The following is a 54,937-nucleotide window of genomic DNA, read 5'->3' on the forward strand; positions in this document are numbered from 1 at the left end:
CGGACCGGTATTTCCGTATGGCGGAGCCGTAGTTTTACTGCGCCGGCTGGAACGTGTCTGGCCGCGCCATCTGCCAGGCGTCGCGGAAGCGCGGGTCTTCGGTGCCTTCGAGCAACTCGCCCGGGCGCAGCGAAGGATAGAGCTGTGCGAAGGATTGCACCTTGGTCGTGGACGTCCGCTGGCTGAAATGAATCGGACGCAGTTGCTGCGGATGTTCGAGGCCGGCGGCGGCGATCAGCTCGGTGAGGGAATGCAGCGTCGCGTGGTGGTAATTGTGCACGCGGTCGATCTTGAGCGGCACGTAGAGCGCGCGCGCCCGCGTCGGGTCCTGCGTCGCGACACCGGTCGGGCAGCGGTCGGTGTGGCAGCTCAGCGACTGGATGCAGCCGAGCGAGAACATGAAGCCGCGCGCCGAATTGCAATAGTCCGCGCCGATCGCCATGGCGCGGGCCATGTCAAAGGCGGTGGCGATCTTGCCGGAGGCGCCGATCCTGATGCGGTCGCGCGCATTGATGCCGATCAGTGCGTTGTGGACGAAATTGACGCCCTCGCGCATCGGCATGCCCAGATGGTCCATGAACTCCAGCGGCGCAGCACCGGTGCCGCCTTCATTGCCGTCGACGACGATGAAGTCGGGATAGATGCCGGTCTCCAGCATCGCCTTGCAGATCGCCAGGAATTCCCAGGGATGACCGATGCAGAGCTTGAAGCCGGCGGGCTTGCCGCCGGACAGGCGGCGCATCTCGGCGATGAACTGCATCATGCCCGTTGGCGTCGAGAACGCGCGGTGCGAGGCCGGCGAGATGCAGTCCTCGCCCATGGCGACGCCGCGGATTTTCGAGATCTCCTCCGAGACCTTGGCCGCCGGCAGCACGCCGCCATGACCGGGCTTGGCACCCTGGCTGACCTTGAGCTCGACCATCTTGATCTGGTCGTCGGTCGCGACACGCGCAAACGCTTCGGGATCGAACGTGCCGTCGAGATGACGGCAGCCGAAATAGCCGGAGCCGATCTCCCATATGATGTCGCCGCCCATCTCGCGGTGATAGGGGCTGACGCCGCCCTCACCGGTGTCGTGCGCGAAGCCGCCCTTCCTGGCACCGGCATTGAGCGCGCGCACCGCATTGGGGCTGAGCGCGCCGAAGCTCATCGCGGAAATGTTGAACACCGAGGCTGAATAGGGCTTCTGGCAGTCGGGACCGCCGATGCTGATGCGGAACTTCTCCTCCGCATGCGTCTTCGGCGAGACCGAGTGGTGCATCCACTCATAGCCCTCGCGATAAACGTCCTCCTGGGTGCCGAACGGGCGCTTGTCGAGCTCCATCTTGGCGCGCTGATAGACCACCGCGCGGGTGTCGCGCGAGAACGGCATGCCATCCTTCTCGCTCTCGAAGAAATACTGCCGCATCTCGGGGCGGATCTCTTCGAGCAGGAAGCGGATATGCGCCGCGATCGGATAGTTGCGCAGCACCGCGTGGCTCTTCTGCAGGAGATCGCGAACGCCGAGCAGCGTCAGCGCGCCGAAGATCAGGATCGGGACCAGCAGGATGTCGAAGATCTTGCGATCGACGATACCGATGCCGATCAGGAGCGTGGTGACGACCGCGCAGATCGTCAGCACGATGAAGCGCGGCGAGAAGGGCAGCAGCAGGGTTTCCATGATCCCCTCCTCCGCCAGCGGCAGGCGCTTGGGGGACGGGTGTTGGGAGGCTACCTGCGTCTTGGTGTCGTCGGCCACGATTCCCATCCTCTCGCCAGCATGAGGCGGTACGATACGCCCTCGCCTGTCATACGGATATGACGCGGCCCTTGTTTCAGGCTAGCGAATTCGGCCGAGACAAATCAATCAGCCGGATGGCCGGGTTTTGCGGTGCAGCAAGGGAGAGGGGCGGGCGTGAGCAACAGTCGACGCAAAAAGCCGAGCCGTCGTCCCGGGCGAGCGCCAGCGCTCGCGCGGGGGTCCCGGATCGGCGCGCGCTGAGGCGCGCTTGTCCGGGACGACGAGCTGAGTGTGGCGCGCGATCGCGCCACACCTTCGACAGAGCTCAGCGCTCGACGAAGGCCTTCTCGATCACGAAATGACCGGGCTTGTTGCCGGAGCCCTCGATGAAGTCGCGGCCCTCGAACATCACCTTCAGCTCTTCGAGCATCGCCGGGCTGCCGCACATCATGACGCGGTCGGTTTCGATGTCGAGCGGGCCCTGGCCGATGTCGTTGAAGATCTGCTCGGAGTTGATGAGGTCGGTGATGCGGCCGCGGTTCTTGAACGGCTCGCGGGTCACGGTCGGGTAGTAGATCAGCTTGTCGGCGAGCAGCTCGCCGAACAGCTCGTCCTCGCGAAGGTTCGCGACCAGCTTCTCGCCATAGGCGAGCTCGGAGACCTGGCGGCAGCCATGCACCAGCACGATGGACTCGAACTGCTCGTAGACCTCGGGGTCCTTGATCAGGCTGGCGAAGGGCGCGAGGCCCGTGCCGGTCGACAGCAGCATCAGCCGCTTGCCGGGGATGAGGTTGTCGGTGATCAACGTACCGGTCGCCTTGCGGCCGACCAGGATGGTGTCGCCTTCCCTGATCTTCTGCAGGCGCGAGGTGAGCGGGCCGTCCTGAACCTTGATCGAGAAGAACTCGAGCTCTTCCTCGTGATTGGCGCTCGCCATGCTGTAGGCGCGCAGCAGCGGACGGCCGTCGATCTCGAGGCCGATCATGGCGAACTGGCCGTTCTGGAAGCGGAAGCCGGTGTCGCGCGTGGCGCGGAAGCTGAACAGCGTGTCGGTCCAGTGCTGGACGGAAAGAACCTTCTCTCGGTAAAACGCGCTCATGATTTTCGATATTCCGAATAATTGCGGTTTTAGGGCAAAAGCGTTGCCAGGCCCTGAAAGCGGGGCGCACACCATTGCCATGGCGGAGGATTTCGCGTGTGTGATCTACGCCATTGAGACCAATAATCAACCTCGTTTCGGATGCAATTGATGCCGATCAAACCGGCATCTGCAGCAGAACTGGCCGCATCATTAATGAATCTGCTGTCCAGCCCGCGACGAGGGCAATTTCTTTTCCCTGCGGGGCTCGATTGCAGCACTTAATTTCCGTCGCGCTCGCGAGAATTTCATTAAGAATAGCTCTGATTTCCATTCCGGTTTGGCGCCGATTCCCGCATTTTTGCGGCTTTTGGCGCCAGGGAACGACTGAAACGACCGATTGAAACGCATGACTGCAATGAGCGACTGAGGCAGATGGCGAGCGGCGAGCGAATCTTCGTTCAGGCGATCAGGCACTATTGCGCGGAGCACGGCATCGCCGTCGATGTCCACGCCGGCGGCTGGCTGATCGCGATGACCAGCGGCAACACGCGGCGCTTCGCCTTCGGCTACGACATCGGCCTCAACAGCGCGATCGCGCATCGCCTCGCCAACGACAAATCGGCGACATCGGAGGCGTTGGCGCTTGCGAACGTGCCCAGCATTCCGCATCACCTCTTCCTCAACCCGAAGCTCGGCGAGAAGGTCGTCGGCGCCGGCTGGCGTGGGGCGATGCTGGAGCAGCTCGCGCAAAATCCGCAAGGCATCGTGGTGAAGCCGAACGAGGGGACGTCGGGGCGCGCGGTTTTCAAGGTGACGACCGAGGCGGAGCTCGACCACGCGATCGGCGAAGTTTTTGCGATGAGCACCGGGCTCGTGATCTCGCCCTATGTCGCAATCGAAGAGGAGGTCCGCGTGATCCTGCTCGGTGACGTGCCGCTGGTCGTCTACAGCAAGCAGCGCGGCGCGGATTGGCGGCACAATCTCGACGCCGGCGCACGGCCCGTGTTGCTGGAGGACGGCGAGATGCGCACGGCCTGCGCCATGCTTGCGAGCCACGCTGCGCGCGCCATCGGCATCATGTTTGCGTCGATCGACGTGGTTCGCGTCGACGGCGAGTGGCGCGTGCTCGAGATCAATTCCGGCGTGATGATGGAGGCGCTGGGCAAGCTGCATCCGGAGCTGGTGCAGGGGGCGTATGACGCAGCACTGGACCGATTGTTCGGGGAAGTAGGCTGAGGGCCGCGCGCTCGGTGCACCCTCTCCCCTTGTGGGAGAGGGTGGCTCGCCGCGCAGCGGCGAGACGGGTGAGGGGTTCTCTCCGCGCGCGAGCTTCTTACGATTGAACTCGCGGAGACGCACCCCTCATCCGGCGCTTCGCGCCACCTTCTCCCACAAGGGGAGAAGGGAAGGCAGCGAGATCGCGGCGCGTGCGACAGATCAGTTATTCGCGCTCGCCGAATCGTCCATCGCCTTGAAGGCTTCTTCCAGCTGCAGCGAGATCGGCACGTTCAGCCGTTCGCCGGTGGGAAGCCGCGCGGTGAACCATTTGTTGTAGAGCGGGACGAGGTCGCGGTTGGAGCCGAGCTTGCGGAAGGCACGTTCGACCAATGCGGCGAGTTGCGGCTCGCCCTTCCTGAACATGATGCCGTAGGGATCGTAGGACAGGTAATCGCCGGTGACGCGGAACTTGTCCTGCGCCTTGTGGCGCGCGATCAGGCCGGACAGCAGGATGTCGTCGGTGGCGAACGCATCGGCCTTGCCGTCGGCGAGCATCTGATAGGATTGCTCGTGATCGGCCCCGACCGCGATGGTCAGTCCCAGCGACGACTTCTTGTCGGCGGCCTGGATCGCCTGCTCGTTGGTGGTGCCTTTCGTCACCACGACGGTCTTGCCCTTCAGGTCGGTCAACGACTGGACGCTGGACGCCTTCGGCACCATCAGCTTGGTGCCGGCGACGAACATCAGCGGCGAGAACGCGACGCGCTTGCCGCGCTCGGCATTGGCCGTGGTCGAGCCGCATTCCAGGTCGATCTTGTTCTGGAGCACGGCGTCGATACGGTCGTCCGAGGTGACCTTGACGTAGTCGATCTTCAGATTGGGATCGTCGACCTCGACGCCGATCTCCTCGACGATGGCCTCGCAGAGCTCGAGGCTGTAGCCGATAGGGCGGCCCGATTGGTCGAGGAAGGAGAACGGCGGCGAGCTCTCGCGATAGCCGAGCCGCACGGTGTGCGCCTTCTTGATCGCCGACAGCGTCGGGCTGAGCCCTTCGCCGCCGGTCTGGGCGAACGCCGGCGCCCCGAACAAGGACATCGCGAGCAGCAAGCAGCCCGAGGTCAGCGACCTCGCCAGGATCTGGCCCATGGTCCGCTCCTATCCATGGCCTGCCATCGCGGGCACCTCGCCGGGAATCATGTCATCAGGCACGGCATCACTGGGGCCAAGCGCGTGCTCGGGTCCGAGCTCGCCTTCCCATTTGGCCACGACCGAGGTCGCCAGCGTGTTGCCGATCACGTTGGTGGCGCTGCGGCCCATGTCGAGGAAGGTGTCGATGCCCATGATCATCAGCAGGCCCGCCTCGGGGATGTTGAACTGCGCCAGCGTCGAGGCGATCACGACGAGGGAGGCGCGCGGCACGCCGGCGACACCCTTGGAGGTGATCATCAGCGTTGCCAGCATCGCGAGCTGGGTGCCGAGCGGCATGTCGATGTGATAACTCTGCGCGATGAAGACGGCCGCGAAGGTGCAGTACATCATCGTGCCGTCGAGGTTGAAGGAATAGCCGAGCGGCAGTACGAAGCTCGAGATTCGCGACGAGGCGCCGAAGCGGTTGAGCGCCTCCAGCGTCTTCGGATAGGCCGCCTCCGAGCTCGCGGTCGAGAACGCGATCATCAGCGGTTCGCGGACGAGCTTGAGGAGATGGCTGTAGCGCGGCCCGATCACGATGAAGCCGACGACGATCAGGATCGACCACAGGATCATCAGCGACAGGTAGAAGCCGCCCATGAAGACGACGAGCTTCCAGAGCACGGCGAGGCCGTTCTTGGCGACGGTCGCGGTGATGGCGGCCCACACCGCGAGCGGCGCGAACAGCATCACGTAGCTCGTGACCTTGAGCATGATGTGGCCGACGTCGTCGATCATCGCCAGGATCGGTTTCGAACGTTCGGGCATGGAGCCCATCGCCACCGAGAAGAACACCGCGAAGATCACGATCTGCAGGATCTCGTTCTGCGCCATCGCATCCGCGATCGAGGTCGGGATCAGATGGGTGAGGAATTTCTCGATCGAGAAGGCCGATACCGGCAGGCCGGTCGATTGCCCCGCGGCGGGCAGCGTGCCCGGGAAATTCGCGCCGGGCTGCAGCAGATTGACCATCACGAGGCCCAGCAGCAGCGAGATAAAGGAGGCGCTGATGAACCAGCCCATGGTCTTGGCGAAGATGCGGCCGAGCTTGGAGCCCGATCCCATATGGGCGATGCCGCCGACGAGGGTTGCGAATACCAGGGGCGCGATGATCATCTTGATCAGGCGCAGGAACATCATGGCGATCAGGTTGATGGCAGAGGCCCATTCGGCGCGGGTATCGGGCAGGAAGTTGTAGATTGCCGCCCCCATGACGATGCCGAGCACCATCGCCGCCAGAATGTATTGCGTAAACCTGTTGGACATCGTTGACCCCCACTTACACCGGCGCTTCATGATGTCGCAGATACGACAGCGACGCAACACGCTTTGCGTGTGATTGCGTTTTCACGATGTTCCCGTTGTGAAATGGAACGGCGCGCTCTAGCCTTCACGCAGCGCACAACGCATGCGGCATGCACGTTTCGTTTGCTGCGGCTGCATCAATAATCGTCAAGACGGTCAAAGAGGGGAAACGTCATGAGCGGCAACGTCAATCGCCAGATTCTGCTGGTCGAGAAACCCAGCGGCAAGCTCGGGCCCGAGCACTTCAAGATGGTGGACGGCGCGATGCCGGAACCGAAAGACGGCGAGGCCCTGCTGCGTGTGCGTTACATCTCGCTCGACGCCGCCAACCGCGCATGGATGCATGGCGCGACTTATCGTTCGGCCGTCGAAGCCAACAGCGTGATGGCCGGCGGCGCCATTGCCGAGGTCGTCGGCTCGAAGGCCGAGGGACTTGCGGCGGGCGACATCGTGTTCGGCGACACCGGCTGGCAGGAATTCGCAGCCGTGCCGGCAAAGCATCTCACCAAGATGCCGAAGCTGGAGCCGATGACGCATCTGCTCAGCGTGTTCGGCATCGCCGGGCTCACCGCTTATTTCGGCCTGCTCGAGATCGGCAAGCCCCGGGAAGGCGAGACCGTCGTGGTTTCCGCAGCCGCAGGCTCGGTCGGATCGATCGTCGGGCAGATCGCCAAGATCAAGGGGTGCCGCGTGATCGGCATCGCCGGCGGCGCGGACAAGTGCAACTGGCTGACCTCCGAGCTCGGCTTCGATGCCGCCGTGGATTACAAGGACGGCGCGGTGTTCAAGGCGTTGCGCGCGGCGGCCCCCAAGGGCATCGACGTCTATTTCGACAATGTCGGCGGCGACATTCTCGAAGCCTGCCTGCCGCAGATGAACAATTACGGCCGCATCGCCTGCTGCGGTGCGATCTCGCAATACGACGGCACACCGTCCGCGCACGGCCCGCGCGGCGTGCCTGGACTGATCGTGGTGAAGCGGCTCGTCATGCAAGGCTTCATCGTGATGGACTACATGAAGGACAGCCCGCGCGCGCTCGCCGATCTCCAGGCCTGGGTGAAATCCGGCAAGCTGAAGGTGCAGGAAGACATCATCGATGGCCTCCAGAACACACCGAAGGCGCTGATCGGATTGCTCGCCGGCGAGAACCGCGGCAAGCGCATGATCCGGCTCTGACGACATCGATCGCCTCATCCGCACCGGCATAATCTGCTTGCGATAGCGGCAGAAGCAGCCAATGATATCCCTCGCGAGGCATCACTCGCCACGATTGCGATTGCGCGACTTTGATTAAGCGTCGAACGATATCGACAGGGCAGGAATTCATCCAGATGTTCAACACGTTGAAACAGGTCTCAACGCGCAAGGCGTTGCTGGCGGCGGCATTCTTCGCAACTGCAACAGGGGCGTTCGCACAAGCGCCGACCGACGCGCAGAAGAGCGCGATCCGCTCCGCGTGCCGCTCGGACTTCATGGCGCACTGCTCCAGCGTGACGCCGGGCGGCGCGGAAGCGTTCCAGTGCCTGCAGAAGAACATGTCGAGCCTCTCGTCGGGATGCCAGACCGCAGTTCGCACGATTGCGCCGCCGGCGGCTCCGAAAGCCGAGCCTGCCGCCGCGCCGAAGACCGAAGCGGCCCCCAAGGCCGAGCCGGCACCGGCACCTGCCGCGCCGAAGGCTGAATCCGCTCCCGCTGCGAAGCCGGCAGCCGCAGCACCGGCGCCGAAGGCGGCTGCGCCCAAGCAACCGAGCAGCGCGCAGCTTGCTGCGATCAAGAGCTCGTGCCGCGGCGATTATCCCAAGGTCTGCGCCAGCGTGCCGCCGGGCGGCGCGCCCGCGCTCGAATGCCTGGAGAAGAACAAGGCCAAGGTCTCGCCGGCCTGCGAGAAGGCCGTGAGCGCCGCAACCGGTGGCGGCGCGGCAGCCACCGCAGCCCCGTCTGCAGGCGCGGCAGCGGCGCCCGCAGCACCGACCGTGCTCGTGTTGCGCCCGATGCGGCCGCGCGAGGAGCTGTTCGTTGCTCGCTCCGCTTGCGGCGCCGATATCCGCACGATTTGCGCCGGCGTCGAGGTCGGCGCCGGCCGCATCATGCAATGCCTCGCCAGCAATGCCGGGTCGCTTTCTCCGGCTTGCAGGGACGTGCTGGCGCCGTTCGTGGTGCGATAACGCATTGCGCGCATCAATGAGAGGCGTGCGCATGAATTTTTGCACGCCTGACAACGACCAATCTTTTGCAGATCTGATTTCGACCACGACAGACCGGGAGGACAACATGCGTTCATTGCTGCTCGTTGCTTCTGCGCTCCTCGCCTTCGGCGCGACCATGACCTTCGAGGCCAGGGATGCCAATGCGGTGGTGTGCGCCCGCGGCGTCTATCGCGCCGGCTGTGCCGGGCCGAACGCGGCCGTTGTCGTCCGCAAGCCGGTTCCGGTCGTTCGCTGCACCAGGGTGCTGGTGAACGGCGTCTACGTGAAGCGCTGCGTCTGATGCGTGATTGGCCAAGCCGGCGAGGTTTGGCTATGATTCGGACCTGACGTTTCGGACGCGCCGACAATTGCGTCCGAAGATGCGCTGCGGCGCGTCTGCGCTTGGCCTATAATTCCGCTGGCGCCGGACGCCGGAGCACATTAGTCTACCTCTAGATAGTAAGTATACTGTCAATTAGGGAGGCAGACGTTGCGGATCGCCGTGATTGGCGGAGGGCCCGGTGGGCTCTATTTCGCCTATCTCTGGAAGAAGCGTCACCCCGAGGATCAGGTCGACCTGTTCGAGCAGAACCCGGCCGACGCGACCTGGGGCTTTGGCGTCGTGTTCTCCGACCAGGCGCTGGAATTCCTGCGCGCCGACGACCCCGAGACGGTCGACGCGATCGCGCCGCACATGGAGAGCTGGGAGAACATCACGCTGAACCTCGGCGGCGACAGCGTCGCCATCGACGGCGTCGGCTTCTCCTCGATCGGGCGGCTCGAACTGCTGCGCTTCCTGCAACAGCGCGCGCTCGACGTCGGCGTCACGCCGCGCTTCGATACGCAGATCCATGGCATCGACCAGCTCAACGGCCACGATCTGATCGTCGCCGCCGACGGCCTGAACTCGCTGGTGCGCCGCGCCTACGAGGGCGATTTCGGGACGTCGCTGTCCTACTCCTCCAACAAGTTCGTCTGGTACGGCACGTCGAAGCGCTTCGACACGCTGTCGCAGACCTTCGTGAAGACCGACCGCGGCGCCTTCAACGCCCATCACTACCGCTACTCGCCGACCATGAGCACTTTCCTGGTCGAATGCGACCACGCGACCTGGCAGGCCTATGGCTTCGCCTACAAGGACGTCGAGCAGTCCAAGGGCGTCTGCGAGGAGGTGTTCGCGGATACGCTCGGCGGCCGCTCGCTGGTCTCCAACAAATCGGTCTGGCGCAACTTTCCCTGGGTCTGGAACGAGCATTGGTCGTTCAAGAACATGGTGCTGATCGGCGACGCGCTGCATTCGGCGCATTTCTCGATCGGATCCGGCACGCGGCTCGCCATCGAGGATGCCATCGCGCTGGTGAAGGCGCTGGAATCGGACGCGCATCTCGCGACCGCCCTGCATCGCTATCAGGCCGCGCGCAAACCGGTAGTACAGAAGCTCGTCAATGCCGCGCGCACCAGCGCGTTCTGGTACGAGCACTTCGCCCAGCACATGCAGCTCGACCTGCTGGACTTCGCCTACAGCTACATCACCCGCTCGGGGCGCATCGACGATGCACGCCTGCGGCACATGTCGCCGGGCTTCATGGCGCAATACGAAGCCGCCAAGAACGGGGCAGGCGACGGCGGGGACGAGGCATGAGCAACGAAATTTCCGACCAGGTGCCCGCCGACAGCGAGGGCGCGCGCGAGATCGGCTTTGCCGTTCCGCAACAGTACAACGCCAGCCGCGTCCTGTTCGACAATCTCGCGAAGGGCCGTGGCGACAGGCTCGCGCTGATAGGTCCCGCGGGCACGCGGACCTATGCCGAACTCTGCGACGAGGCTTGCCGCTGGGGCAACGGACTTGCCTCGCTGGGCCTGAAGCGCGGCGACCGCGTGCTCCTGTTTCTCGACGACACCCCGGCCTATCCGGCCGCGTTCTTCGGCGCGGTGCGTGCCGGCTTCGTGCCGCTGCTGATCAACACGCTGACGCCGCCGGACCTGCTGCAATTCTATCTCGCCGATTCCGCGGCTGAAGTTGCGGTGGCGGACGCCGAGTTCTGCGCGCGCTTCAATGCGGAGGCCTGCAAGGACACGAAGCTGCAGACCCTGATCATCACCAACGGTCCGGCGGCCGATCACGCCGCACCAAAGGCGTTCGCGGCGGCGAGCTGGCTCACGCAATTCCCAAGCCAGCTTGCGGAAGCGGACACAGACCGCAACGAGATGGCGTTCTGGATGTACTCCTCCGGCTCGACCGGACGGCCCAAGGGCATTGTGCATCTGCAGCACGACATGGCCTATAGCGACCTCGCCTTCGCGAAAGACATCCTGAGGCTGACGCCGGACGACATCTGCTTCTCCGTGCCGAAGATCTTCTTTGCCTACGGCTTTGGCAACTCCGTCACGTTCCCGTTCTCGGCGGGCGCGGCGACGCTGCTGCTGCCGGGCCAGCCCAAACCTGCCGCCATCTTCGCGGCGATCGCGCGGTACCGGCCGACGCTGTTCTTCGGCCTGCCAACGCTCTACACGGCGCTGACCAAGGCGGAAGGCGCGCAACTGACCGATTTCTCGTCGCTGCGCATGTCGCTCTCGGCCGCCGAGGTTTTGTCGGCGGAGGTCTTCAACGGCTGGAAGACGCTCACGGGGCTCGAGATCGTCGAAGGCCTCGGCTCGACCGAGGTGCTGCACATCTATCTCTCCAACCGCCCCGAACGGAAGAAGCTCGGCGCCGCGGGCCTGCGCGTGCCCGGCTATGAGGTGGCGCTGCGCGACAAGGAGGGACACGAGGTCGGCAACGGCGAGGAAGGCATCTTGTGGGTGCGCGGCGATTCCAACACGCCGCTATATTGGAACCGGCCGGACAAATCCGCCGAGACGATCCGCGAGGGCGGCTGGATCTACACCGGTGACCGCTTCGTGCGCGACGCCGACGGCTTCCATTTCTTCCGCGGCCGCGCCGATGACCTGATCAAGATCTCGGGGCAATGGGTCTATCCGCTCGAGGTCGAGCTCTGCCTTGCCGACCATCCGGATATCCGCGAATGCGCGGTCTTCGCCGCCGAGCTGCCGGACCGCCGGATGACGCTGAAGGCGGTGGTGGTGATGAACGACCGCGCCGCCGACCAGCCCGACGCGACGCGGCGATTGCAGGATTACGTCAAGGGCAAGCTGCTGCCGTACAAATATCCGCGCGAGGTGATTTTCATCGACGAGCTGCCGAAGACCGGCACGGGCAAGATCGACCGGCAGGCGCTGCTGCGGATGTGAGCCTAGCTGTCATCGCCCGCGAAGGCGGGCGATCCAGTACTCCGAGACGGCGCAGCTAGAACCGCTGAGCCGCGGCGTACTGGATTCCCCGCCTTCGCGGGGAATGACGGCGAGAATGGAGGCGGCAGCGTTGCCTGAACCTCGCTGTCGCCCCCGCGAAGGCGGGGACCCATACGCCGCGGCAGTGGTTGCCGTGCGAGATGGTCATTGCCTGTCCTCGCCAAACTCCTGCTGCGGCGTATGGGTCCCGGATCTGCGCTTCGCTTGTCCGGGACGACAGCGGAGAATCAGGCGCAAACATCGCCTCACACTCCCCTCACCCCGCCTTGCCCAGATGCTCCAGCGCATCCTCGGCCCGCAGCGGCACGCGCGAGGCTTCGTTGTTGAGGTCGACGAGCTGCGACATCAGTCCCATCAGCGTCTTGCGGTCGGCCGGCTTGAGCGGCTCCAGCATGCGCGCCTGGGCGCGTTCGACCGCGGGAATGATCTCGCGCAGAAGCGCAGCGCCGGACCTGGTCAGATAGAGCAGCTTGATCCGCTTGTCCTCTGGGGCCGGCTTGCGCTCGACGAAATCCTTGGCCTGCAGCCGTTCGATCACGCTGCCGAGCGTGGAACGGTCGAAGGCGATCACCGCCGACAGCCGCGTGGCGTCGATGCCGGGATGAGTATGGATCGCGATCAACGCCGCGTATTGCACCGGGGTCAGGTCGAACGCCTTGCACTCCTCCATGAAGATCGAGACCGCAATCTGCTGCATGCGCCGGAACAGATAGCCCGGCGCCGCATAGACCGCGTCGATCGTGATCGGAGCGGGCGGCTTACTCGGCATCGGGCTGCTTCTCCGGTGCGGCATCGGCAAACGCCGGCAGCGCCTTCGCGGCGGCCTCGGCCCTGAGCAGGCGCGGATAGGCCGAGACATCGACGCCGAAGCGGCGCGCATTGGCAAGCTGCGGCACGAGGCAGAGATCGGCCAGCGTCGGGGCATCGCCGAAGCAGAACGGCCCCTTCTCGTCCCTGATCAGCGTCTCGCACGCCGACAGGCCCTCGCGATTGACCCAGGCGGCCCAGTCCTGGACCTTCTCCTCGGGCAAACCGAGCTCGCGCAAGCGCGCCAGCACCTTCAGATTCTGCACCGGATGAGTGTCGCAGGCGATCGCCAGCGCGAATGCGCGCACCTTGGCGCGACGCAGCGGATCCTTCGGCAGCAGCGGCGGATTGGGATGGGTCTCGTCCAGCCACTCGATGATGGCGACCGATTGGGTGAGAACGGCTCCACCCTCCTCCAGCGCCGGCACCAGCCCCTGCGGGTTGATGGCGAGATAGGCGGGCGCGCATTGCTCGCCCTTGCGAAGGTGATGTGGCAGGTGCTCGGCGCCGAGGCCCTTGAGGTTGAGCGCGATCCGCACGCGATAGGCGGCACTGGAGCGGAAATAGCCGTGCAGCTTCATCGAGACCCTCCCTGTAATTTTCCCCGTCATTCCGGGGCGATGCGTGAGCATCGAGCCCGGAATCTCGAGGTTCCGGGTTCACGCTCCGCGTGCCCCGGAACGACATTGTTGTATTCCACCCGTCACATTGACGCTACCTAGATCGTCAGTATACTGTCAATCAACAAAACGAACGGGAGCGCCGCCATGGAAGCCGTGACCAAGACGCCGGAGCGTGAGGCCTTCTACAAGAAGATCGACGGCGAGAACCTCACCGCGTTGTGGACGGTGATGAGCGATCTGATCACGCCGGAGCCCAGAAGCGCCTGCCGGCCTCATCTCTGGAAGTTCGACATCATCCGCGACTACATGACCGAAGCCGGCAAGCTGATCACCGCCAAGGAAGCCGAGCGGCGCGTGCTGGTGCTGGAGAACCCCGGCCTGCGCGGCCAGTCGAAGATCACGACCTCGCTGTATGCCGGCGTGCAGATGGTGGTGCCCGGCGACGTCGCGCCCGCGCACCGGCACAGCCAGTCCGCGCTGCGCTTCGTGCTCGAAGGCAAGGGCGCGCATACGGCCGTGGACGGCGAGCGCACCGCGATGGAGCAAGGCGATTTCATCATCACGCCCTCGATGACCTGGCACGATCATTCCAACGAGACCGATCAGCCGATGTTCTGGCTGGACGGCCTCGACATCCCCCTGGTGCAATTCTTCGACTGCTCCTTTGCGGAAGGCTCCAAGGAGGACCAGCAGAAGATCACGAAGCCCGCCGGCGACAGCTTTGCGCGCTACGGTCACAATCTGCTGCCGGTCGACGTGAAACGCTCATCGAAGACGTCGCCGATCTTCAGCTATCCCTACGCCTACACCCGCGAAGCTCTCGAGAAGGCCCGGACGAGCCAGGAGTGGGACGCCTGCCACGGGCTCAAGCTGAAGTTCAGCAATCCCGAGACCGGCGATTTCGCGATGCCGACCATCGGCACCTTCATCCAGCTCTTGCCCAAGGGCTTCAAGACCGCGCGCTATCGCTCGACGGATGCGACGGTGTTCTGCCCGATCGAGGGCCGTGGCCGCAGCCGCATCGGCGACGCCGTATTCGAATGGGGCCCGCGCGACCTGTTCGTGGTACCTAGCTGGCAATGGGTGACGCACGAGGCGGACGAGGATGCCGTGCTGTTCAGCTTCTCGGATCGCCCGGTGCAGCAGAAGCTGGATTTGTTCAGGGAGGACAGGGGTAACGCGTGAGGGCTTCGTAGGATGGGTAGAGCGCAGCGAAACCCATCATCTGCCCGTCCTCGCGGAAGCATGATAGGTTTCGCAAGTGCTCTACCCATCCTACGCAGCGGTGGGTTTGGCTACCGCCAGTGCAGCAGCTTGACCTCCAGCCAGCCGATCACCTTGCCGACAGCGAGGCCGAACACCGACAGGATCACCACGCCCGCCAGCAGCTGATCGGTCTGCATGAGATTGCCGGCCTGCAGCACGAAGGCGCCGATGCCGTATTGCGCGCCGATCATCTCGGCGCTGACGACGAGCAGCAGCGCGACGGAGGCCGTGATGCGGAAGCCGGCGAGGATCGCCGGCAGTGCGCCGGGCCAGATCACCTTGCGCACGATGGTGGCGAAGGGAACGTTGAAGCTTTGCGCCATGCGAATGAGATTGCGCGGCACGGCGTCGACGCCGCTATAGACCGAGATCGCGGTCGAGAAGAACACGCCCAATGCGATGGTCGCGATCTTCGGCTCTTCGCCGATGCCGAGCCAGAGGATGAGCAGCGGCAGCAGCGCGATCTTCGGAATCGGGAACAGCGCCGAGATGAAGGTGATGCCGACGCTGCGCGCCAGCCGCGACAGGCCGATGGCGAAGCCGACGACGACGCCGGCCCCGGTTCCGAGCAGCCAGCCGACGCCGATGCGCAGCAGCGAGGCCGACAGATGCTGCCAGAGCGCGCCCGAGATCGCGAGCTGATAGATCGCGCGGACGATGGCGGCCGGCGTCGGCAGAAACAGTGAATTGACCAGGCCGGCGCTGCCCGCCGCCTGCCAGACCGCGATCACCAGAGCGAGCGCGATCCAGCCGCCGTAGCGGCTCGAGGCCGGCACGAAGCCGGCGCCGCGGAAGCGGACGCGCCGCGTCGTTTCGTCCTTTGCAGGCAGGCCCGCGCGATCAAGCATGCTGGACCTCGCGCTCGGCATCGATCGCTTCGTTGCGGATCAGCGACCAGATCTGGTTCTGCAGCGCCAGCAGCTTTTCACGCGCCGCAGCCTCGCCGCGTTCAGCGCGCGTCATCGGCACGGTCACGACCTCGCGGATGCGGCCGGGCCTGCGCGACAGCACGACGATGCGATCGGCGAGCCGCGCGGCCTCTTCGAGATTGTGCGTGACATAGACCGCGCCCATACCGCCGTCGGCGAGCAGGCGGACGAAATCCTCCATCAGCAATTCGCGCGTCTGCGAATCCAGCGCCGAGAGCGGCTCGTCCATCAGGAGAATGGCGGGCTTCACCGCGAGCGCGCGCGAGATGCCGACGCGCTGGCGCATGCCGCCGGAAAGCTGTTTTGGATAGGTCGCACGGAAATCGGTCAGCCCGGTGCGGCGCAGGGCATCGTCGACCAGCGCGCGGCGCTGCGTGGCCGAGAGCTGGGTGTGCAGCAGCGGGAATTCGACGTTGTCCTCGACGCTCGCCCAGGGCAGCAGCGCGAAATCCTGGAACACGAAGGTGAGCGGATTGAGGCTGTCGACCGGCGGCGCACCGCGCAGCTCGGGCGCGCCCGAGGTCGGCTGCAGCAGGCCGCCGAGGATCGACAGCAGCGTGCTCTTGCCGCAGCCGGAAGGACCGACGATCGCCACCACCTCGCCGGCGCTAACGGTGAAGGAGACGTCGTCGAGCACGGCGAGATCGCCGAAGCGGTGGGAGATGTGGTTGGCGATCAGGTCCATTCAGTCTCGTCTATCCCGTTCTCCGTCGTTCCGGGATGATCCGAAGGATCAGACCCGGAATCTCGAGATTCTCAGGTGCGCAAATGCGCACCATAGTTATCGCTTCGCGAGCCCCGGAATGACGGAAGCAATCAATCCGCCTTCACATAGTCCTTGGCGATGATCGCATTCGCGTCAAAGCCCTTGTCGGCAAAGCCCTGCTCCTGCAGCCATTTGATCTGGTTGTCGACGTTCTTCACGTCCAGCTTGCCGTCGGGATCGATATAGGCGCAGTTGCCGACCACCTGCTCCACCGGCAAGTTGGTGTACTTGGCGATGATCTCCAGCAGCGGCCTGGTCTTGTCGTTGATAGGCGCGACGCCGTCCTTCATCGCGGCGAGAATGACGTCGTGATATTCGCGGTCGGCCTTGGCCAGCGCGCCGAGCAGTTTTGTCACCAGCGCCTTGTTGGTCAGCGTCTTCGGCGAGGCGAATACGGCGCCCAGCTGCCACGGCGTCTCGTCGCCGACCCAGCCCAGGAACTTGGCGCCGCCTTCGTCGGTGAGTTTTCGCGCGGTCGAGATCGGCAACAGCGCCGCATCGACGGTCTCGCCCTTCAGCGCGGCTGCCGCGTTCGACAGCGATTGCAGCGGCACGATCTTCACGTCCGCGAGCTTGAAGCCGTATTTGTCGGCGAGCAGGCCGAGCGAATAGTGAAAGCTCGATCCGACCTGCGTCATCGCCACGCGCTTGCCCGCGAGATCTTTCGGCGTCTTTAATCCGGCCGCGTAGGCGTTGTTGCTGGCGAAATAGCCGATCAGGGGATAGCCGGGCTTTTCGCGGCTCATGCCGCCGATCACCTTCAGCGTGCCCTTGCCGGCGAGATTATAGAGACCGGCGGTGAAGGCGGTGATGCCGAAATCGACGTCGCCCGAGGTGGTCGCGACCGCGATCGGCTGCGCCGCGTCGAAGAATTTCAGCTCGACCTCGAGGCCGGCCTCGCGGAAATAGCCCTTGTCCTGCGCGATGAAGACCGGCGCGGACGACGACAGGCGGAGCACGCCGATCCTGGCCTTCAGCGCGTCCTCGGCCCGCGCCGTGCCCATCGCCGCGATCGCCACAAGGCTAGCTACCGCGAGCCGCATCATCCCGATCATCCCGTGTCCTCCGCCGTCGTTTATTGCAGGCCGTCACAACCCTTCGGGCACCAGTTGGTCCCGCCCGATGAAGGCGCCCTGTTGTTTCAACGTTTCCTGCAACTTTTCAATGGGGATTTCGCGTGGAATCCGGTTTCCGGAGAGCGCCAGCGCGGCGGCGGAACCAGCCGCCTCGCCCATCACGAAACAGGCACCCGAGACCCGCGCCGCCGACTGGCCCTCATGGGTCATCGAGGCGCAGCGGCCGGCCACCAGGAGATTGTCGACGCCCTCGGGGACCAGCATCCGGTAGGGCAGCTCGTTGTAGCCGCGCGATTCCGGGATCGGCGGGAAAGTGAAGACGACGTCGCCGGGAACATGGGCCTCGATCGGCCAGCCGTTGACGCCGATGGAATCCTCGAACGAGGCGCAACCGAGCACGTCCTCGCCGCTGAGCTGATAGCCGCCGGTGATGCGGCGGGTCTCGCGGATGCCGAGCTGCGGCGGCAGATCGACGATGTACGACTTTTCGAAGCCCGGCACCGTGCTGCGCAAGAACTCGTAGGCGGCGAGGGCCTGCTTGCGGCCCTCGATCTCCCCGCGGGTAAGGTCATCGGGCTCGACGCCGTTGATGGCGTAGCCGTCCTCGCGCGCGACTTGCGTAAAATTCACCCGCCATTCGATGCCGGACTTTTGCGGCCGCACGATCGCACTTTTACGCGGGAAGGTGTGCGTGCCGGCGGCCGTCGCCTTCTCCATCAGCTGCGGAATGGTGCGCCAGGCATCGCCGGCCTTCTCTGGGTCGATGCCGTTGAGGCGGAGCATCATGGAGGGATAGAGCGGATGGCCGTGTTCGTCGCCGACCTCGAACGGCGCCCCGGCCCAGACGGCGAGATCGCCGTCGCCGGAGCAGTCGATGAAGATCTCCGATCGCACCGCCTGCCGGCCGGCCTTGGTCTCGACCAGCAGCGCGTCGATGCGGCGGTCATCTCCCATCACCACGCCGGCGCCGAGCGCGTGAAAGAGGATGTGCACCCCGTGATTGGCGAGCAGCTGATCGGCCGCGATCTTGTAGGCGGCGGTGTCATAGGCCTGGGCGAACACCTTGCCGAGGATCAGATGCGGCGAGTTGAGGCCACCCAGCCGATGGATCCGCGCCAGCAGCTCCGAAGCCATCCCCTGCACCAGCCGCCGGTGCTCGCCGTGGACATTGCCGTGCAGGCCGCAGAAATTGGTGACGCCGGCAGCGGTGCCCATGCCACCGAGGAAGCCGTAGCGCTCGATCAGCAGCGTCTTCCGCCCTGCGCGCGCAGCTGAGGCCGCCGCCACGATGCCGGCGGGGCCGCCGCCGAGCACGACGACTTCATACTCGCCATAGAGCGGCACCTGCCGTGCCGGTTCTTCGATCGTCGTGGCCCGCATGGCGCGTCCCTTCCCAATGTCTCTTGCTTGGGTCCGACTATGAATTAACGCGGGAATGGCTACAATCCATCAAAATACGCGATCAGTTTTCTCGAATCGAGAAAGGTCGACATGGACATCCTCGTGAACCTCCAGGCCTTCCTCGCCACCGCGGATGCCGCCGGTTTCTCCGCCGCCGCGCGAAAGCTCGGCGTCTCGACCTCGGTCGTCGCCAAGCGCGTCACGCAGCTGGAGGCACGGATCGGAACGCCGTTGTTTCATCGCTCGACCCGGCAGTTGCGCCTCACCGAAGCCGGGCAGCGCTATGTGCATCGCGCACGCGGCGTGGTGACTGACGCCACCGACCTGCTCTCGCGCATGGGCGAGAAGGGCCACGACCTCGTCGATCACTTGCGCATCAAGGCGCCGACCTCGCTCACCGTGGCGCGGCTCGCGGACGCTTTCAGCGCGTTCCAGACGGAGAATCCGAAGCTCAAGCTCGATATCGTGTTGATCGACCGCCCGGTCGATCCCGTCACCGAAGGTTTTGACATCGCCATCGGCGCCTTCCCGCATTCCTTCGGCGGCGTGGTCGATGAGCCCCTGTGCGCGCTGAAGCGGCTGCTCTGCGCGTCGCCGGCTTACTTGAAGAAGCACGGCATGCCAAAGCATCCGCGCGATCTCGTCGAGCATCGCTGCCTCAGCTTTCTGCCGACCGGACCGGAATGGGTGTTCGACGGGCCGCGCGGCCGCATCAGCATCCAGGTCAGCCCGCTGCTCTCGTCCAACGAAGGACACGTGCTAGCGCGCAGCGCTATCGCGGGCAACGGCATCGCGCTGCTCTCGCATTATCTCGTTGCGGACGCCTTGCGCGACGGCACGCTGAAGCCGGTGCTGCGCGACTTTCCGATTCCGGAGCTATGGGTCAAAGCCGCGGTCCCCGAGCGGCGGCGCAACGCGGCCGCTGTGCAGGCGTTGCTCACACTGCTGAAAACGTCACTGGCGCCGTCGCTGTGAGCCGCGCACCGTATGCGCAGCCGTAGCCCGCATGAGCGAAGCGATATGCGGGACCGCCCGCGACATTCCCGGATATCGCTTCGCTCATCCGGGCTACACGCCTGCCACGAGACGATTGCCCGGGAATAACGAACTTGACGGGGGCCGTAGCCCGGATGGAGCGAAGCGTAATCCGGGGTTCGTGCCACGCGGGGACAGTCGGACGACGAGGTTGGTCCGGCCCCGGATTACGCTTCGCTCCATCCGGGCTACAAGCTTGGCGCAAGATGGTTGCTTGGGAATGGCGAACCTGAGAGAAGGACCGCCATGGATTCGATCGTCGTGAAACTCGCCCTGCCCGCCCTGCTCGCCCTCGCGATCTCAACCGCTCCGGCCGCGGCCGTTGAGCAGAACTGCCGCTTCATCCAGGCCAAGCCGGAGCGCGAGGCCTGCTACAAGCGGCAGGAGGACGAGCTCGCGGCCAAGCGCAAGCCTGCCGCACCCGCCGGCGACGGCACGACGCTCGAAACGCTGCGACAGATGCGGCAGGACGACGAGGCCGTCTATCGCAGCATCAACAACATCTGCCGCGGCTGCTAACAGTCCGCGGCGACGAAAGGACCGGCCGGATGCAAATCGACGGGATCGATGCGCTGAAAAGCAAAATCAGCTCCGGGTGGGTTCCGGAGTTTCTTTTCTTTTGGGGACACACCCCGAAGGATCAGACAATCGACAAGCACGTGCTCAGCCAGTGGTGGCCGGCGACGTTCGTCATAGACGGCAGGGCTTACGCAACCGCCGAGCACTACATGATGGCCCAGAAGGCCGAACTCTTCGAGGATCGAGACACCCTCGACGCCATCCTTGCTGCACCTAGCCCGTCTCAGGCGAAGAAGCTCGGCCGGTTGGTGAAAAACTACGACGATGAGCGTTGGGTCGCTCATCGCTTCGATGTGGCGCTGCGCGGCAATCTGGCGAAGTTTGGCCAAAACCCTGAGCTTGGAGACTGGCTGCTCGCGACCGGCGATAGCGTGATTGTGGAAGCCAGCCCCGTCGATAGCATCTGGGGCATCGGTCTTGCCGCCGACGACAAACGAGCCGGTGACCCGCATGGTTGGCCGGGGCTCAACCTGTTGGGCTTTGCCCTCATGAAGGCCCGCGATTTGCTGAGATCAAAAGCGCGAGCGGCCTAGCTGCCGCCGCCCCACCTCCCCGCACGCTTCTCCGCAAACGACGCCAACCCCTCCGCCGCCTCCGGGCTCTGGCGCTTGAGCGAGTGCAGGTTGACGAGCCGCGTGTAGGCGGCATCGTCCACGGCCATGCCGCCGAACGAGCTTTCCAGCGCGAGCTTCTTGGTCTCGGCCATCGCCTCCGGCCCGTTGGCAAGCAGCTGCTCGACGACCTTGCTGCCTGCAGCTTCGAGATCGGCGAGCGGCACCACCTCGTGCACGAGGCCGATGCGGCGGGCGTCCTCGGCGCCGAAGCGTTCGCCGGTGAGGGCGTAGCGGCGGACCTGACGGACGCCGATGGCATCGCAGAGCTGCGGGATGATGATCGCAGCGGTCAGGCCCCAGCGCACCTCGGTGATGGAGAACAACGCATTGTCCGCGGCGATCACGACATCGCACGCCGCGATCACGCCGGTGCCGCCGCCGAAGCAGCCGCCCTGCACCAAGGCGACGGTCGGGATCGGCAGCGTATTGAGCCGCTGCACCGCCTCGAAAGTCGCGCGCGAGGCCGTCTCGTTGGCCTCGGGTGATTGCGGCCGCACGCCGTTGATCCATTTGAGGTCGGCGCCGGCCTGGAAGTGCTTACCGTTGCCCCGGAGCACGACGACGCGCAAATTGGGCTTCTTGCCGAGCTCGTCCATGGCCGCGAGCACGCCCGCGATCAGCGCACCGTCATAGGCGTTGTTGACCTCCGGCCGGTTCAACGTGACGGTCGCAACCCCACGCTCGTCGAGGGTCCACAAGACGGGGTTGGCAGTCATCCGCGATTCCTCCGGTTCGTTTGCTTGGCGCGCACTATGGCCGAGACAGCGCATCCCGATCCATATCTTTCCAGCGTGGGGCGGTCGCGCCCATCGCATGGCGGCTTGTGTCATGGTGGCGCCCGGCGGCACCAAGGGACAGGACGGAATCATCATGCGCATCTGCATTTTCGGCGCGGGCGCCGTCGGCAGCCACATCGCGGTGCGGCTGGCGCGGGCCGGCCATGACGTGTCCTGCGTGATGCGGGGCGCGCATCTGGAGGCGGCGCGCGCGGGCGGCCTCAAGCTGCGCGTCGGCGATTCCGAGGTGTCGGCCAGGGTGAACGCCTCGGGCGACCCGGCGCAACTCGGCCCGCAGGACGTGGTGATCTCGACGCTGAAGGCGACCGCGCTGACGGGGTTGGTGTCCAGCATCAAGCCGCTGCTGCAGGACGATACCGCCATCGTGTTCGCGCAGAACGGCATTCCCTGGTGGTACGGCATCGGCCTGCCGCCGCGGCACCCGACACCGCCGGACATATCCTTCCTCGATCCCGGCGGCCGCCTGCGCGCCTGCATCCCGAAGGAACGGATCATCGGCGGCGTCGTCTTCTCCTCCAACGAGGTCACCGCGCCCGGCGTGGTGCAGAACCTCACCCCGGATCGCAACCGCCTCCTGATCGGCGAATGCGACGACCGCAATTGCGAGCGCATCACAAAACTGCGCAACGTGCTCAACGACGCGCGGCTGGAATCGCCTCCCGTCGCCGAGATCCGCGAGGCGATCTGGTCAAAGCTGCTGACCAACATGTCGTTGTCGGTGCTGTGCCTGCTCACCGGCCAGACCGCGCGCGGCGTGCGCGACGACCCCGCCTTCACCGAGGTCATCCCGCGCATGCTGACCGAGGCCAACGACATCGCCCAGCACTTCATTCCCGAGGTCAAGCGCGTCACGCGCAGCGGCCCCGCGCCCAACCACAAGCCCTCGCTGCTGCAGGATTACGAGCTCGGCCGCGCCATGGAGATCGACGTGCTGGTGAGAGCGCCGGCCGCCTTCGCCCGCACCGCCGGCCTGTCGACGCCGACGCTCGACCTGATCGCCGCGCTCGCGATCCAGAAGGCGCGGGACAAGGGGCTTTATGCGGCCTGAGCCTCAGGCAAGCCCATCGATCCAGGTGGCGAGCGTGTCGAGCACTTCGGTCAACGCCTCGTCATTGGTCCGGCCCGACTTTTTCAACACCGCAAAGGAGTGATCGCCGCCCTCGACCTCGTGCAGCGTCGCCCTGGTCCCGAGCGAGGCAACGACAGGCTTGAGATGGCCGAGATCGGCCAGCTCGTCGCGCGTGCCTTGCAGGAACAGCATGGGGATCGCGATATCAGCGAGGTGCTCGGCGCGCTCGGACGACGGCTTCTTGGCGGCGTGCAGGGGGAAGCCGAGGAAGGCGAGCCCTTTCACGTCAGGCAGCGCCGCCTTCGACTGTGCCTGCGAGGTCATGCGTCCGCCGAAAGATTTGCCGCCCGCGACGAGCGTCACCCCGGGGCAGAGCCGCGCCGCCTCTGCGACGGCGGCGCGAATGGCGGCATGCGCGACGCCCGGCTGGTCGGGGCGTCCCTTCTTCTGTTCCATGTAGGGGAAATTGAAGCGAAAGGTCGCGATGCCGCGCTCCGCAAGGCCGTCAGCGACCTTCTGCATGAATGCATGCCGCATGTCCGCGCCGGCGCCATGCGCCAGCACGTAGCAGGCGCGCGCCTGCTCCGGCCGCGTCAGGATCGCCGAGACCGGACCGATGCGTTCGATATCGAGCTTGAGCTCGCGCGTCTCGACCAAGACCGAAGGTTCCCGATGAATTTCCGCGATAGTAGCGGCGCCACCGCGATCTGAAAACAGCAGACCCCCGCCCCAGCCGGACGCCCGCGACGGTGCCCCTTAGCTGACCCGCCGCTCCCGACCTTCCCAGAACGGCCTGCGCAGCTCGCGCTTCAGCACCTTGCCGGCGCCGGACAGCGGCAGCGGCGTCTCGGTGATCTCGATGCTGCGCGGACATTTGTAGCCGGCGATCAGCGTCTTCGCGAACTCGATCAGCTCGCCGGGCGAAATCTCCACGCCGCCGCGCTTGACCACGACGGCATGAACCTGCTCTCCCCATTGCTCGTTGGGAACGCCGATGACCGCGCATTGCAGCACCGACGGATGCTGCGCCAGCGCGTTCTCGACCTCGACCGAGTACACATTCTCGCCGCCCGAGATGATCATGTCCTTCACGCGGTCGACGACATAGATGAACCCGTCCTCGTCCATGTAGCCGCCATCGCCCGTATGCATCCAGCCGTCGACGACGGCCCGCACGGTCTCTTCCGGCCGCTCCCAATAGCCCATCATCACGGTGTCGCCGCGCACCACGATCTCGCCGACCCCGCCCGCCGGCACAGGCTGGTCGTTCTCGTCGACGATCCGCACCTCGCAGCCGAGCGTGGCGCGGCCCGCACCGCGATGCCGCCCCTTCTTGCGGCCCTCCCCGACATGCTCGTCGGCGTGAAGCAGCGTCGCGATCGGCGACAATTCGGTCATGCCGTAGGCCTGGGTGAAGCGCACATGCGGCAGTGCGCGCGCGGCACGATCGAGCACCGCCTCGCTGATCGGCGAAGCCCCGTAGATGATGTTCTTGAGCGATGACAAATCGTAGCCGCCGATCGCGGGGTGATCGACGAACATCTGGATCATCGTGGGAACCAGCAGCACGTCGGTGACGCGCTCGTTCTGCATCGCGGCCATCACGCCTTCGGGGGTGAAGCCCTGAACGATCACGTTGGACCCGCCGGAGAGCAGCAGGGAATACATCGCCGCGCCGTTCGCGAGGTGAAACATCGGCGCCGCGTGCAGATAGATCGCACTCCCCGGAAACAGTCCTTCGCCGAGGGCGTTGAGGGCGTTGGCCATCAGGTTCTGGTGGCTGAGCATCACGCCCTTGGACCGTCCGGTGGTGCCGCCGGTATAGAAGATGCCGGCGAGATCGTCGCCCTTGCGCATGGCATCGACAACGGGATCGCTGCCTGCGACCACATCCTCATAGCTTTCCATCCCGGCCGGAACTTCGCCGTCGTCGGCATAGATCAGCCTCAGCGATGGAATGGCGCCGGCGAGCTGAGCGCCGACCTGCGCAAAGGCCTTGTCCACCAGCAGGATGGAGGCGCGGCAGTCGCGCAGCGCATCCTCGTTTTCCAGCGCGCTCCAGCGGATGTTGAGCGGCACGATCACGCCGCCCGCCCAACCGGTCGCCAGATAGAGTTCGAGATAGCGGTCCGAGTTGAACGACAGGATCGCGACACGGTCGCCGTCCTGGACGCCGCGCGTCCTCAGGCCGCCGGCCAACCTCGCGACGCGCTCGCCGATCTCCGCCCAGCTGCGGCGCCGCTGCCCATAGACGGTGGCGAGCCCCTTCGGATTGATCTGCAGCGCGCGGCGCAATCCATGCGTGATGTTCATCCCGTTCCTCCTGTACGCTTCTTCCCTGTTACTTTGCGCACCGGGTTGCGCCGTTGCGGCACTCCCGGTGTCTTCCTTGTCGTCTGCTGCCGGTCCTCGATCGCCAGGCCTTCCGTCAGGCGAACCGTGAATTCGTCGGCAATTGCGGTCGGCGACAGCTCGCCGTCGCTGCGATACCAGTGGCCGATCCAGTTGAGCCCGCCTGCGATCGCGAACGCTGCGAGCTTGGGATCGCAGGGCCTGATCGACCCGTCGGCGATGCCCTCCGCGATATATTGCCGGAACGTGGCGTCGATCCGCCTCTTGGCGGCGCGCGCGACATTGGCGTTCTGCTCGGTCAAGTCACGCAAGTCGAAGCGAACCAGGCTTGCGCCGAAGTCGGTCGCCATCAGCGCGGCATAGGCGTGCACCAACTTGCGCAGCTTGACGAGGCCCGAACCGCCGCCGGCGTTGACCTCGGTGATCACGCTGTCGACGAGCTCGGCGCCCATCGACCAGCACTCGAACAGGATCTCGTCCTTGCCCCTGAAATAATTGTACAGCGCCGGCTTGGTGATGTTCAGCCGGTCGGCGACCTCGTTCAGCGTCACGCGATGATAGCCCTGCTCCAGGAACAGCTGCACCGCGGCGCGCAGCACCGCCTCGCGCTTCTCGTCGCGAGCGCGACGACGGCTCTCGAACGGCAACCAGGGCGATGACAGTCGAATGTGCGGCGCTGAACTCATGCTCGATCGGTTGACTCCGGTGGATATCGAACGATATGTTACCCATGGGTAAGAAAAAGTCCATTGGGTAATTTATCTGGAGGAAGCGATGTCTGACGTCATCGTCGCAGGGGTCGGCATGATCCCCTTCGCCAAGCCGGGCGCCAGCGCGCCCTATCACGAGATGGGGACGGAGGCGACGAAGCTCGCGCTCGCCGACGCCGGCATTGGCTACGAGGCGGTCGAGCAGGCCTATGTCGGATACGTCTACGGCGATTCCACCTGCGGGCAGCGCGCGCTCTACCATGTCGGGATGACCGGCATCCCCATCGTCAACGTCAACAACAACTGCTCGACCGGATCGACCGCGCTGTTCATGGCGCGGCAGATGGTCGCGAGCGGCGCACTGGATTGCGTGCTGGCGGTCGGCTTCGAGCAGATGCAGCCCGGCGCGCTCGGCAGCGTCTACACCGATCGCCCGAGCGCATTCGAGGAATTCGACGCGGCTGCGGACGAGTTGATCGACGCCCCCGGCATCCCCCTCGCCCTGCGTTATTTCGGCGGGGCGGGGCTCAGCCATATGAAGAAGTACGGCACGCCGCTCGACGCCTTTGCCAAGGTGCGCGCCAAGGCGAGCCGCCATGCCAAGAACAATCCGCTCGCGATCTTCCGCAAGGAAGTCACGGCGGACGACGTGATGAACGACAAGGTGATCTGGCCGGGCGTGATGACGCGCCTGATGGCGTGTCCGCCGACCTGCGGCGGCGCCGCCGCGGTGCTGGTGTCCGAACGGTTTGCCGACAAGCATGGCATCGGCAAAGAGGTGCGCATTGCCGCGCAGTCCATGACGACCGATACGCCCTCGACCTTCCGGGCCGGCGACATGATGCAGCTGGTCGGCTACGACATGGCAAGAGAGGCGGCAAAGCAGGTTTACGAGAGCGCCGGTGTCGGCCCTGACGACCTCGATGTGGTCGAGCTGCACGACTGCTTCGCCCACAACGAGCTCATCACCTACGAGGCGCTGGGCCTCTGCGGCGAGGGCGAGGCCGGCAAGTTCATCAATGACGGCGATAACACCTATGGCGGCCGGATCGTGACCAACCCGTCTGGCGGATTGCTGTCGAAGGGACACCCGCTCGGCGCCACCGGGCTTGCGCAGTGCTACGAGCTGACGCGGCAGTTGCGCGGCACGGCGGGTCCCACGCAGGTCGAGGGAGCGAAGGTCGCTCTCCAGCATAATCTCGGCCTCGGCGGCGCCTGCGTCGTCACGCTCTACAAGCGGCACTGATCTCCGCCATGGTCGATCAGTCCGCCGTGGGGCGAAGCTTCACACCCGCCACCGCCCGCGTCGAGCCGGGTCGGCTGCGCTACTTCCTCAACACGCTGGGTGAAAAGAACCCGGTCTACCGCAACGCCGATGCGGCGCGGGCGGCCGGATTTGGCGGCATGCCGGTGCCGCCGACCTATTTGTTCTGCCTGGAGATGATGGACGTCGACGATCCCTTCGAGATGTTCACCACGCTCGGCATCGAACTCGCCCGTGTGCTGCATGGCGAGCAGAGCTTCGTCTATCACGCGCCGGTTCTGGTCGGCGACACCCTGACGTTTCGCCCGCGCGTGACCAGCGTGACGGACAAGAAGCGCGGCGCGATGACGCTGATCGGCATCCGGTGCGAAGTGACCAACCAGGACGGTGTTCACGTCGCCGACACCGCGCGCACCATCGTCGTCCGCAACGAGGTGGCGTCATGACGGCATCCGCAGACATCAAGGCCGGCGACCGCCTCGTCCACAAGGTGTTCCCGCCGATCACCCGTCACACGCTCGCGCTCTATTGCGGCGCATCGGGCGATCATAATCCGATCCACGTCGATATCGACTGTGCCAAGTCGGCCGGATTTCCGGATGTGTTCGCACACGGCATGCTGGTGATGGCCTATCTCGGACAGGCGCTCACGGATGCGGTGCCACCGTCGAGGCTCCGCAATTTTTCCACCCGTTTCGTCGCCATCACCCAGCTCGGCGCCAAGCTGACCTGCGAGGGCATCGTGACCGAGCTGTTCTCCGAGCACGGCGAGCGCCGCGCGAAGCTTGCGCTCGTCACCCGGGACGATCGCGGCGAGATCAAGCTCGAAGGCAGCGCCGTCGTCGCGCTGTGACAGCAACAGGACACATGCAAATGACAAAACTGCAAGGAAAGGTCGCGCTCGTCACCGGCTCGGGCCGCGGCATCGGACGCGCGATCGCACTCAAGCTCTCGCGCGAAGGCGCCAGGGTCGTCGTCAACGATCTCGACGCGGAGCCAGGCGATGCCGTGGTCGCCGAGATCAAGGCGCTGGGCGGCGATGCGGTTGCCGTCAACGACAGCGTCGCCGAGGCGGGCTTCGCCGACCGCTTCGTGGGCGCTGCGCTCGACAAGTTCGGCGGGCTCGACATCATCGTCAACAATGCCGGCTACACCTGGGACTCCACCATCCAGAAGATGACGGACGAGCAGTTTCAGGCCATGCTCGACGTCCATCTCGTCGCCCCGTTCCGCCTGCTGCGCGCGGCCGCCGAGCCGATCCGCGTCTTCGCCAGAAAGGAAGCCGAGGAGGGCCGCGAGGTGTTCCGCAAGGTCGTGAACATCTCCTCCATCGCAGGCCTCTACGGCAACGCCGGGCAGGCGAGCTATTCCTCGGCCAAGGCCTCGCTGGTCGGGCTGACCCGAACCATGTGCAAGGAGTGGGGCCGCTACAAGGTCAACGTCAATTGCGTCGCCTTCGGCCTCATCAACACCCGCCTGACCCAACCGATCGAGGCGCAGCAGAAGACCATCGACGTCGCCGGCCGTGACATCAAGGTGGGCGTGCAGCCGCAGATGCTGGAGGCGATGTCGCGCATGATTCCGCTCGGCCGCGGCGGCACGCCCGAAGAGGCGGCCGACGCGGTCTATCTGTTCTGCAGCCCGGAATCGAATTATATCAGCGGCCAGGTGGTCGTCGCCGGCGGCGGCCTGATTGTCTGAGAGCGAGGCGCTATGCACTACCGATCATCGTGGATGACTGAAGAGCTGGACACCTTCCGCGACCAGTTCCGGAAATATCTCGCCAAGGATCTGGCGCCGCACGCGGAGAAATGGCGCGAGCAGAAGATGGTCGACCGCTTCGCCTGGCGCGGCCTCGGCGAGATGGGCGCGTTGCTCGCCAGCGTCCCGGAGGAATATGGCGGCCTGGGTGCCTCCTTCGCCTATGACGCCGCCGTGCTGGACGATCTCGAAAGCACGGTGCCGGAATTGACCACCGGTGTCTCCGTGCACAGCGCCATCGTGGCGCACTACATCCTCAACTACGGCTCCGAGGAGCAGAAGAAGCGCTGGCTGCCGAAGATGGCCTCCGGCGAGATGGTCGGCGCCATCGCCATGACCGAACCCGGCACCGGCTCGGATCTGCAGGCCGTGAAGACCACCGCCAAGAAGCAGGGCAATTCCTACGTCATCAACGGCCAGAAGACCTTCATCACCAACGGCCAGGCCGCGGATCTCGTCGTGGTGGTGGCGCGCACCGGCGAAGCCGGCGCGAAAGGCATCTCGCTGATCGTGGTCGAGACCGCGGGTGCCGACGGCTACAAGCGCGGGCGCAACCTCGACAAGATCGGCCTGCACGCCTCCGACACGTCGGAGCTGTTCTTCGACAACGTCACCGTGCCGCCGGAGAACCTGCTCGGCAAGGAAGAAGGCCAGGGTTTTGTCCAGCTGATGCAGCAATTGCCGCAGGAGCGGCTTGCGCTCGCGGTCGGCGCCGTCGCCGCGATGGAGCGCGCCGTCAAGCTCACCGTCGACTACACCAAGGAGCGCAAAGCCTTCGGCAAGCCGCTGATGGACTTCCAGAACACCGCGTTCACGCTGGCCGAGCGCAAGACCGAGGCGATGATCGCGCGCGTCTTCGTGGACTGGTGCATCGAGCGTCTGGTCGCCGGCGATCTCGACACCGTCACCGCGTCGATGGCGAAATACTGGTGCTCGGAGAAGCAGGTCGAGACCGCCGACGAATGCCTCCAGCTGTTCGGCGGCTACGGCTACATGCAGGAATACCCGATTTCGCGCATCTTCATCGATTCCCGCATCCAGAAGATCTATGGCGGCACCAACGAGATCATGAAGCTGTTGATCTCGCGGTCGCTGTAAAGCTGAATGGTTTTCGATTGAATCGATTGCCGTCGCGACGGCAGAGGTCGTCATGCCCGGGCTTGTCCCGGGCATCCACGTTCTCCGCGCCGCGTGGAAAGGCGTGGATGGCCGGGACAAGCCCGGCCATGACGCTGTGGGTACTATTCGTGCCCAAGCCTACTCCTGATATGCGATTGCTCTCTTCCGCAAACGACAGAACGGAAACGCATCTCGCTCGCTGCGGCGATCGAGCCCCATTCCATCCTGCTTTAGCTACTTCATCCGCTTGTCGGCAGCGACGAAGTCGATGAAGGTCCGCACCTTCGCGGAGAGATATTTGCGGCTCGGATAGACCGCGAACAGCTTTCCAGTGAAGATGGCCTTGTCGGGCATGATGTGCTCGAGCCGTCCGGCGGCGATGTCCTCGGTGACCAGCCATTTCGGCAGGAAGGCGAAGCCCATGCCTTCGAGCGCGGCCACGTGCAGCAGCGTTTCGTTGCCGCTGCGCAGCACCGGATTGAGCTTGACGGTCTCCGTGCCGTGCTCGCCCGCGAGGGAGAAGCTTTCGCCGGGATAAAGCGCATAGTGCAGCAGGGCCTGGCCGGAGAGATCAGTGAACTTCGCGGGGCGCCCCGCGCGTTTGAGGAAGGTCGGTGCCGCAACCAGGTAGAACGGGACGTTGGTAATGAGGCGTGCGATCAGCGCCTCGTCGGGCGCGGCGGTCGCGCGCAAAGCGAGATCAAAACCCTCCTCGACCAGATTGACCAGCCGCCCGCTGAGATCGACATCGAGGCGCACCTCCGGATAGCGCATCTGGTAGTCCGCCAGCACCCCCGCGAAGATCTTGTTCGCCATCCACACCGGCGCGGTCAGCCGCAACGTGCCGTGCGGAACGACGGTCGCGTTGCTGACGGCGGCCTCGACCTCATCCAATGAATCCAGCATCTGCCGGGCCTGCTCGAAATAGAGCGCGCCGCTTTCGCTCAAGCTGACGCGCCGGCTGGTCCGGTTGAGCAGCCGCGTGCCCAGCCGCTTCTCGAGCTGCATCACGTGCTTGCTCGCCATGGCGGGCGAGATGCGCAGGCGCTGTGCTGCGGTCGCAAAGCTCTTCAGCTCGGCGACCAGGCAAAACACCCTCATGCTGACCAGGGAATCCATGAGATCATCAACATCCGGGAAATGAACCAATCCCAGAGCGGATAATGATCAAAAATGGAGAAACTATCAAATGGTGGCAACCTTCACATTCTGGAGAACCACCATGTCTGCCACCACCTTCGAAACCGCCGGCCCGGGCCGGGCCCTCCGCATCGGCCTCTGGGCCGCGCAGGTCCTGCTCGCCTTCGTCTTCATCTCGGCGGGGTTCGTGAAGCTGACCACCCCGATTCCCCAGCTGGCCGCGATGATGCCGTGGGCCGGCCAATATTCCGAAACCTTCGTCCGCGCGATCGCGCTGGTCGACCTCGCCGGCGGGCTCGGCATCCTCCTGCCCGCCCTGACGCGAATCCTGCCGCGGCTCACCGTGCTCGCCGCGCTCGGCTGTGCGGTGCTGCAAGTGATCGCGCTCGTCTTCCACCTCTCGCGCGGCGAAGCTGACGTTGCGCCGCTCAACGTCGTCCTGCTCGCCCTCAGCCTGTTCGTGCTGTGGGGACGCAATAACAAGGCGCCGATCGCGCCGCGTCAGTTTTGACCGGCAGCGACCATGATCTCCGCCAATGGATGGTCCCGCAGGGGCCTGTTCGCCGGCACCGCGATCCTCACGGCCGGCGGCAGCGCCGCGGCCAAGGACGATCGCCTCGCCGAGGGCGTCGTGATCCTGATCGACAGCAACGAGCCCTATGTGATGGGTCATGCGATCAGTTATTCGGCCAATCTCGCCAAGCATTTTGCCGAGAAAGGCGCGCGGCCGTCGATCGAGGTCGTCGCCAACGGCAAGGGCATCGACATCTTCCGCGCGGACAAGACACCGCTGGCTGAGCCGCTGGCGATGTTGCGGCAGTCGGTGCCGAACCTCACCTACAGCATGTGCGCCTCGTCCAGGACGATCGCGGAAGCCAAGGAGCAGGTCTCAATTCCGCTGATATCAGGCGCGAACCTCGTCCCGTTCGGCATCGGACGCGTCGTCGATCTGCAGCTGAAGGGCTTTGCTTACATCCATGCGTGAGACGGCCGACACTAGCGAACCGATGTTGTCGCGGCGATCGATCCTGATCGCCGCGCCGATCCTTGTCGCTTCGCTGCGCGCGGGCTACGCGCAGGACAGTTGGCCACCGGTGTTCGAGGCCGGCCGCAGCCAATTCACGGTGGTGCGTCCGCACGCGCCGATGCCGCAGCTCAGGCTTCAGGACTTGCACGGCCGCGATGCCGTGGTTGCGGCGAAGCCGGGCCGCATCACCTTGGTGAACTTCTGGGCGACCTGGTGCGCAGCCTGCAAACTCGATCTGCCCATGCTGGCCAGCCTTGCCGGCGCGCGGCCCGAACGGCTCGATATCGTCGCGATCTGCACCGATACGAAGGATCTCCGCAAGGTCCGCACGTTTCTCGGCGGCCTCGCCGTGCCGAACCTCGCCTGCTATGTCGATGCCTATGGCGCGGCGGCGCAGGCCTCCACCGAGATGTTCTCGATCGTCGGCATGCCCATCACCTATCTCGTCGGAATGAGCGGGCGCGTCGAGGGCTATATCACCGGCGCGCCGGACTGGCTGTCGCCGGCCGGCAGCCGCCTGCTGCAATTCTATCGCGAGCAGGGCTGATCCGCCCAATTCGAGCCCCTCCGATGACGGGTCGCGCCGCGCGATCCGCCACGAAACAGATGTCCGAGACAACCTGCCATTGCAAGGGACAGCGTGAAACCATACGCTGCACCCAAAAAGGGCAATCGCCATCTGGTTTCGTTTGGGTCAGGGAGGATAGCGAATGGGTCACGTCTCGCGCCGGGAACTGCTTCAGCTTGCGGCTGTTGCGCCATCGGCCCTTCAGATGGCCTGGACGTCGGCTGCATCTGCGGCAGGCGAAAAGAAAATCCTGACTGCGGTGATGCAATCGGACCTCCGCGTCACCGATCCCGGCTTCACGACGGCCATCATCACCCGCGACCATGGCTATATGGTCTACGACACGCTGGTCGGCATCGATTCCAGCTTCAAGGTGCGGCCGCAGATGGCCGACTGGACGGTATCCACCGACAAGCTGACCTACACCTTCACCTTGCGCGATGGCCTGAAGTGGCATGACGGCGCACCGGTGACGGCGGAGGATTGCGTCGCCTCGCTGAAGCGCTGGTTTACGAGCGTCGACGGCATGGCGCGCAAGTTGATGGACTTCACTTCGGGTGTCGAGGCAACGGACGCCAAGACGATCGTGCTCAAGCTGAAGGAGCCCTATGGCTTGGTGCTGGAGACGATCGCCAAGCCGTCGGCCGTCGTCGCCTTCATGATGCCCAAGCGGTTGGCCGAGACCCCGATCACCAAGCAGATTCCGGAGCAGATCGGCTCCGGACCGTTCAAGTTCCTCGCGGCCGAATTCCAGCCTGGCGTGAAAGCCATCTACGAAAAGAACACCGACTATGTGCCGCGCAAGGAGCCGGCCGAATGGACATCGGGCGGTAAGGTGGTCAAGGTCGACCGTGTCGAGTGGATCACGATGCCGGATGCGCAGACCGCGCTCAACGCGCTGCAATCCGGCGATGTCGATTTCGTTGAAACTCCGCCGTTCGACATGCTGCCCGCGCTCGAGTCCAACCCGGAAATCACTGTTTCCATCTTGAACAAGTTCGGCTTCCAGTCGTTCGGCCGGATGAACTTCCTGCATCCGCCGTTCGACAATGTGAAGATCCGCCGCGCCGCGCTGCTCGCGATCAACCAGAAAGACGTGCTCGACGCCCAGATCGGCAATCCCAAATACTACAAGTTCTGCGGCGCATTCTTCATCTGCGATACGCCGCTGGCCAGCGACGCCGGCGGCGAGACACTGATGAAGGGCAACGGAATGGCGGACGCGAAGAAGGCGTTGGCAGAGTCCGGCTATGACGGCACGCCCGTGGTGATCTTGGCGCCAGGCGACCAGATTCTCCTGAAAGCGCAGCCGATCGTGGTCGCGCAGCTGCTGCGCGAGGCCGGATTCAAGGTCGACGTTCAGGCGATGGACTGGCAGACCTTGGTCACCCGCCGCGCCAACCAGAAGTCGCCGAAGGAAGGCGGCTGGAACATGTTCTTCACCTACCAGGGCGCCGCTGACTCCCTAAACCCGCTGGTCAACGTCCCGATGGGTGGCAAGGGTACGAGTGGCGGCTGGTACGGTTGGTCCGAGGACCCCAAGCTCGAGGAGATGCGCGACGCCTTCGCTCGCGCCACCTCGCCGGAAGAACAGAGAAAGATCGCCCTCGAAGTGCAGAAGGAAGCTTATGATCAGGTGATCTACGTGCCACTCGGCCAGTTCCAGTCGCCGAGCGCATGGCGCAAATCACTGACCGGCGTGATCGACGGCCCGGCGACGCCGATGTTCTGGAATGTGGACAAGAAGGAGTAGGCTTACGGCCTCCCAAGCACCGTGAGACGAAGCTCTAGTTCGGATGCCACCAGCGGCCGCCGATGACGACGCCTTCGGAGGCGATCTTGCGATCGCCGATCAGGTGCTCGCCGACGACGTCCTCATAGTCGAACTGGCCCTGCTTCACCGCAATCAGCGTGGCATCGCCGACGCTGCCGGGCTTGAGGCTGCCGAGCTCGGGGCGGCGCAGCGCCATGGCGGCGTTCACCGTCGAGGCCGCAACCACGTCGGACAGCTCCATGCCCATGCATAAAAATTTCGACATGGTCGTGACCTGGTCGAAGGCCGGGCCGTCGATGCAGAGCTGGTGGATATCCGAGGAAATGGTGTCGGGATAGAAGCCGTTGGCGAGCATCGCGCGCGCGGTCTTGAACGCGAACGAGCCCTTGCCGTGGCCGATGTCGAACAGCACGCCGCGCTCACGCGCGTCCAGCACCGCCTTCTTCACCGTGCCTTGCGCGGTTGCCGGCGTGTTGGGGAAGGGCCGGAACGCGTGGGTCAGCACGTCGCCGGGACGCAAGCGCGCCAGCACCTCCTCGTAACTCGGCGGCGGATGGTCGATATGCGCCATCAGGGGCATGCCGACCTCGTTCGCGACCTCGAGCGCGATGTCGAGCGGCACGATGCCTGACGTGCCCGAGGAATGCAGGCCGACGCGCACCTTGATGCCGACGACGAGATCGCGGTTGGCATCGGCCACCTTCGCCGCCTCGATCGGATTCATCAACCGCAATTCCTCGCTCTCGCCGACCATGATCCGGTGCGAGAAGCCGAAGATGCCGGCATGCGAGACGTGCAGATAGGCAAGGATGCGAACCTGGCTCGGCTCGATCACATGCTTGCGGAAGCCGGCGAAATTGCCCGGCCCGGCGCTGCCGGTGTCGACCGCGGTGGTGACGCCGGAGAGCCGGCAGAACTCTTCCGCGTCGATGCCGAGCGAGGTGCCGCCCCAATAGACATGGGTGTGCAGGTCAATCAGTCCCGGCGTCACGATGTATTTCGAGACGTCGCGCACGTCGGTGCCCGGATCCGCCTTGAGCCCGGTACCGATGGCGGCGACCTTGCCGTTCGCAAAGGCGACATCGGTCACGGCATCGAGTTTCTGCGAGGGGTCAACCACGCGGCCACCGCGCAGGATCAGGTCGAAAGGCATGATGGTCTCCGGATGAGCGGCCGAATGCGGCTTGGGTCAACGCCTCCGCACATCGATAAACACGACATGATGCATGTCAATGTCGTAGCCGGGTGCAATCCTATGATCCGATCGAGCGGCAAGCCGGCAACGATCCGGCTTCCGCCAATCTCCCCCCACCAAGGACGACGGATATGAGCTACGCCACCATCAATCCTTATACCGGCGAGACTCTGAAGACTTTTCCCAGCGCGACCGATCAGGAGGTCAGCGCGGCCATCGATCGGGCGGACGCAGCCTTTCGCGCCTGGCGCGAGGTGCCGATCTCGGCGCGAACCGCGGTGCTGCAAAAAGCGGCAGACATTCTGCGGCGGGATTGCGACACTTATGCCAAGCTTCTGACGCTGGAAATGGGCAAGCTGTTCGCTGAGGCCAAGGCCGAAGTCGAGCTCTGCGCGCGCATCTTCGAATATTACGTCAACAACGCCGAGCAGTTGCTGCGGCCGGAGAAGCTGCCAGTGGCAGACCCGGCGGAAGGCGAGGCGATGATCGTGCACGATCCGCTTGGCGTCATCCTCGCCATCGAGCCTTGGAATTTTCCCTATTACCAGATCGCCCGCATCATTGCGCCGCAACTGTCGGCCGGCAACACCATCCTGCTGAAGCATGCCTCTAACGTACCCCAGAGCGCTGCAGCGTTCGAGCGCATCATGCATGAGGCCGGCCTGCCCGCGGGATGCTTCACCAAGCTCTACGCCACCCGCTCGCAGGTCGAGATGATCATCAACGATCCCAGGGTTCACGGTGTCGCGCTTACCGGCTCCGAGGACGCCGGCGCGATCGTCGCCGCCCAGGCCGGCAAGGCGCTGAAGAAATCGACGATGGAGCTTGGCGGCGCCGACGCGTTCGTCGTCCTGGCCGATGCCGATCTGGACAAGACGGTCAAATGGGCCGTGTTCGGCCGGCACTGGAATGGCGGCCAGGTCTGCGTCTCCTCCAAGCGCATGATCATCGTGGACGAGGTGTACGATGAATTCCTGGCGCGCTATCGCAAGGGTGTCGCCGCCCTGAAGGCAGGCGACCCCTTCGATGCCGAGACGACGCTGGCGCCGCTCTCGTCGCAGCACGCAGCCGACGAGATCCGGGAGAGGATTCAGCAGGCCGTGAAGCAGGGCGCCAAAGCCGAGGAGGTCGGTCCGTCGGTGCCCAACCAGGGCGCGTTCGTGCAGCCCACGATCCTCACCGAGGTGAACGAGGACAATCCCGCCCGCTATTGGGAATTCTTCGGTCCGGTCTCCATGCTGTTCCGCGCAAGGGACGAAGCCGACGCGGTGCGTATCGCAAACGACTCCCCGTTCGGGCTCGGCGGATCGGTGTTCACGTCGGACACCAAACACGGCGCGGAAGTCGCGCGAAAAATCTCGACCGGCATGGTGTTCGTCAATCATCCGACCAAGGTCGAAGCGGACCTGCCGTTCGGCGGCATCAAGCGATCCGGCTATGGCCGCGAACTGCTCGGGCTCGGGCTCAAGGAATTCGTCAACCACAAGCTGATCGACGTCGTCGATATCGACGCCCGCTTCTGATCGACCGCCCGGATCGGGGGCGCTGGCATCTCCCTCGACAGCATCGGACGCGGCATGAACGCCGCGCCCGATGATCGATGAACTTCACCTCGGCGGAGGCAAGCCGACCGCGATCAGTGCCCGTTGGGTTTGCGATCCGCTCGCGGCGCCTCGTCCTTCAGCCGCTCCAGCGCGTCGGGCATCATACGGCCGAACATCGAGCTCAGCATCGCAGTCGGGATCAGACCCGCATTGCTGCTTTCCTGGCCCTGCCCGCCGGACATCAAGAATTGCGGCACCAGCGGCTGGTTGATCTTGGTCAGGGCTTCCGCGAACTTCGCAAAGTTCTGCTCGGCCAACCTGAACTCCGGTCCGCCATAGGCGTCGACCGCGAGTTTCGTCGCCTGCGCGTTGGCGGCGCCGACCGACAGCACGCGATCGGCCTCGCCCTGGCCTTCGAGCCGCGACTGCTGACCGACCGCGGCGGCCGTCACCTTTCGCGTCTCGGCGTCCTTCTGCGCGCGGGCGAGCGCCGCGGCACCCTCGTTCTCGTTCACCTTGATCTGGATGAGCGATTGCGTCAGCGCCGACTGCGCCGCCGCCGTCGCCTTGGCCTCGTTCAGCGCGCGTTCCTGCACCGCGGCCTTCTCCTGCTCCTGGTAGGTCTCGATCTGCTCGCGCGCGATCTGGCGCGAGCGGAGCTGGATCAGGATGTTCTCGATGGTGTGGTCGCCGTTCGCCGCACGCGGCGTGCCGATCAGGACCTCCTGGAGGTCGAGCGAATAGCTCTCGAACTTCGCCTTCATCTGCGCCGCCGATTCCTCCTGGATCTGCGCCCTGTTCTGGAGCAGCTCGATCAGCGTCATCTTCTGCGCGATGTTCTTGAAGAACGCGCTGACCATCGGGTCGAGCGTCTGCTCGACCAGCTTCTTCACGTCGCCGAAGCGCTGGATGATCATCGGCGCCTTCTTGTAGTCGATATGCATCACCACCGAGAGCGGCAGCGTCGGCTCGAACGCATCCCTCGTGATCAGCGAGATCTCCGACAGGTTCTCGTCCAGCTTCATCGCGCCGACCTCGCCACGCACCCATTTCAGGATGAAGTTCACGGTCGGGATGATCTCGATCTTGCCGGCATAGGTGTTGAACGCGTATTTGCCGGGCAGCAGCGGGTCCTTCCAGACGCCGCGGCCGCCGTTCAGCACGAGCTCGCCATGACGATATTGCTCGCCCGACACGTCGTCGGACCGCGGCCCCGTGTAGAAGATGACGACGCCGACATTGCCGACCGGGATCACCGTCTTCGCGACCGCCTCGACGGTCGCGAACAGCCGATTGATGTACCAGGTGCCTTCGACGATGACCTAGAGCTGCCGGCCGCGATAGCCGCCGGCCCGCAGGAATTGCTCGGGCTCCTGGAAATTGTTGTGAAACGTCTCCCAGTCGCGCAGCTCGACGCCGACTTCGGGCGCGATGATCTCGCCCGGCGGCAGCGACGGGCCGTCATGCACGGTGACGATGCCGACGAGGTCGTGATCGGCCGCGAGCACGACGGGCGCAAAGCCCCAGCGCTCAGCGATGGTGAGCTGCATGGCGTCAAGCACGCCGCGCTCCTGCTCGCTGAGGGCATGGCCGTAGACGCGCTCGTCGGTGATGATCGCGAACTGCGTGGTGTTGATCGCATAGGTGCCCTCACGCAGGACCTTGCGTTGCGGTCCCTTCTGTCCGCCGCCGAGCAGGAAACGCCGCGCGTTCTCGAAGTCCGACCTGTCTTCGCTGTCGTTGGCGCCGAGCACCTGTGAGGCGCCGAGCGGCGCGCCGTCGCGTGCGAACACATAGGCGATCTTGCCCTGTCCGACCGTGACCAGATCCGATTTGTGGATCCGGTACATGAACGGAAAGAACACGTGCAGGCCGCCGCGCAGCACTTCCGGCTCGTAGCCGGCCTCACCGTTCAGCGCGATGAAGCCGCCCTCGATCGACCCGGTCGTCGACCACAGCTTCTCGACGATGCCGACCTGGTTGTTCGGAATGTAACGAAAGATATTGGCCAGCCGCAGCACGATGACGAGCGCGATCGCAGCCGCGGCCCAAAGCGTCGGCTGGATCAGCCAGGCGCCATTGAAACCATTGAAGTCCATAGTTCATCTCCACAATTCGCAACTGGGCGGCTTAAGTTAACCAAAGCCACACCCCAGGATTGCAGGAGCGGAGATGTGAATACGGCCCGTCCTCCGCAAGCCGGAGGTCGCGTAAAGCCGTGCCAATCTTTTTTTATTGGAGGATTGACGGGAGAGCTGGAAAGAGTCAGCGAAAACTTCTGAAAAGCCGCATTTTAGACTGGCGATCCCGGCATGACTCGAACATGCGACCTACGGTTTAGGAAACCGCCGCTCTATCCGGCTGAGCTACGGGACCGCGGAACCCGCCGACGAGGCGGGTTGCCTGAGGTGTACATATCAAAGCGAGGGCCGAACCGGAAGCCCTTGCCTCGATCAATGCAGCCGTCCCCGGCGCCCTTCACGCCTTGATATTGTTGTCCTTCACCACCTTGCCCCAATAGGCGACCTGCTTGTCGAAGAAGGTCTTGAAGGCGGCGCCGTCCTGGAGCAGCAGCGTCATGTGCTGCGTCTCCTTGAGCTGGGTGGCGGTCGCGGGCTCGCTCAGGATCTCCTTGGACGCTGCCGCGAAGGCCGCGACGATGTCGGGCGGCGTGCCGGCGGGGGCGAAGATGCCCCACCAGGCCAGCGTCTCGAAATCGGGAAAGCCCGCCTCGATCGCGGTCTGCGTATCAGGCAGGGCCGCCAGCCGCTCGCGGCCGAGCTGCAGGACCGGATGCAGCATGTTGGTGCCGAGCTGGGCGGCGACCAGCGCCGCCGATCCCGCGATGAGATCGACATGGCCGCCGAGCACGTCGTTCATGGCCGGCCCGCCGCCGCGATAGGGCACGTGCATGATCTCGACGCCGGCCTTGCTGCCGAGCACGGTCATGGCGAGATGGCCGAGCGTGCCGATGCCGACGGAGGCATATTTCACCGCGCCCGGCGTTGCCTTGCAGGCCGCCACCACGTCGGCAAAGCTCTTGTAGGGACGGCCGGCGCCGGCCGCGATCACGTAAGGCGCGGTGCCGACCAGCAGCACCGGCATCAGCTCGCGCTCGACGTCCACCGGCGGCTTGTCGAGGATCGACGGGATCACCGCGTGGGAATCGAAGGTGACCAGGAACGAGGTGCCGTCCGCCGGGCTCTTGGCGACCTGCGCGGCCCCGAGCGCGCCGGCCGCGCCGGACTTGTTCTCGACCACGACGATGCGGTTGAGCTTCGTCTGCAGGCTGGCCTGCAGCAGTCGCGCCATCGCATCGGTCGAGCCGCCTGGCGGAAACGGCACCACCAGCGTGATCTTGCCGGCCTGCGCGCGCGCCGGCGTCAATGCGAGAATGGCCGGTGCGGCCAGCAGCGTCCGTCGTGTGATCGTCATGGTCCCCTCCCTTTTGTTTTGCGCCCGGCTTTTTGCTCTTTGGCGCTGACTAGGTCGTGCCGAAGCCCGACCCCGCTTTCTTGTATTCTGGCCGAGGCGGACTGAAGATGTCCAGCACGCGGGCTCCGTCGGGGCCGGCGCGCATCGTGTGCGGCACGTGGCCGGGCGTGCGCCAGAAATCGCCCTTCTTCACGGCGATCTCCTCGTCACCCTGGACGCGGATGGCGGAGCCGTCGAGCAGCACGCCCCATTGCTCCTCGGGGTGATGATGCAGCGTGCCCTGCGCATGCGGCGCCAGCGTCACCACCGACAGCATCGCCTGCTCGCCGGAGAAGATGCGCGTGGTCACGCCCGCCGCGAGCTCGCGGAACAGGCCGTCGGCGGGATTATCGATGTTGTGGAATTCGTCCTTCTGGCTCATGCCGTCCTCCCCTTGCGTTTTGCTTCCGATCAGGACTTGCCGTAGGAGCCCTGATATCGACCCTCGCGGATCGCCTTCATCGTCTCCTCCTCGCGCGCGATCTGGGCGCGCACGGCTTCCAGCAAGGCGGCCGCGCCCGCGGCAGGAAACGACACCACACCGTCCTCGTCGCCGACCACGATGTCGCCGGGCGCAATCACGCTGCCGCCGATCGAAACAGGCACGTTGATCTCACCAGGACCGTTCTTGTAGGGGCCGCGATGGATCACCGCGCGGGCGTAGCAAGGAAAGTCGTCGGCCGCGAAGGACGCGACGTCGCGGATCGCGCCGTCGATGACGTAGCCTTCGGCTTTGCGCCATTGCGCGATGTTCTTCATGATCTCGCCGACCAGCGCGCGGGTCTCGTCACCGCCGCCGTCGACCACGATGACGTCGCCGGGACCGACCAGCTCGAGCGCGCGATGGATGGCGAGATTGTCGCCGGGGCGGGTCCGCACGGTGAAGGCCGTCCCGACCAGCTTAGCGCCGCGATGATAGGGCTTGAGCCCGACCGCGCCGGGGAGCCGGGCGAGATTGTCTGAAATGACCGAAGTCGGCGCACCGCGAAAGCCCTCGATGATCTCGGCCGGCGGCTTCGGCACGCTGTTCGCTGCGATGGTGATCGTCATGTCCCAAAAATCCTTCCGTCAATTACTCGGCGTGCGCCGGCGCCTTGGCCGGCATGATGCGGAAGGCGCGCCCTTCCTTCATCCATGCTGCGCGCTCGTCGCGCAACAGCGTTCTGCGAACCTTGCCCGAATCGTCGCGCGGCGGCGCGCTAACGATCTCGAAGCTCTCGGGGTGCTTGTAGCGGCTGAGCCGGTCCTTCAGGAAATCCGCCATGCCGTCGGCGATGGCCTGGCCGTCCGCATCCGCCTCCGGCTCGATGATGGCGTGCACGCGCTGGCCCAATTCCGGATCGGGCAGCCCGACCACCACGCAGGAGCGCACGCCGGGCGCTTCGGAGACGGCGGCCTCGACCTCGGCCGGGTAGATGTTGGCGCCGCCGCGCAACACCATGTCGGCGAGCCGGTCGCCGAGATAGAGATAGCCGTCCGCATCCAGCCGGCCGATATCGCCGAGCGATTCCCAGCCGTCGCTGCGGCGCTTCGGCTCGGCGCCGAGATAATGATAGGTGGCGTCCTTGCCGTCATTGTTGAGGAAATAGATCTCGCCGGTCTCGCCGGGCGCGACGTCCTTGCCGTCCTCGCCGATGATGCGAAGCTTCGCCATCTCGCCGATCTTGCCGACCGAGCCCTTGTGCGTCAGCCAGTCCGTACCCGAGATGATGCAGGAGCCCTGGCGCTCGGTGCCGCCATAGAGCTCCCATATCCGCTCGGGCCCGAGCCAGGCGATCCAGTTCTCCTTCAGCCAGGGCGGCATCGGAGCCGCCATGTGAAACACGGTCTGCAGGCTCGACAGATCATAGGCGTTGCGCACGTGCTCCGGCAGCGCCCAGATCCGGTGCATCATGGTCGGCACGAAGTTGACCCATTGCACGCGCTCGCGTTCGATCTGGCGCAGCGTCTCCTCGGCGTCGAACTTCGTCAGGCCGGTGAGCTGGCCGCCGGTGAACAGCGCGTAATGCGACACGATGAACGGCGCGTTGTGATAGAGCGGGCCGGGATTGAGCAGCGAGACGCCGAAGGGAATGCTGAGCGGCGGCGCGGCGACGGTGTCGGTCACCGCCGGCTGATGATCGAGGATCACCTTCGGCCGCCCTGTCGAGCCGCCCGACGTCATGGCCTTCCAGTAGCGCGCGACCGGCGGGTTGAGCGGCTTGTCCGAAAAGCCTTGCGGCACGAAGTCGGCGGGCAGACGGTTCGGCGCGTTCCAGTCGGCTTCGCCGCCGACCACCAGCGCGGGCTTGAGAATGTCGAGCACAGCTGCGGCTTCGCCGCGCGGCAGCCGCCATGACAGCGAGGTCGGCGTTGCCCCGCACTTCCACACCGCGAAGGACGTCTCGAAGAACGCATTCCCGTTGGGCAAGCCGATCGCCACGAAGTCGCCCGGCTTGACGCCCTTGGCCATGAACGCCCGCGCGCGTCGATTGGCGCCGCGCTCGAGCTCGTCCCATGTCAGCGTATCCTGCCCGTGACGGATGGCAATCGTGTCTTGCGGTTTGCGTTCGGCATACCAGCGTGGGACATCGGACAAAGGCAGCAACATCGAGCGTTTCCATTTTCGTGTTCTTGGCGTCGCCTCAGGTGAGGCGCCAGCAAGGCGAAGAGTAGCAGCTTGCCAGCTCCGCGCTGTGACTCCTACGCCACGTCAAGCCCAAAATGTCAGCATCCCAGCCATGAAATTCCCGGGTTCCAAGGGTGACAAGCCGGCGATAAAGAGGCAAAAATCTGGCTCGACTCAGTTGGGGTTGAGTTTTCCAGGGAATGCTCTCGTAGAATGTCGTCAGTAATTGCATTGCGTCGTGCGGCGCTTTTTCTCGTTGCCGCAGCAGGGTCTCTTCTGCTGACGCACACGCATGCCCAGGCGCAATGGTGGAAACGCGCGCCGGTCGACTTCGAGGAATGCGCGGACGCCGCCGAGAAGGCCGCGACCAAGGCCGAGAAGACCTCGGCGCTCGCCAATTGCAACGCCAAGTTCGCCGGCCGCCGCAAGGCAGGGGGCGGCTATTCCTATTACGACTTCCTGCAGGATCGCACCTTCGACATCGCCGGGCCCAACCCGACGCCGGAGGAGCAGAAGAAGATCGACGAAGCCTACACCGCCTATCTCGCCAAGGAGCGGCGCAGCAACGAGGCGGCTCAGGCCATGGCGCGCCAACAGCGCGAGCAGCAGGAGCAACAGGCGCAGCGGCTTCAGCAGGTCGCGCTGCGCACCGAGGTCGAGCGCGTGCCGGTACCGGTCGAGCGGCCGAAGGTGCAGCAGACCGTTGGCCAACGAAAGGGCGGACCCTGCACCAAGGGCTCCTTCTCCTGCGAATGGCCACGGCTCTCGGAAGGCCTGAACGACCTGAAGAAGCTGTTCAACCCGACGCCGAGCAAGCCGGCGAAGAAGGGCTGAGCTCGTAGGCCTCGGCTTCATTCCGCTGCCGCCACACACTCCGCTGTCGTCCCGGACAAGCGTGAGCGCAGATCCGGGACCCATAGCCACAGGAAGACGTTGTTGCGCGCGCAGGCAACCACGAGTCTTCGCCAAACTTCTCCCTGTGGTTATGGGTCCCGGATCGGCGCGCGCTTAGGGCGCGCTTGTCCGGGACGACGGCGGAGAATGTGCCTCAGCTCTTGTGCTTCTTCTTGCCGTGCTTCGGTTTGGCCACCGGCACATCCGCCGGCGCCGTGACCGTCGGCGAGCTGCCGAGTTGCGACCTGCTCTCCTGCAAGCGCCTGTCATAGCCCGGAGAGGTCTGGACCGTCGGTGGCCTTGCATAGGCCCGCGTCGATGCGACGCACACCATTGCCAGCGCCAGTCCCGTCATCCAACAACGCTTCATCGCGTTCCTCCTCCTCGCTCAGGCCACGCCACGGATCTGCTGCGGCGTCAGCCGCGGCGGACCGTTGCCGGCGGCTTCGGCCTCCCTGATCAGCGCAACAATGCGGCGCATCAGCGGCACGTCGACATGGTTCTGCTCGGCGAGCGCGATCACGGCTCCTTGCAGATAGTCGATCTCGGTCCTGCGGCCATGTTTCAGGTCCTGCCACATCGAGGAGCGCGCCTCGGGATCGATCTTCATCGTCCGCCCCAGGATCGCTTTGAAGACCGCATCCGGCAGCCGCAGCAAGGTCGGAGACCAGTTCATCGGGATCGGCGTTGCCGAGACCGGCGTGATGCCGGCGGCCTTCAACGCGGCGAGCCCCTCCGCCATCTGGTCGGCGAACAATCTTCGCCAGTCGCGGCTCGCCAATTGCGCGGCGAGCGGCATGTCCGACAACGCGCTGAGGGCATTGTTCAGGTTGATGATCAGCTTGCCCCATTGCACGCCGGTGATGTCCTTGCTCGCGCGCACCGCAAGACCCGGGACCGAAAGCGTAGCGGCGGTGTTCCCGGCGTCCGCGCCGATATGGATGTCGCCGGAGGTCGAGCGGTGGAAACGCCCCTCGCCCATCCCGATCACGTTGAACGGCACCATGCCGGCAAGCACGCGGCGGCCGTCGAGACGCTCGCGCAGCACCGCAACGTTGCCGACACCGTTCTGCAGCGAGACGATCACCGCATCCTCGGGCGCATGCCACGCGATCTGGTCGGCGACATCGGCGGTGTCGGCGCTCTTCACCGTCACCAGCACGATGCCTGCACTGTGAAGGATCGCCGGATCCTCCGACAGCGCGAGCTGGCCCGCGCCGAGCTTCTTCTCGGTGCCGTCGAAATCGGTCAGGAGCAGGCCGAACCGTTCGATCTCGGTCTTCACCCGCGGCCGCGCCAGCAGTGCGACACGGCGGCCGCCGGCCGCCAGCATGCCGCCGACGAAACAGCCGATGGCGCCGGCGCCGGCCACCACGATCGGTCGATCCGCAACCACTGAGCTTGCTCCCCGAATGACCGGCCTTCGATAGCAGAGGCAAGGCCGGCAACCAATCGCGTCGCATTCGACTTGTAACGGTCATGAGTGCCCCATATGTTTTCCCCCCGGGGGCAGTCAGCGGCGAGCATTCGCCGGACGAGACGCCAAAGGAGAGCACCATGGGTCTACTCGACGTCCTCAACGGCATGCAGAACGGCCCGCGCGGTCCCTCGACGCCAAGCTCCGAGAAATCCTCCGGCGGCATGTCGCCCATGACCATGGCGCTGCTCGGCCTGCTCGCCTGGAAGGCGTTCAAGCATCTGACCGCGGGCCAGCCCGGGGCGGCGTCGGGATCGCAGCAGCGCTCGCCGCTGCCGCCTCCGACGCCCGTGAATACGACCGGTAACGCGCTTCCCGGCGGCATTGGCACGGGTGGTCTCGGCGATCTTCTCAAGGGCGGGCTCGGCGGCCTGCTCGCGGGCGGCGCGGCCGGCAGCGTGCTGAGCGGCGGCCTCGGCGATCTTCTCAACCAGCTTCAACAGGGCGGCCACGGCGACACCGCGAATTCCTGGGTCGGCAAGGGCCAGAACAAGCCGATCGCACCGGGCGACCTCGCCAGCGCACTCGGCGCCGACCAGATCGAGAGCCTGTCCGCCCAAAGCGGCCTGTCGCGCGACGAGCTGCTCAACGGCCTCAGCCAATATCTGCCGCAGGTGATCGACCATCTGACGCCGGACGGACGGCTGCCGACCGAGAACGAGATCTCGGGCAGACTCTAATCAGACCTCGATCGACGCTTTCGGGAAGGGGAGCACACTCATGAGCATGGGCGGCCTGTTGTGGATCATCGTCGTCGGCTTCATCGCCGGCCTCATCGCGCGCTGGCTTGCACCGGGGCCGAACAATCCGAGCGGCTTCATCCTCACCACCATCCTCGGCATCGCCGGCGCGTTTCTGGCGACCTTCGTCGGCCAGGCCATCGGCCATTACAGCCCCGATCAGGGCGCCGGCTTCATCATGGCCACGATCGGCGCGGTGGTGGTGCTGTTCATCTGGCACCGGCTGGTGGCGAGCGGCGTGATCAAGGGGTGACCAAGACTCGGTGTCGTCCCGGACAAGCGCGCACTAAGCGCGCGCAGATCCGGGACCCATACGCCGCAGCAGGAGTTTGGCGAAGACTCGGAGTTACCAGTTAGCGCAACAACCACTCCCTGTGGTTATCGATCCCCGCGCCCCGTGCGCAATTGCGCACTAGGCGGGGATGACAGCGGAGATTGGAGCGCGAGCTCACGTAATCAGATGCATCCCCGCATCCATGCGCACGACCTCGCCGGTCATGTTGCTGGAGGCCGGCATCGCCAGGAAGCAGACCAGCTGGGCGATGTCGTCCGCGCTTGATGCGACCTTCAGCGGCACCTTCGCCACCACGCTGTCGCGCACCTGCTTGGCGCCGGCCTCGCCGCGACCCTTGGTGAACCAGGGCGTGTCGATATAGCCGGGGCACACCGTGTTGACGCGGATCAGCGGCGCCAGCGCGCGCGACAGCGACAACGTCATGGTGTTGAGCGCACCCTTGCTGGCGGCGTACGCAATCGAGGAGCCGACGCCGCTGATGCCGGCGACCGAGGACACGTTGACGACGGCGGAGGGCCGCCCCGAAGCCTTGGCGCCGGCCTCGAGCAGGCTGCGTGCGGCGCGCACCATCTGGAACGGGCCGATGGTGTTGACCCCGTACAGGCGCTGGAAATCTTCAGCCGACAGACCGTCGAGATCGGCGTGAGCGACATGCTTGGTGGTGCCGGCATTGTTGACGAGGATGTCGAGCCGGCCCCAGCCGCTCGCGGCCGCAACGATCTTGCGGCAGTCGTCGTCCTTTGACACGTCGCCCTGTGCGACCAGCACCTCCGCCGCGCCGGCCTTGCGGCAGAGCTCGGCCGTGGCCTCGGCTTCCTTCTGGCTCGACGAATAGTTGATGAGAAGCCGCGCCCCGCTCGCTGCGAGAATTGCCGCCGTTGCAGCGCCAAGGCCGGAGGCAGACCCCGTCACGATTGCGCACAGATTGTCGTTGGCCATCTCGATTTCCTTCCCCGTGTCGCTGATGCGAGCCCTAGATGAGTTGACCCTGTTTAGCGAGTTTGCGGCGCCCTGCAAATCGACCAAACTCCGCTAAGCGGAATTAGCCTCCTATTGATCCTTGCCCCATGCCCGCGCCGCAGGTTGACCTGCGATCAACGCTTGTCAGGGCCATGGCTTTTTCGGATCATCGGGCGCAAGAAGACTTACCAAGAAGACCTGCGCGGCTCGCTCGACCAGGCGGGACGCGCCAACGGAAAAAGCACGGGGAACGCTGTGGCGGAGAGTGACAACATCGTCGTCGAGACCGCGGAGAAGATCTTCGCCGATCTCGCCGATCCGCAAACCATCAACAACGACAAGAAGAACGCCTGGCAGTCGCCGCTTTGGCAGGCGCTGAGCGAAGCCGGCCTGCCGCTGTCCTGGGTGCCTGACGATCTCGGCGGCTCCGGCGCGAGCCTCGCCGACGGTTTTGCCTTGCTGAACGCCGCCGGCCGCTTCGCGGTCGCGGTTCCCCTGGCCGAAACCATGCTGGCGGGCTGGCTGCTGGCGCGGGCGAAGATCGCCTCGCCCGAAGGCGAGATGACGGTGCTGCCGGCCTCTCCGAAGGACCGCATCTCCCTCGCTGCCGACGGCTCGCTCTCCGGCCGCGCCCGCGGCGTGCCTTTTGCGAAAGCGGCCAAGCATTTTGCGGTGCTCGCGCAGGGCAAGGACGGCGCGGTGATCGCGCTGGTCGATGCCGGCAGGGGCCGGATCGAATCCGGCCTCAATGTCGGTTACGACCACAGCGACACCGTGACGCTCGACAAAGTCCAGCCGGTCACCATCAAGCCGGCGCCGGATGGCGTTGACCAGACCACCCTGATGCTGATGGGCGGCGTTGCGCGCAGCCTGCAAATCGCCGGCGCGCTGGAATCGATGCTCGACATCTCCGTGCGCTATTCCAACGAGCGCGTCGCCTTCGAGAAGAAGATCTCGAAATTCCAGGCGGTGCAGCACAACCTCGCCCGCCTCGCCGGCGAATCCGCCGCAGCGCTGGCGGCCGCGACCTCGGCAGCCGACGCCATCGCCAACGCCGAGGCGTTCGACGATGCGGTCTATCTCGAAGCCGCCTCGGCCAAGATCCGTTGCGCGGAAGCGGCCGAAAAGGGCGGCGCCATCGCGCATCAGGTGCACGGCGCGATCGGCTTCACCATGGAGCACATCCTGCACCGCTACTCGCTGCGGGCGCTGGCCTGGCGCGACGATTTCGGCTCGGAGAGCCACTGGGCCGTCGAGCTCGGCAAGCTGGTCGCAAACCGCGGCGCCGACGAATTGTGGCCGCTCGTGGCGTCGCGCTGATCAGGGAAAGACACACATGACCGCTGCCCTTCGTTTCGACCCGATCCGCCTGCCCGAAAAGTGCGAGCAACTCCGCAAGGAAGTGCGCGCCTTCCTCGCCGAGGAGATCGCCGCCGGCACCTTCGATCCGCACAAGCCCAACCGCGAAGACACCGACGCGCCGGAATTCTCCCGCCGGGTCGGAGCCAAGGGCTGGCTCGGCATGACCTGGCCGAAGAAATACGGCGGCCAGGAGCGCTCCTTCCTCGAACGCTACGTCGTGACCGAGGAGATGCGCGTCGCCAACGCGCCGACGCGGCGCTTCTTCGTCGCCGACCGCCAGAGCGGGCCGGTGCTGATCAAATACGCGCCTGAGCACATCAAGATGGAGATCCTGCCGCGGATCTGCCGTGGCGAGATCTGCTTTGCCATCGGCATGAGCGAGCCGAACTCCGGCTCCGATTTGTTCGCCGCGAAGACGCGCGCGACCAAGACCGACGGCGGCTATCTCATCAACGGCACCAAGATCTGGACCTCGTCGGCGCACATCGCCGACTACATGATCGCGATCTTCCGCACGTCACAGCCGACCAAGGAAAACCGCCGTCACGGCCTGACGCAGTTTTTGGTCAAGATGAAGCAGCCGGGCATCGAGGTGAACCCGATCGGCCAGATCACCGGCCAGTACGAGTTCAACGAGGTCGTCTTCACCGACTTCTTCGTGCCCGATGACCACGTGCTCGGCGAGGTCGACGGCGCCTGGAAGCAGGCGACCAGCGAGCTCGCCTATGAGCGCTCCGGCCCCGAGCGCTTCCTCGAAACCTATTACGTGCTGACCGAGTTGGTCCGCGCGGTCGGTCCCAACCCGGACACGCGCAGCGCCGAAGGCATCGGCCGGCTCGTCGCCCAGCTTCACACCATGCGGCGCATGTCGGTTTCGGTCGCGGGCATGCTCGAGGCCGGCAAGGAGCCGGTGGTCGAGGCGTCCATCGTCAAGGACATCGGCACGGTCTGGGAGCAGCAGCTTCCGCACCGCGTGCGCGATCTTGCGGCCTTCGTCGAGGAGACCGCGACCAATCGCGAGACGCTGGAGCGCCAGCTCGACTTCGCGATCAAGACCGCACCGAAACTCACCATCCAGGGCGGCACCACGGAAGTGCTGCGCGGCATCATCGCCCGCGGACTTGGTTTGCGCTAGTCGCGCAGGACCGGGCTTGCGCTAACGCTTCGAGGACATCATGAGCACCTATAAAGATATCGGCGTCGAGAAGGTCGGACACGTCGGCACCATCGAGATCCGTCGCCCGCCGCTGAACTTCTTCGACATCTCGCTGATCAACCAGATCGCGGATGCGCTCGACGAGTTCGACCGCGACATCGAGATCCGCGCCTCGGTTCTCTCGGCGCAGGGCAAGGCGTTCTGCGCCGGCGCCAACTTCCAGGATCCGGCACGGCAGGCGCAGGAAGCGCGTGAAAGCGAGAAGAAGGGCGACCCCGCCGACAGCCTCGGCGCGATCAACCATCTCTACATCCAGGCCGTGCGCATCTTCCGCGCCAAGAAGCCGATCGTCGCCGCCGTGCAGGGCGCCGCCATCGGCGGCGGCCTCGGCCTTGCCGTGTCGGCGGATTTCCGCGTCACCTGCCCCGAAGCACGCTTCTCCGCGAACTTCACCAAGCTTGGCTTCCATCCCGGCTTCGGCCTGACGACGACGCTGCCCGAGCTGATCGGCAAGAACAACGCCGAACTGATGTTCTACACCAGCCGCCGTGTCACCGGCGAAGAAGCCGTCAAGTGGGGCCTCGCCAATGTGCTGGCGCCGCAGGACCAGGTCAAAGCGGAAGCGATGAAGCTCGCAGGCGAGATCGCCGAATGCTCCCCGCTCGGCCTGCTCTCCACCCGCGCCACCATGCGCAACGGACTTGCCGACCGCGTGATGGCCGCGACCAATCACGAGCTCGCCGAACAGACCCGCCTGCGCGCGACCGAGGATTTCAAGGAAGGCGTGAAAGCCACGGAAGAGCGGCGCGCGGCGAACTTCAAGGGAAGGTGAGTCCTTTCTTCCTTCTCCCCTTGTGGGAGAAGGTGGCGCGAAGCGCCGGATGAGGGGTCTCTCTCCGAGCTTGATCCTCTCACGATGTGTACGCCGAGAGAGACCCCTCACCCGTCCCGCCGCTATCGCGGCGGGCTACCCTCTCCCACAAGGGGAGAGGGCTTAACTTCGCCGCCCCACCACCAATGCATCGACGATCGTCGCACCCTGCCCCTCCGGATGCACCAGCACCGGGTTGAGCTCGATCTCCGCGATCTCCTGTGCGTGCCTCGCGGCGAGCACGGAGATATCGGCGATCAACTCCGACAAAGCCCAAACATCCGCCTTCGCAGCCCCGCGAAATCCGTTCAGTAGCGGCGCCGCCTTCAATCCCGCCAGCATCGCACCGGCCTCTTCCGCGCTCACCGGTGCCGGACGATAGACCACGTCCCGAAACAGCTCCGTCGTGATGCCGCCGAGGCCCACCATCACCATCGGACCAAAGGTCTCATTCGTCATCGTGCCGACGATGATCTCGACGCCCTTCGGCGCCATTGGCCCGACCAGCACGCCCTGGATGTCCGCCTCCGGCCGATGCTTGCGCGCATTGTTGAGCAAGGCTTCGAATGCGAGGAACGCCTCGCCCTTGGTGGTGATGTTGACGCGGACACCGCGGACCTCGCTCTTGTGCGCGATGTCCGGCGACTGGATCTTCATCACCAGCGGAAGACCGACGCGGGCGAGCGCGTCGTCGAGCCCGGCCTTGTCCTTCACCAGCACCTCGTCCGGCAGCGCGATGCCGGCGGTGCGCAGCATCGCCTTGCTGTCGGCTTCGGACAGGGAGCGCGATGCAAGATGCGCGGAGAGATCGCGTGGCGGCAGCCGCGCCTCGTCCGCTGGCTTCGGCAGCTTGAACCCGGCGTAATCGACCAGCCGGCGCAGCGCGACGCCGACATGGGTGAGGCCCGAGAGCACGACGACGCCGGATTTGGCAAGCTCGCGCCGCGCGAAGTCGGAGGGCACCGTGTAGGAATAGAACACCACCGGCTTGCGCTGCGCAGACAGCGCCGGCTTCAATTCCTCGTCCTTGAACGGCTTGCGCACCTCGCTCGACAGCGACAGCACGACCAGGATCGCATCGACCTCGTCGGAGGCGGTGAGCACATCGACACTTTTCTGCAGGCCGCCTGACGTCACGCCCTGCGCGGTGACGTCGATCGGATTGCGCGCCGAGCCGTAAGACGGCATCAATGTCTTGATTCCGGCCTGGATCTGCTCGGAGAGCTCCGGCACCTGCAAGCCTTGCAGCGCGACGGCATCGGCGCCCCAGATGCCGGCGCCGCCTGAGACGGTGACGACGGCAACCCGGTCGCCCTTCGGCAGCGGATTGCTGACGAGCAGAGCCGCGATCGTCAGGGCTTCGTCGAGGTCGTTTGAGACGATGAAACCGTATTTTGCGAACACCGCGTCATAGGCGGCCGACCAGCCGGCCATGCTCGCAGTATGCGAAGCCGCGGCACGCTGGCCGGCGCCTGAACGGCCGACCTTGGTGACGATGACGGGCTTCTTGATCTCCGCGGCGCGGCGTGCGGCAGCGAGAAATTTGTCGACGTCGCGAATGCCTTCGATGAACAGCAGGACGACGTCGGTCGAGGGATCCTGCACCAGATAATCCAGGAACTCGCCGGCGCCGAGGTCGGATTCATTGCCGGCGCTGACGACGTAACTGACGGCAACGCCGAGCGCCCGCGCGCGATGATAATAGGCAAAGCCGATGCCGCCGCTCTGCGCGACAATGCCGATCCGCCGCGTCGTCGCGTCCAGCGGCACCACACCAGGCTTGACGTCGACGGCCGGACTGAATGTCGCCGCCACGCGCTGCACCTGGCTGAAGAAGCCCTCGGCATTCGGACCGGAGATCCGCATCCCCGTACGTTTTGCCAGCGCCGCGATAGCATCCTGCATCGCCGCGCTGTCGCCGCCTTCCTCGGCAAAGCCGGAGGAGATGATGACGGCATTCCCGACGCCGGCGGCGGCGCATTGCTCGAGCGCGGCGAGCACGGCGCGGGCGGGAATGATGACGACGGCAAGGTCGATCGGCGCGCCGATCTCCGCGATCGATTTGTAGCAGGGGAGCCCGTCGATATCGGCGTAGTTCGGGTTCACCGGGTAGATCTTCCCGGGATACTCGTTCTTGCGCAGCATCGACAGTAGCCGGCCCGGGATCTTCTCGTGATCCCGCGAGGCTCCGATCAGCGCGATGCTGGCGGGCGCGAAGAAGCTGTCGAGCGGATGCGGCATGAGGTGATCCCTTCTTCGTGCAAACGCCGCACTGTCTTGCCCGTCATCCTGAGGCGCCGGAGCATAGCGGAGGCCTCTAAGGATGCACGGCCACCAGCCGGGCCGCCCATCCTTCGAGGCTCCCGATGGGGCGCTTCACGCCCCATCACTCGCACTCAGGATGACGGATTGAGAGCTACGAAGGCAAGAGCTCAAGCTACAAGCCGGAACGTCACCCCGCCCAGCAGGAACTCATTGCCCGCCACCGCAAGCCCCCTCGCCTTCGCGGCATGCAGCACGCTCGCAGGATCGGTCACCCGAAACTCCAGCGCGCTCATGATCTCGCCGGCGCCCTTGACGAAGCGGAACGTGGCATTGGGCAGCTTCAACTCGGAACTATCCGCCGCGACGCCGATGATCTTGCCCCAATGCTCCGCCAGCCCCTGCGGGTCCGGGCTCTGCATCTCGACCGCGACCAGCGCCTGCGTCACGTCCTTGCGGATGGACTTTTGCCAGTCCGGTCCCGCCGGCGGGTACGCGCCCAGAATATCATCGCTGCCTTCGGTGTGGTTGAACTCGATGAAGGCGGCGCGGCAGTCGCGGGGGTGGAGCTGCACGCCGTGATAGGGCGCGTGGTCGATGACGTTGGCGGTACGCACGCCCATCGCGTTGGCGCGGCGGCCGTGCGCGTCGGGATCGTCGCAGCAGAAGATCGCCATGTAGCCACCGCGACCGCCGGTCTTCTCGATGAAGCGGCCGGCCGTGGTGCCATCCTTGAAGGGGGCGACCACCTCCAGCAGGATGGTGTCGACCGGGAGCAGCGCGTTCTCCAAGCCGTACTTCGCGACATTGCCGTCACGGTAGCAGACGGAAAGGCCCATGATCTCCGCGATGTCGGAGATGACCGGCGCAAGCTGCGGCGCAACCAGGCAGATCTGTCGCAGCCGCATATAGGGCGCCATGGTCATGCGCCCTTGAAAGTCGGCTTGCGCTTTTCGACGAAGGCCTTGGCGGCTTCCTTGTGGTCCTCGGTGTCGCCGCAGCGGGTGTGATGGATCGCCTCGCCGTCGAAGCAATCTTCGAGCGGCAGATGCTCGGCATTGTTGATGTTGCGCTTGATGAAGCCGAGCGCGATCGACGGCCCCTGCGCCAGCGACAATGCGACCTCGTGCGCGGCGGCATCGATCTCGGCGTCTGGCACCACCTTCGTCACCATGCCGATCGTATGCGCTTCCCTGGCGGTGAGCACCGGCGACATCAGATAGAGCTCGCGCGCCCGCGCGCTGCCGATCAGCTGGGTGAGGAAATAGGTGCCGCCGTAATCGCCGGAAAAGCCGACCTTGGCAAAGGCGGTGGTGATCTTGCAGGATTCGGATGCGATGCGCAGGTCGCAGGACAGCGCCATCGACAGGCCGGCGCCGGCCGCGGCGCCATCGAGCTGCGCCACCACGGGC

General features: G+C 65.2%; 53 protein-coding genes, 1 tRNA gene and 1 pseudogene (1 of these 55 only partly in view). 27 read left to right on the top strand and 28 right to left on the bottom strand.

The window, feature by feature from the left end; translation table 11 throughout:
• Positions 1 to 34 precede the first annotated feature (34 nt).
• Both QRQ56_RS30105 and QRQ56_RS30110 read right to left on the bottom strand, forming a co-directional pair.
• Positions 35 to 1,747 carry an FMN-binding glutamate synthase family protein gene (locus QRQ56_RS30105; RefSeq protein ID WP_438744866.1) on the bottom strand — a complete coding sequence of 571 codons (1,713 nt, stop codon included), beginning with the start codon at positions 1,745 to 1,747 and terminating at the stop codon, positions 35 to 37.
• 298 nt (positions 1,748 to 2,045) lie between these two features.
• Positions 2,046 to 2,819 (bottom strand): ferredoxin--NADP reductase, encoded by a 774-nt coding sequence (locus QRQ56_RS30110; protein WP_438744867.1) that lies wholly within the window; start codon positions 2,817 to 2,819, stop codon positions 2,046 to 2,048.
• Positions 2,820 to 3,233: 414 nt separating this feature from the next.
• Here QRQ56_RS30110 and QRQ56_RS30115 point away from each other — a divergent pair, with 414 nt between their 5' ends.
• The gene (locus tag QRQ56_RS30115) at positions 3,234 to 4,037 is read left to right on the top strand and encodes an ATP-grasp domain-containing protein (RefSeq protein WP_438744868.1); all 804 of its coding nucleotides are present in this window, start codon (positions 3,234 to 3,236) and stop codon (positions 4,035 to 4,037) included.
• 201 nt (positions 4,038 to 4,238) lie between these two features.
• Here QRQ56_RS30115 and QRQ56_RS30120 read toward each other — a convergent pair whose 3' ends face one another.
• Together QRQ56_RS30120 and QRQ56_RS30125 are read right to left on the bottom strand one after the other, a co-directional pair.
• Positions 4,239 to 5,165: an amino acid ABC transporter substrate-binding protein gene (locus QRQ56_RS30120; protein ID WP_438744869.1), complete on the bottom strand. Its 927-nt coding sequence runs from the start codon at positions 5,163 to 5,165 to the stop codon at positions 4,239 to 4,241.
• A gap of 9 nt (positions 5,166 to 5,174) precedes the next feature.
• Positions 5,175 to 6,473 (bottom strand): dicarboxylate/amino acid:cation symporter, encoded by a 1,299-nt coding sequence (locus QRQ56_RS30125; protein WP_438744871.1) that lies wholly within the window; start codon positions 6,471 to 6,473, stop codon positions 5,175 to 5,177.
• Positions 6,474 to 6,686: 213 nt separating this feature from the next.
• Here QRQ56_RS30125 and QRQ56_RS30130 point away from each other — a divergent pair, with 213 nt between their 5' ends.
• The 5 genes from QRQ56_RS30130 to QRQ56_RS30150 all read left to right on the top strand — a co-directional run bounded on the left by QRQ56_RS30130 (position 6,687) and on the right by QRQ56_RS30150 (position 11,950).
• A complete protein-coding gene (locus tag QRQ56_RS30130) occupies positions 6,687 to 7,688 on the top strand; it encodes an NADP-dependent oxidoreductase (RefSeq protein ID WP_438744872.1) in 1,002 nt (333 codons plus the stop codon).
• A gap of 155 nt (positions 7,689 to 7,843) precedes the next feature.
• The gene (locus QRQ56_RS30135) at positions 7,844 to 8,677 is read left to right on the top strand and encodes a cysteine rich repeat-containing protein (RefSeq protein WP_438744874.1); all 834 of its coding nucleotides are present in this window, start codon (positions 7,844 to 7,846) and stop codon (positions 8,675 to 8,677) included.
• 106 nt (positions 8,678 to 8,783) lie between these two features.
• Entirely contained in the window at positions 8,784 to 8,999 is a 216-nt protein-coding gene (locus tag QRQ56_RS30140) for a hypothetical protein (protein ID WP_438744875.1), read from the top strand.
• Between the two features lie 189 nt (positions 9,000 to 9,188).
• A complete protein-coding gene (locus QRQ56_RS30145; RefSeq protein ID WP_438744876.1) occupies positions 9,189 to 10,340 on the top strand; it encodes an FAD-dependent monooxygenase in 1,152 nt (383 codons plus the stop codon).
• A complete protein-coding gene (locus tag QRQ56_RS30150; RefSeq protein WP_438744878.1) occupies positions 10,337 to 11,950 on the top strand; it encodes a benzoate-CoA ligase family protein in 1,614 nt (537 codons plus the stop codon). The genes QRQ56_RS30145 and QRQ56_RS30150 overlap by 4 nt, the downstream gene beginning before the upstream one ends.
• Before the next feature lie 316 nt (positions 11,951 to 12,266).
• Here the strand turns inward: QRQ56_RS30150 and QRQ56_RS30155 are convergent, their stop codons facing one another.
• Positions 12,267 to 12,779 carry a MarR family winged helix-turn-helix transcriptional regulator gene (locus QRQ56_RS30155; RefSeq protein ID WP_438744880.1) on the bottom strand — a complete coding sequence of 171 codons (513 nt, stop codon included), beginning with the start codon at positions 12,777 to 12,779 and terminating at the stop codon, positions 12,267 to 12,269.
• On the bottom strand, positions 12,769 to 13,398 hold the full coding sequence (maiA, locus tag QRQ56_RS30160; protein WP_438744882.1) for a maleylacetoacetate isomerase: 630 nt from the start codon (positions 13,396 to 13,398) through the stop codon (positions 12,769 to 12,771). The genes QRQ56_RS30155 and maiA overlap by 11 nt, the downstream gene beginning before the upstream one ends.
• Positions 13,399 to 13,584: 186 nt before the next feature.
• On the opposite strand from maiA, the gene gtdA reads away from it, so the two are divergent.
• On the top strand, positions 13,585 to 14,625 hold the full coding sequence (gene gtdA / locus QRQ56_RS30165; protein WP_438744884.1) for a gentisate 1,2-dioxygenase: 1,041 nt from the start codon (positions 13,585 to 13,587) through the stop codon (positions 14,623 to 14,625).
• Between the two features lie 110 nt (positions 14,626 to 14,735).
• Here gtdA and QRQ56_RS30170 read toward each other — a convergent pair whose 3' ends face one another.
• The 4 genes from QRQ56_RS30170 to QRQ56_RS30185 form a co-directional block, all read right to left on the bottom strand.
• The gene (locus QRQ56_RS30170) at positions 14,736 to 15,554 is read right to left on the bottom strand and encodes an ABC transporter permease (protein WP_438744886.1); all 819 of its coding nucleotides are present in this window, start codon (positions 15,552 to 15,554) and stop codon (positions 14,736 to 14,738) included.
• Entirely contained in the window at positions 15,547 to 16,320 is a 774-nt protein-coding gene (locus QRQ56_RS30175) for an ABC transporter ATP-binding protein (RefSeq protein WP_438744888.1), read from the bottom strand. The genes QRQ56_RS30170 and QRQ56_RS30175 overlap by 8 nt, the downstream gene beginning before the upstream one ends.
• 131 nt (positions 16,321 to 16,451) lie before the next feature.
• The gene (locus QRQ56_RS30180) at positions 16,452 to 17,456 is read right to left on the bottom strand and encodes an ABC transporter substrate-binding protein (protein ID WP_438744890.1); all 1,005 of its coding nucleotides are present in this window, start codon (positions 17,454 to 17,456) and stop codon (positions 16,452 to 16,454) included.
• A 33-nt stretch (positions 17,457 to 17,489) separates the two neighbouring features.
• Positions 17,490 to 18,857 carry an FAD-dependent oxidoreductase gene (locus QRQ56_RS30185; RefSeq protein WP_438744892.1) on the bottom strand — a complete coding sequence of 456 codons (1,368 nt, stop codon included), beginning with the start codon at positions 18,855 to 18,857 and terminating at the stop codon, positions 17,490 to 17,492.
• A gap of 111 nt (positions 18,858 to 18,968) precedes the next feature.
• Here QRQ56_RS30185 and QRQ56_RS30190 point away from each other — a divergent pair, with 111 nt between their 5' ends.
• The 3 genes from QRQ56_RS30190 (at position 18,969) to QRQ56_RS30200 (ending at position 21,025) form a co-directional block, all read left to right on the top strand.
• Positions 18,969 to 19,853 (top strand): LysR family transcriptional regulator, encoded by an 885-nt coding sequence (locus tag QRQ56_RS30190; protein WP_438744894.1) that lies wholly within the window; start codon positions 18,969 to 18,971, stop codon positions 19,851 to 19,853.
• A gap of 306 nt (positions 19,854 to 20,159) precedes the next feature.
• Complete coding sequence (locus QRQ56_RS30195; protein ID WP_438744896.1) at positions 20,160 to 20,432, top strand: hypothetical protein; 273 nt, start codon at positions 20,160 to 20,162, stop codon at positions 20,430 to 20,432.
• A 29-nt stretch (positions 20,433 to 20,461) separates the two neighbouring features.
• Positions 20,462 to 21,025: an NADAR family protein gene (locus QRQ56_RS30200; protein WP_438744898.1), complete on the top strand. Its 564-nt coding sequence runs from the start codon at positions 20,462 to 20,464 to the stop codon at positions 21,023 to 21,025.
• Here the strand turns inward: QRQ56_RS30200 and QRQ56_RS30205 are convergent.
• On the bottom strand, positions 21,022 to 21,822 hold the full coding sequence (locus QRQ56_RS30205; RefSeq protein WP_438744900.1) for an enoyl-CoA hydratase-related protein: 801 nt from the start codon (positions 21,820 to 21,822) through the stop codon (positions 21,022 to 21,024). The genes QRQ56_RS30200 and QRQ56_RS30205 overlap by 4 nt on opposite strands.
• A 154-nt stretch (positions 21,823 to 21,976) precedes the next feature.
• Here QRQ56_RS30205 and QRQ56_RS30210 point away from each other — a divergent pair, with 154 nt between their 5' ends.
• Positions 21,977 to 22,951 carry a ketopantoate reductase family protein gene (locus QRQ56_RS30210; protein WP_438744988.1) on the top strand — a complete coding sequence of 325 codons (975 nt, stop codon included), beginning with the start codon at positions 21,977 to 21,979 and terminating at the stop codon, positions 22,949 to 22,951.
• 3 nt (positions 22,952 to 22,954) lie between these two features.
• Here the strand turns inward: QRQ56_RS30210 and QRQ56_RS30215 are convergent, their stop codons facing one another.
• The 3 genes from QRQ56_RS30215 to QRQ56_RS30225 all read right to left on the bottom strand — a co-directional run bounded on the left by QRQ56_RS30215 (position 22,955) and on the right by QRQ56_RS30225 (position 26,010).
• Positions 22,955 to 23,629, bottom strand: a complete 675-nt coding sequence (locus tag QRQ56_RS30215) for an alpha/beta hydrolase family protein (RefSeq protein ID WP_438744901.1) — start codon at positions 23,627 to 23,629, stop codon at positions 22,955 to 22,957.
• Between the two features lie 99 nt (positions 23,630 to 23,728).
• Positions 23,729 to 25,285, bottom strand: coding sequence for an acyl-CoA synthetase (locus QRQ56_RS30220; RefSeq protein ID WP_438744903.1), 1,557 nt, complete (start codon positions 25,283 to 25,285; stop codon positions 23,729 to 23,731).
• Complete coding sequence (locus QRQ56_RS30225) at positions 25,282 to 26,010, bottom strand: TetR/AcrR family transcriptional regulator (protein ID WP_438744906.1); 729 nt, start codon at positions 26,008 to 26,010, stop codon at positions 25,282 to 25,284. Before QRQ56_RS30225 ends, QRQ56_RS30220 begins: the two co-directional genes overlap by 4 nt.
• Positions 26,011 to 26,098: 88 nt before the next feature.
• On the opposite strand from QRQ56_RS30225, the gene QRQ56_RS30230 reads away from it, so the two are divergent.
• The 5 genes from QRQ56_RS30230 to QRQ56_RS30250 are packed head-to-tail and all read left to right on the top strand — an operon-like array spanning position 26,099 to position 30,157.
• A complete protein-coding gene (locus tag QRQ56_RS30230; protein ID WP_438744907.1) occupies positions 26,099 to 27,280 on the top strand; it encodes a lipid-transfer protein in 1,182 nt (393 codons plus the stop codon).
• Between the two features lie 8 nt (positions 27,281 to 27,288).
• A complete protein-coding gene (locus QRQ56_RS30235; protein ID WP_438744909.1) occupies positions 27,289 to 27,744 on the top strand; it encodes a MaoC family dehydratase N-terminal domain-containing protein in 456 nt (151 codons plus the stop codon).
• Complete coding sequence (locus tag QRQ56_RS30240) at positions 27,741 to 28,151, top strand: MaoC family dehydratase (protein WP_438744911.1); 411 nt, start codon at positions 27,741 to 27,743, stop codon at positions 28,149 to 28,151. The genes QRQ56_RS30235 and QRQ56_RS30240 overlap by 4 nt, the downstream gene beginning before the upstream one ends.
• Positions 28,152 to 28,171: 20 nt before the next feature.
• A complete protein-coding gene (locus QRQ56_RS30245; protein ID WP_438744913.1) occupies positions 28,172 to 28,999 on the top strand; it encodes an SDR family NAD(P)-dependent oxidoreductase in 828 nt (275 codons plus the stop codon).
• Positions 29,000 to 29,011: 12 nt separating this feature from the next.
• Positions 29,012 to 30,157 carry an acyl-CoA dehydrogenase family protein gene (locus tag QRQ56_RS30250; protein ID WP_438744915.1) on the top strand — a complete coding sequence of 382 codons (1,146 nt, stop codon included), beginning with the start codon at positions 29,012 to 29,014 and terminating at the stop codon, positions 30,155 to 30,157.
• Between the two features lie 255 nt (positions 30,158 to 30,412).
• Here QRQ56_RS30250 and QRQ56_RS30255 read toward each other — a convergent pair whose 3' ends face one another.
• Entirely contained in the window at positions 30,413 to 31,297 is an 885-nt protein-coding gene (locus QRQ56_RS30255) for a LysR family transcriptional regulator (RefSeq protein WP_438744917.1), read from the bottom strand.
• A 103-nt stretch (positions 31,298 to 31,400) separates the two neighbouring features.
• On the opposite strand from QRQ56_RS30255, the gene QRQ56_RS30260 reads away from it, so the two are divergent.
• The 4 genes from QRQ56_RS30260 (at position 31,401) to QRQ56_RS30275 (ending at position 34,666) form a co-directional block, all read left to right on the top strand.
• Positions 31,401 to 31,829 carry a DoxX family protein gene (locus tag QRQ56_RS30260; protein ID WP_438744919.1) on the top strand — a complete coding sequence of 143 codons (429 nt, stop codon included), beginning with the start codon at positions 31,401 to 31,403 and terminating at the stop codon, positions 31,827 to 31,829.
• Between the two features lie 12 nt (positions 31,830 to 31,841).
• On the top strand, positions 31,842 to 32,303 hold the full coding sequence (locus QRQ56_RS30265) for a DsrE family protein (RefSeq protein WP_438744921.1): 462 nt from the start codon (positions 31,842 to 31,844) through the stop codon (positions 32,301 to 32,303).
• 22 nt (positions 32,304 to 32,325) lie between these two features.
• Positions 32,326 to 32,892, top strand: a complete 567-nt coding sequence (locus tag QRQ56_RS30270; RefSeq protein WP_438744923.1) for a TlpA family protein disulfide reductase — start codon at positions 32,326 to 32,328, stop codon at positions 32,890 to 32,892.
• Between the two features lie 163 nt (positions 32,893 to 33,055).
• Positions 33,056 to 34,666, top strand: coding sequence for an ABC transporter substrate-binding protein (locus QRQ56_RS30275; protein ID WP_438744925.1), 1,611 nt, complete (start codon positions 33,056 to 33,058; stop codon positions 34,664 to 34,666).
• A 34-nt stretch (positions 34,667 to 34,700) separates the two neighbouring features.
• Here QRQ56_RS30275 and QRQ56_RS30280 read toward each other — a convergent pair whose 3' ends face one another.
• Positions 34,701 to 35,840: an amidohydrolase/deacetylase family metallohydrolase gene (locus QRQ56_RS30280; protein WP_438744927.1), complete on the bottom strand. Its 1,140-nt coding sequence runs from the start codon at positions 35,838 to 35,840 to the stop codon at positions 34,701 to 34,703.
• Positions 35,841 to 36,013: 173 nt separating this feature from the next.
• Here QRQ56_RS30280 and QRQ56_RS30285 point away from each other — a divergent pair, with 173 nt between their 5' ends.
• Entirely contained in the window at positions 36,014 to 37,405 is a 1,392-nt protein-coding gene (locus tag QRQ56_RS30285) for an NAD-dependent succinate-semialdehyde dehydrogenase (protein WP_438744929.1), read from the top strand.
• A 113-nt stretch (positions 37,406 to 37,518) separates the two neighbouring features.
• On the opposite strand, the pseudogene QRQ56_RS30290 reads toward QRQ56_RS30285, so the two are convergent.
• The 6 genes and pseudogenes from QRQ56_RS30290 to QRQ56_RS30315 form a co-directional block, all read right to left on the bottom strand.
• Positions 37,519 to 39,525: pseudogene (locus QRQ56_RS30290) on the bottom strand (SPFH domain-containing protein).
• A gap of 200 nt (positions 39,526 to 39,725) precedes the next feature.
• Positions 39,726 to 39,802, bottom strand: a tRNA-Arg gene (locus QRQ56_RS30295).
• Positions 39,803 to 39,904: 102 nt separating this feature from the next.
• Entirely contained in the window at positions 39,905 to 40,861 is a 957-nt protein-coding gene (locus QRQ56_RS30300; RefSeq protein WP_438744931.1) for a tripartite tricarboxylate transporter substrate-binding protein, read from the bottom strand.
• 49 nt (positions 40,862 to 40,910) lie between these two features.
• The gene (locus tag QRQ56_RS30305) at positions 40,911 to 41,282 is read right to left on the bottom strand and encodes a cupin domain-containing protein (RefSeq protein ID WP_438744933.1); all 372 of its coding nucleotides are present in this window, start codon (positions 41,280 to 41,282) and stop codon (positions 40,911 to 40,913) included.
• A 29-nt stretch (positions 41,283 to 41,311) separates the two neighbouring features.
• A complete protein-coding gene (locus QRQ56_RS30310; RefSeq protein ID WP_438744935.1) occupies positions 41,312 to 41,950 on the bottom strand; it encodes an RraA family protein in 639 nt (212 codons plus the stop codon).
• Positions 41,951 to 41,972: 22 nt separating this feature from the next.
• Positions 41,973 to 43,490 (bottom strand): AMP-binding protein, encoded by a 1,518-nt coding sequence (locus tag QRQ56_RS30315; protein WP_438744936.1) that lies wholly within the window; start codon positions 43,488 to 43,490, stop codon positions 41,973 to 41,975.
• A gap of 231 nt (positions 43,491 to 43,721) precedes the next feature.
• Between QRQ56_RS30315 and QRQ56_RS30320 the strand changes: the two genes are divergently transcribed.
• Positions 43,722 to 44,342 carry a hypothetical protein gene (locus QRQ56_RS30320; protein ID WP_438744937.1) on the top strand — a complete coding sequence of 207 codons (621 nt, stop codon included), beginning with the start codon at positions 43,722 to 43,724 and terminating at the stop codon, positions 44,340 to 44,342.
• Between the two features lie 214 nt (positions 44,343 to 44,556).
• On the opposite strand, the gene QRQ56_RS30325 is transcribed toward QRQ56_RS30320, so the two are convergent.
• Both QRQ56_RS30325 and QRQ56_RS30330 read right to left on the bottom strand, forming a co-directional pair.
• Positions 44,557 to 44,772, bottom strand: coding sequence for a hypothetical protein (locus tag QRQ56_RS30325; RefSeq protein ID WP_438744938.1), 216 nt, complete (start codon positions 44,770 to 44,772; stop codon positions 44,557 to 44,559).
• Between the two features lie 18 nt (positions 44,773 to 44,790).
• Positions 44,791 to 45,798, bottom strand: coding sequence for a 2-dehydropantoate 2-reductase (locus QRQ56_RS30330; RefSeq protein WP_438744939.1), 1,008 nt, complete (start codon positions 45,796 to 45,798; stop codon positions 44,791 to 44,793).
• A gap of 161 nt (positions 45,799 to 45,959) precedes the next feature.
• On the opposite strand from QRQ56_RS30330, the gene QRQ56_RS30335 reads away from it, so the two are divergent.
• Both QRQ56_RS30335 and QRQ56_RS30340 read left to right on the top strand, forming a co-directional pair.
• Positions 45,960 to 46,559 carry a YidB family protein gene (locus QRQ56_RS30335; RefSeq protein ID WP_438744940.1) on the top strand — a complete coding sequence of 200 codons (600 nt, stop codon included), beginning with the start codon at positions 45,960 to 45,962 and terminating at the stop codon, positions 46,557 to 46,559.
• 40 nt (positions 46,560 to 46,599) lie between these two features.
• On the top strand, positions 46,600 to 46,872 hold the full coding sequence (locus QRQ56_RS30340) for a GlsB/YeaQ/YmgE family stress response membrane protein (protein WP_083636342.1): 273 nt from the start codon (positions 46,600 to 46,602) through the stop codon (positions 46,870 to 46,872).
• Positions 46,873 to 47,067: 195 nt separating this feature from the next.
• Here the strand turns inward: QRQ56_RS30340 and QRQ56_RS30345 are convergent, their stop codons facing one another.
• Positions 47,068 to 47,853, bottom strand: coding sequence for an SDR family NAD(P)-dependent oxidoreductase (locus QRQ56_RS30345; protein WP_438744941.1), 786 nt, complete (start codon positions 47,851 to 47,853; stop codon positions 47,068 to 47,070).
• 276 nt (positions 47,854 to 48,129) lie between these two features.
• Here QRQ56_RS30345 and QRQ56_RS30350 point away from each other — a divergent pair, with 276 nt between their 5' ends.
• From QRQ56_RS30350 to QRQ56_RS30360, 3 genes are read left to right on the top strand one after another with little or no spacing between them, the layout of a single operon-like run.
• Positions 48,130 to 49,194: an acyl-CoA dehydrogenase family protein gene (locus QRQ56_RS30350; protein WP_438744943.1), complete on the top strand. Its 1,065-nt coding sequence runs from the start codon at positions 48,130 to 48,132 to the stop codon at positions 49,192 to 49,194.
• Positions 49,195 to 49,210: 16 nt separating this feature from the next.
• Positions 49,211 to 50,371: an acyl-CoA dehydrogenase family protein gene (locus QRQ56_RS30355; RefSeq protein ID WP_438744944.1), complete on the top strand. Its 1,161-nt coding sequence runs from the start codon at positions 49,211 to 49,213 to the stop codon at positions 50,369 to 50,371.
• Between the two features lie 40 nt (positions 50,372 to 50,411).
• Positions 50,412 to 51,224, top strand: a complete 813-nt coding sequence (locus QRQ56_RS30360; RefSeq protein WP_438744945.1) for an enoyl-CoA hydratase/isomerase family protein — start codon at positions 50,412 to 50,414, stop codon at positions 51,222 to 51,224.
• Positions 51,225 to 51,386: 162 nt separating this feature from the next.
• On the opposite strand, the gene QRQ56_RS30365 is transcribed toward QRQ56_RS30360, so the two are convergent.
• The 3 genes from QRQ56_RS30365 to QRQ56_RS30375 form a co-directional block, all read right to left on the bottom strand.
• Positions 51,387 to 53,504, bottom strand: coding sequence for an acetate--CoA ligase family protein (locus QRQ56_RS30365; protein WP_438744947.1), 2,118 nt, complete (start codon positions 53,502 to 53,504; stop codon positions 51,387 to 51,389).
• Between the two features lie 191 nt (positions 53,505 to 53,695).
• Complete coding sequence (locus QRQ56_RS30370; RefSeq protein ID WP_438744989.1) at positions 53,696 to 54,445, bottom strand: hypothetical protein; 750 nt, start codon at positions 54,443 to 54,445, stop codon at positions 53,696 to 53,698.
• Between the two features lie 2 nt (positions 54,446 to 54,447).
• Positions 54,448 to 54,937: the 3' portion of an enoyl-CoA hydratase gene (locus tag QRQ56_RS30375; RefSeq protein ID WP_438744948.1), read on the bottom strand. 302 nt of this gene lie beyond the right edge of the window; 490 of the gene's 792 nt are visible here — the last part of the coding sequence; its start codon lies off the right edge, out of view; it ends in the stop codon at positions 54,448 to 54,450.

It is taken from the genome of Bradyrhizobium sp. U531 (genome assembly GCF_051710265.1).
Classification (GTDB): Bacteria; Pseudomonadota; Alphaproteobacteria; order Rhizobiales; family Xanthobacteraceae; genus Bradyrhizobium.

Excerpts from the sequence above, each read along its gene's own strand:
- QRQ56_RS30115 (WP_438744868.1), top strand. The coding sequence starts at position 3,234 with ATGGCGAGCGGCGAGCGAATCTTCGTTCAGGCGATCAGGCACTATTGC.
- QRQ56_RS30225 (WP_438744906.1), bottom strand. The coding sequence starts at position 26,010 with ATGAGTTCAGCGCCGCACATTCGACTGTCATCGCCCTGGTTGCCGTTC.
- QRQ56_RS30245 (WP_438744913.1), top strand. The coding sequence starts at position 28,172 with ATGACAAAACTGCAAGGAAAGGTCGCGCTCGTCACCGGCTCGGGCCGC.
- QRQ56_RS30275 (WP_438744925.1), top strand. The coding sequence starts at position 33,056 with ATGGGTCACGTCTCGCGCCGGGAACTGCTTCAGCTTGCGGCTGTTGCG.
- QRQ56_RS30355 (WP_438744944.1), top strand. The coding sequence starts at position 49,211 with ATGACCGCTGCCCTTCGTTTCGACCCGATCCGCCTGCCCGAAAAGTGC.
- QRQ56_RS30345 (WP_438744941.1), bottom strand. The coding sequence starts at position 47,853 with ATGGCCAACGACAATCTGTGCGCAATCGTGACGGGGTCTGCCTCCGGC.
- QRQ56_RS30185 (WP_438744892.1), bottom strand. The coding sequence starts at position 18,857 with ATGCGGGCCACGACGATCGAAGAACCGGCACGGCAGGTGCCGCTCTAT.
- QRQ56_RS30155 (WP_438744880.1), bottom strand. The coding sequence starts at position 12,779 with ATGCCGAGTAAGCCGCCCGCTCCGATCACGATCGACGCGGTCTATGCG.
- QRQ56_RS30300 (WP_438744931.1), bottom strand. The coding sequence starts at position 40,861 with ATGACGATCACACGACGGACGCTGCTGGCCGCACCGGCCATTCTCGCA.
- QRQ56_RS30260 (WP_438744919.1), top strand. The coding sequence starts at position 31,401 with ATGTCTGCCACCACCTTCGAAACCGCCGGCCCGGGCCGGGCCCTCCGC.
- QRQ56_RS30190 (WP_438744894.1), top strand. The coding sequence starts at position 18,969 with ATGGACATCCTCGTGAACCTCCAGGCCTTCCTCGCCACCGCGGATGCC.
- QRQ56_RS30315 (WP_438744936.1), bottom strand. The coding sequence starts at position 43,490 with ATGTTGCTGCCTTTGTCCGATGTCCCACGCTGGTATGCCGAACGCAAA.
- QRQ56_RS30125 (WP_438744871.1), bottom strand. The coding sequence starts at position 6,473 with ATGTCCAACAGGTTTACGCAATACATTCTGGCGGCGATGGTGCTCGGC.
- QRQ56_RS30110 (WP_438744867.1), bottom strand. The coding sequence starts at position 2,819 with ATGAGCGCGTTTTACCGAGAGAAGGTTCTTTCCGTCCAGCACTGGACC.
- QRQ56_RS30255 (WP_438744917.1), bottom strand. The coding sequence starts at position 31,297 with ATGGATTCCCTGGTCAGCATGAGGGTGTTTTGCCTGGTCGCCGAGCTG.
- QRQ56_RS30135 (WP_438744874.1), top strand. The coding sequence starts at position 7,844 with ATGTTCAACACGTTGAAACAGGTCTCAACGCGCAAGGCGTTGCTGGCG.
- QRQ56_RS30360 (WP_438744945.1), top strand. The coding sequence starts at position 50,412 with ATGAGCACCTATAAAGATATCGGCGTCGAGAAGGTCGGACACGTCGGC.
- QRQ56_RS30140 (WP_438744875.1), top strand. The coding sequence starts at position 8,784 with ATGCGTTCATTGCTGCTCGTTGCTTCTGCGCTCCTCGCCTTCGGCGCG.
- QRQ56_RS30230 (WP_438744907.1), top strand. The coding sequence starts at position 26,099 with ATGTCTGACGTCATCGTCGCAGGGGTCGGCATGATCCCCTTCGCCAAG.
- QRQ56_RS30320 (WP_438744937.1), top strand. The coding sequence starts at position 43,722 with ATGTCGTCAGTAATTGCATTGCGTCGTGCGGCGCTTTTTCTCGTTGCC.
- QRQ56_RS30240 (WP_438744911.1), top strand. The coding sequence starts at position 27,741 with ATGACGGCATCCGCAGACATCAAGGCCGGCGACCGCCTCGTCCACAAG.
- QRQ56_RS30310 (WP_438744935.1), bottom strand. The coding sequence starts at position 41,950 with ATGACGATCACCATCGCAGCGAACAGCGTGCCGAAGCCGCCGGCCGAG.
- QRQ56_RS30270 (WP_438744923.1), top strand. The coding sequence starts at position 32,326 with ATGTTGTCGCGGCGATCGATCCTGATCGCCGCGCCGATCCTTGTCGCT.
- QRQ56_RS30175 (WP_438744888.1), bottom strand. The coding sequence starts at position 16,320 with ATGGACCTGATCGCCAACCACATCTCCCACCGCTTCGGCGATCTCGCC.
- QRQ56_RS30170 (WP_438744886.1), bottom strand. The coding sequence starts at position 15,554 with ATGCTTGATCGCGCGGGCCTGCCTGCAAAGGACGAAACGACGCGGCGC.
- QRQ56_RS30180 (WP_438744890.1), bottom strand. The coding sequence starts at position 17,456 with ATGATCGGGATGATGCGGCTCGCGGTAGCTAGCCTTGTGGCGATCGCG.
- QRQ56_RS30210 (WP_438744988.1), top strand. The coding sequence starts at position 21,977 with ATGCGCATCTGCATTTTCGGCGCGGGCGCCGTCGGCAGCCACATCGCG.
- QRQ56_RS30235 (WP_438744909.1), top strand. The coding sequence starts at position 27,289 with ATGGTCGATCAGTCCGCCGTGGGGCGAAGCTTCACACCCGCCACCGCC.
- QRQ56_RS30130 (WP_438744872.1), top strand. The coding sequence starts at position 6,687 with ATGAGCGGCAACGTCAATCGCCAGATTCTGCTGGTCGAGAAACCCAGC.
- QRQ56_RS30205 (WP_438744900.1), bottom strand. The coding sequence starts at position 21,822 with ATGACTGCCAACCCCGTCTTGTGGACCCTCGACGAGCGTGGGGTTGCG.
- QRQ56_RS30325 (WP_438744938.1), bottom strand. The coding sequence starts at position 44,772 with ATGAAGCGTTGTTGGATGACGGGACTGGCGCTGGCAATGGTGTGCGTC.
- QRQ56_RS30335 (WP_438744940.1), top strand. The coding sequence starts at position 45,960 with ATGGGTCTACTCGACGTCCTCAACGGCATGCAGAACGGCCCGCGCGGT.
- QRQ56_RS30305 (WP_438744933.1), bottom strand. The coding sequence starts at position 41,282 with ATGAGCCAGAAGGACGAATTCCACAACATCGATAATCCCGCCGACGGC.
- QRQ56_RS30280 (WP_438744927.1), bottom strand. The coding sequence starts at position 35,840 with ATGCCTTTCGACCTGATCCTGCGCGGTGGCCGCGTGGTTGACCCCTCG.
- QRQ56_RS30285 (WP_438744929.1), top strand. The coding sequence starts at position 36,014 with ATGAGCTACGCCACCATCAATCCTTATACCGGCGAGACTCTGAAGACT.
- QRQ56_RS30220 (WP_438744903.1), bottom strand. The coding sequence starts at position 25,285 with ATGAACATCACGCATGGATTGCGCCGCGCGCTGCAGATCAATCCGAAG.
- gtdA (WP_438744884.1), top strand. The coding sequence starts at position 13,585 with ATGGAAGCCGTGACCAAGACGCCGGAGCGTGAGGCCTTCTACAAGAAG.
- QRQ56_RS30370 (WP_438744989.1), bottom strand. The coding sequence starts at position 54,445 with ATGGCGCCCTATATGCGGCTGCGACAGATCTGCCTGGTTGCGCCGCAG.
- QRQ56_RS30365 (WP_438744947.1), bottom strand. The coding sequence starts at position 53,504 with ATGCCGCATCCGCTCGACAGCTTCTTCGCGCCCGCCAGCATCGCGCTG.
- QRQ56_RS30265 (WP_438744921.1), top strand. The coding sequence starts at position 31,842 with ATGATCTCCGCCAATGGATGGTCCCGCAGGGGCCTGTTCGCCGGCACC.
- QRQ56_RS30200 (WP_438744898.1), top strand. The coding sequence starts at position 20,462 with ATGCAAATCGACGGGATCGATGCGCTGAAAAGCAAAATCAGCTCCGGG.
- QRQ56_RS30340 (WP_083636342.1), top strand. The coding sequence starts at position 46,600 with ATGAGCATGGGCGGCCTGTTGTGGATCATCGTCGTCGGCTTCATCGCC.
- maiA (WP_438744882.1), bottom strand. The coding sequence starts at position 13,398 with ATGAAGCTGCACGGCTATTTCCGCTCCAGTGCCGCCTATCGCGTGCGG.
- QRQ56_RS30195 (WP_438744896.1), top strand. The coding sequence starts at position 20,160 with ATGGATTCGATCGTCGTGAAACTCGCCCTGCCCGCCCTGCTCGCCCTC.
- QRQ56_RS30120 (WP_438744869.1), bottom strand. The coding sequence starts at position 5,165 with ATGGGCCAGATCCTGGCGAGGTCGCTGACCTCGGGCTGCTTGCTGCTC.
- QRQ56_RS30105 (WP_438744866.1), bottom strand. The coding sequence starts at position 1,747 with ATGGGAATCGTGGCCGACGACACCAAGACGCAGGTAGCCTCCCAACAC.
- QRQ56_RS30250 (WP_438744915.1), top strand. The coding sequence starts at position 29,012 with ATGCACTACCGATCATCGTGGATGACTGAAGAGCTGGACACCTTCCGC.
- QRQ56_RS30150 (WP_438744878.1), top strand. The coding sequence starts at position 10,337 with ATGAGCAACGAAATTTCCGACCAGGTGCCCGCCGACAGCGAGGGCGCG.